Here is a 56428-nt window from a genome sequence, read left to right as displayed (position 1 = left end):
ACCACCAGGTCGTCGTTGCCGGGACCGGAGGGGCCGGCCTCGGCACGTTCTTTCGCCTCGGTGTTCGACAGCGGCGTGCTGGACCTCAGCGACAAGGCCATCTGCTGCATGTGGTAGTCGAAGATCTGGTCGGCGTCGTCGAGCGCCGTGCGGTAGGCGATCGAGGCTTGCGCCAGTGCCGCCAGGGTGATGGCCGCCAGCAGGAACCAGAGCAGGCGCCCGCGCAGCGAGTGGGTAACCTTCATGCTTTCGGGACCATGTAGCCGACGCCGCGCACGTTCTGGATCAGGTCGCTGCCGAGTTTCTTGCGCAGGCCGTGGATATACACTTCGACCGCATTGCTGCTCACTTCATCGCGCCAGCTGTAGAGCTTTTCCTCGAGCTGGGCGCGCGACAGCACGGCGCCAGGGCGCGCGACCAGCGCTTCCAGTACCGCCCATTCGCGCGCCGACAGCGAGACCGGCTCGCCATCGACCAGGGTTTCGCGGGTGGCGGGATTGATGGAGATGTTCTTGTATTCGAAGACCGGTTCGGCGCGCCCGGCGGCACGCCGCAGCAGCGCGCGGATGCGGGCCAGCATTTCATCGAGGTCGTAGGGCTTCAGGACGTAGTCGTCGGCGCCGGCGTCGAGCCCGGCGATACGCTGGGCGACCGAGTCGCGCGCGGTGGCGACCAGCACCGGCGTGCGGTCCTTGCGGGTGCGCATGGCGCGCAGCACCTCGAGGCCATCTTTTCTCGGCAGCCCCAGGTCGAGCAGCACCAGGTCGTAGTTCTGGTTCTGCACCAGGGCGGTATCGGCCATTTCGCCGTCCTTCACCCAATCGACGGCGTAGTGCTCGGCCCGCAACAGGTCGAGCACCACTTCGCCGATCATCGTATCGTCCTCAACTAACAGCAGCCGCATCGCGTTACCTTTATTTCGTTTGATCCGGCTGCTGTAGAGGCCTTGTTAGCCAATCCGCACCGGAATGAAGATTCTGTCACTCCCGCGCTGGATCAGCAAGGCCACCGACTTGGTGGATTTGTTCACCATCTCGCGCACCTGGGCGACGCTCGACACCGGTTTGCCGTTCACCGACAGCAGCACGTCACCCGGCAGCACGCCGGCGGCGATCGCCGGCCCGCCCGCATCCTCGATCACGAGGCCGGAGGCGATGCCGCTCTGGCGCTGCTCGATCGGCTCGAGCGGACGCAGGGCCAGGCCCAGCTTGGCGCCCTTGTCGATGCTCGCGACCTGCTCGCGTTCGACCGGGTCGGCCTTGTCGCTGGCGTTGGCCAGCGTCGCGTTCAGGCGGACGATCTTGCCGTCGCGCCAGACGTCGAGCGCGACCTTGTCGCCCGGTTTCGAAACCGCCAGCATGCCCGGCAAATCGGCCGAGCCGATGATCGCCTGGCCGTTCACCTTGCGTACCACGTCGCCGGCTTTCAGGCCGGCGCGTTCGGCGGCGCTGCCCCGTTCGACGTTGGCGATCAGGGCGCCTTCCGGCGAAGCCAGGTTGAACGAATCGGCAAAGCCCTGGTTCACTTCCTGGATCGAGACGCCGAGTTTGGCGTGCTGCACCTTGCCGGTGGCGACGATCTGGTCCTTGATGCGCGCCGCGACGTCGATCGGGATCGCGAACGACAGGCCCTGGTAGCCGCCGGTCTGGCTGTAGATCTGCGAGTTGATGCCGACCACTTCGCCGCGCGTGTTGAACAGCGGGCCGCCCGAGTTACCGGGGTTCACGGCCACGTCGGTCTGGATGAACTGCACATTGCTTTCGCTGCCCAGGCTACGGCCGGTGGCGCTCACCACGCCGGCGGTCACGGTCGACTCCAGGCCGTAGGGCGAGCCGATCGCCAGCACCCATTCGCCGGTCTGCAGCGTGCGCGCATTACCGAAGGGGACGACCGGCAGGTTTTTGGCGTCGATCTTGAGCACCGCGACGTCGGTCTTCGGATCGGAGCCGAGTACCTTGGCGCGGAACTCGCGCCGGTCGGCCAGCTTGACCGTGACTTCGTCTGCGCCCTGCACCACGTGCGCATTCGTCAGGATGACGCCGTCCGGGCTTACGATGAAGCCCGATCCGGCGCCGAAAACGGGAACGTCGCCACCGCCGCGCGGAGATTGCGGGCCCTGGAAGCGACGGAAAAATTCATAGAACGGATCGTTCGGATCGATCTGCGGGCCGCCGCGCATGCTGGCCTTGGTAGTGCCGACGACACGGATGTTGACGACCGCCTTGCCGTTCTGCGAGGCGATGCGCGTGAAGTCGGGCAGCGTCACGGTGGCGGCAGGCGCGCCCGCGACGGCTGGCGGGGCGGCGACGGTCGCCGGCGCAGGCGCCACGGCAACGGGTGCGCCCTGGGCGACGGCATTGTTATGGTTGACGGTAATCGCTCCGACCGCCCCGCCGATAACGCCCGCGGCGCAGAGCGCCAGCGTGAGACGTTTTGCGGTGATGGCGGTAACTGCACCTTCGTTTTGCATGGCACGTGCTCCTGGATTAAATGGGTTGGTCGATAACGTGAATCGATGTTGTTAGTTTCTGCTATCTGTCTTAGACGGCGCTTAAAACTCAGCTTTATGCTGCGAAGCTACGGTGCTTGTCGTCTTTCGTCGACGCGTCTGCTCATCGTTCCGCGTGGGCATGCCCCCTCCTACGGTGCGCGACGGCCGGCGGCAAAACGCAATATCGTTGGCCGGTGCATGACGTAGGGTGGGCATGCCCACGCGTTCACACGCCGCGTAACCGAAACGTGTCGATGGACGGACAAAACTGTCCGCGTCCGGACGTGAAAAAGGGCACCCCAACTGCGGGCACCCTTTTCGCTACTACTGTACTACGCTACATCGTGCCTTAAGCTGCCTGGCGCTGTTCGATCTGCTGAACATTGTCGATGGTGCCGTTCGCATCGCCGACATGCGCGTCTGCGATCTGGATCTTGCGCGGCTTGAGTGCCTCGGGCACTTCGCGCACCAGGTCGATGGTCAGCATGCCGTTGTCGAACGAGGCGGTGGTGACCTTCACGTGGTTCGCCAGCTGGAAGCGCTGTTCGAAGTCGCGGGCGGCGATACCGCGGTGCAGGAAGGTGCGCTGGGTCTCGTCCTTCTGCTTGCGGCCGGTCACGTGCAGAGTGTCGCGCTCGGCGACGATTTCGACTTCATCGCGCGAGAAGCCTGCGAGGGCCATCACGATGCGGTATTTGTCTTCGGCGAGCAGCTCGACGTTGTAGGGCGGATAGCTCGGCTGCGATTCGGCGCGTTGCTCGAGCAGGCTGGCCAGGCGGTCGAAGCCGATGGCGGAACGGTACAGGGGTGCGAGATCAAAAGTACGCATGATAAATATCCTTGTAAAAGTTAAGCGATAAGTTGGCGGACCTCAAATGAGCATCCGCTGGGACCAATCTAATGCCATCTCATGCTGTTTTCAAGCCATACGAAATACGAATTTTTAAGACGTTTTGCAAATTTTATTTGCCGCCATGTTTCGTAATATTAAGCAACTTTCTGCGTGCTACACTCGTCCGGTTCTGTTACCCACCCTGCTCACGAGATGACCGCACACGCCCCGTTCTCCTTTGCCGCCAAGTCGGCGTCCGCACTTGCCCTCGCCCTCGCGCTAGCCTTCCCGGCACACGCCGCCGTCCCGGCCCCGGTCGACCAGCCCTACCCCGGCACCATCGTGCTCAAGGTCGATGCGACCAACCTCGCGCAGCAGATCTTCCGCATGCACATGACGGTGCCGGTCAAACCCGGCCCGATGACCTTCCTGTACCCGCAATGGCTGCCGGCGAACCACGGCCCGAGCGGTCCGCTGACGCAGCTGGCCGGCCTGAAATTCACGGCCAAGGGCAAGCCGGTCGAGTGGACGCGCGACCCGGTCGAGGTCTTCGCTTTCCACGTGACGGTGCCCGAGGGCGTCACCACGCTGGAAGCCGAATACCAGTTCCTGTCGCCGCTCGACCCGGGCCAGGGCCGTATCGTCATGACCGACGACATCCTCGGCCTGCAGTGGCCGTCGGTGACCTTGTACCCGGCCGGCTATGTGGCGCGCCGCATCACGGTGCAGCCTTCCTTGACGCTGCCTGCGGGCTGGCAGTACGGCACGGCGCTGGAGACGGCGACGCGACTAGGGGATGAAGTCCAGTTCAAGGCGCACGACCTCGAGACCCTGATCGACTCGCCCCTGTTCGCGGGCCGCTACTTCAAGAAGTACGACCTCGATCCGGGCGCCAAGGTGCGCGTCTCGCTGAACGTCGTGGCCGATAACGCCGAGAGCCTGGAAGCGAAGCCCGAGCAGCTCGCCGCCCACCGCGCGATGGTGCAGCAGGCGGCCAAACTCTTCGGCTCGCACCACTACGACCACTACGATTTCCTGCTGGCGCTGTCGGACGACTTCGGCGGCATCGGCCGCGAGCACCACCAGTCGAGCGAGAACGGCGTCAAGCCGGGCTACTTCACCGAGTGGGCGCGCGGCGAAGCAGGCCGCGACCTGCTGCCGCACGAGTACACGCACTCGTGGAACGGCAAGTTCCGCCGCCCGGCTGGGCAGGATGTCCCGAACTTCAACACCCCTCTCCAGAATGAGCTGCTCTGGGTGTACGAAGGCCAGACCCAGTACTGGGGCGCCGTGCTGGGCGCGCGTTCCGGCCTGGTCTCGCAAGCGGGCGCCCGCGATGCACTGGCCGCGACGGCTGCGCGCTACGACAACGTGCAGGGCCGCGCCTGGCGCGCGATGCAGGACACGGTGAATGATCCGATCATCATCGCCCGCCGGGCCCTCGGCTGGAGCAACTGGCAGCGCGGCGAAGACTATTACTCGGAAGGCGCGCTGATCTGGCTCGACGTCGACACGAAAATCCGCGAACTGTCCGGCGACAAGCACTCGCTCGACGATTTCGCGCGCGCCTTCTACGGTATCGAGAACGGCCGCGTGCTGCCGGCTTTTTATACATTCGAAGACGTCGTTGCGGCGCTGGCGAAGGTGCAGAAATTCGACTGGGCGCCCTTCCTGCGTTCGCGCCTGGAAGGCCACGGCCCCGGCGCCCCGCTCGACGGCCTGGCCCGCGCCGGCTGGAAGCTGGTCTACACCGACACCCCAACCGAGCTCATCAAGAGCGGCGAGGAGCGCAGCAAGTCGACCGATTTCAGCTATTCGCTGGGCTTTGCCGTGCGTGCCGATGGCGGCGTGAGCAATGTGCAGTGGGATGGCGTGGGCTTCCGCGCGGGTCTCGCCGGTAACGCGACCATCGTCGCGGTGAACAACAAGGTGTTCAAGCCGGAGGTGCTGAAGGCGGCGGTGAAGGCGTCGAAGGATAGCAAGGCGCCGATCGAACTGCTGGTCAGGAAGGGCAACAACCTGCGCACGATTGCGCTGGATTACCACGGCGGGTTGCGTTATCCGCGCCTGGAGCGCATCAGCGGCACGCCGGATCGGCTGGAAGCGATTTACAAGGCGTTGAAGTAAGCGTATTGGCGCATCTGTTGCGTGCCAGATGATGGGGGCGCCGAGCCTGTGTTCGGCGCCCTTTGTTTTTCCGCTCGTTACGAGTACCCGGAAGCGTCCGGGTCGGTGGTATGCTGTTTCCATGACTACCGATACCGACATTGAACTGTCCGGCCCGTTCAAGGCCGTTGATAGCACCGGCCGTTCCCACGACGTCAAGGCAATCCGCATTTTCGACGAGGGCTACGGGATCATCGACGTGTACGTGGACTTCGCCGCCCCGGTCGATCCCGGCCTGCACCAGGACACCGTCCTGACCAAGGCGATCATCGACCGCCTGCGCGCGCTCGGCTACAAGGGACCGGACTTCGGCCTCAGCGATCCGGGCCTGCAGGAGCGCAAGCTGATCGTGCTCGAGGCGCCTGAGGAATTCGCACCGTTTGCGAAGAGCCGCGGGTGGAAGAACCTGGCCGAGGAGTTTGACGAGTAAGGCGACGTTGGGTTTTGCGGTTCGCTGTTCGTAGCGTGGGCACTCCTGAACTGACCCCCAAAAGTTGGACACAACTTTTGGGAGGTGTATGTCGAAGTACACAGAACAGTTCAAACACACGGTGGTTCAAGATTACTTGTCTGGTCGCGGTGGCTATCGGGCCCTGTCGCAGCGCCACGGTATGGCCAATCGCTCGTTGGTCGAGCGGTGGGTGACGGCCTATCGGCTCCATGGCGATGCTGGACTGAGGGAGAAGCGAAGCCGATATGACGCCGATTTCAAATTGTCGGTGCTGCAGCACATGTGGGAAAATCGGCTTTCCATAACCCAGACCGCTGCCCAGTTCGATATCCGCCGTCATTCGACAGTAGGAACTTGGGAGCGCGCATATCGAGAGGGCGGGGTCAAAGCGTTGACGCTACCGCCGACAAGACGAGTGAAGAAAATACCGATACCAACAAAGCCGGTCGTTCCTGCAGGCGAGGACACACGCAGCCGGGAAGAATTGCTCGTTGAGCTCGATTACCTGCGCATGGAGAATGCAGTCCTAAAAAAGTTGGATGCCTTAGTTCAAGCACGGCAGAAATCGGCCACGCCGAAAAAGCGCAAGTAGTGCAGGAACTGAGGCAGCAGTATCCAGTTGCTGGTTTGCTCAGGCTTATTGGCTTGGCACGGAGCACCTTTTATTTCCAAGTCGGCGCGCAGAAGGCTGGCGACAAGTACGAACCGCTCAAGGCGATGATCAAGGCCGAGTATGAACGCCACAAGGGCCGCTACGGCTACCGTCGTATCACGGCCGCGCTCCGCCAGCTGGGTCAGCACGTCAACCACAAGACCGTTCAGCGCCTGATGGGGGTGTTGAAACTGAAGTCGCTGGTCAGACCCAAGAAATACAAGTCATTCAGAGGCGAGGTGGGCCAGGCGGCGCCGAACGAATTGAACCGCCAGTTCGAAGCGACGGCGCCGAACGAGAAGTGGGTGACGGACGTGACCGAATTTAACGTCGCCGGCGAGAAGCTATATTTGTCGCCAGTGCTCGACCTGTACAACCGTGAGATCGTCGCTTTTGAGATGAACAGGCGCCCACCATTCGAGCTCGTGACGTCGATGCTGACAAAAGCGTTTTCCAAACTCAGTTCGGCAGACAAGCCGATGCTCCATTCCGACCAGGGGTGGCAGTACCGCATGACGGCCTATCGCCAAATGCTCAAGGAACGCGGCATGGTGCAGAGCATGTCACGCAAGGGAAACTGTCATGACAACGCAGCTATGGAAAGCTTCTTTGGCGTACTCAAGTCCGAATTTTTCTACTTGAACAAATTTGCCAGTATCGACCAGTTAGAGGCCGGCATTGTCGACTATATCCACTACTACAATCACGAGCGCATCAAGCTCAAGCTCGGCGGGCTGAGCCCTGTACAATTCAGGACTCAGCACTTGGCTGCGTAGACTTAACTGTCCAACTTTGTGGGGTCACTTCATCCGTGCCCACGCGGACGTCCGCGTCATGTTGACGGCGTTATTTGGCTTCGTCATCATGTCGTGGTGTGTTCCTGGATGACATCGCGGCTGTCCAGATCCCGGTTCTCATTTCGTTCGCACTGTGCCGGCGTCCGCGTGGGCACGAGTGCCCACCCTACGTTACCTCGACGTTAGCGTCCATTTCAGACCTTACCTCGACGTTAGCGTACATGTCAGGCGCCGTCGATATATCTGCCGCTCCACGCGGCAATCATCGCGGCCACCTGCGCGGCGTCTTCTCTCCCGGTCACCAGATGATCGATTCCGTCGAGCGACACGAAGCTCTTCGGATAGCTGGCCAACTCGAAAATCCGCAACGCATTCGCGATATCGACCGTATCGTCGGCCGGCGCATGCATCACCAGCAGCGCGCCGCCCAGGTGGGCGATCCGGTCGGCCAGCTGATGCTGCGTCGCGTCCTCGACAAACTGCTGGCGGATATTGAAATCGCGCCCCGCCAGTTTGACGCGCGCTTCACCCAGTTCGGCGATGGTGTCGAGATGCTCCGACAACAAGGCGTTGACGACGTAATGCGGATCGCTCGGCGACGCGATCGTCACCACGGCTGTTGACTCCGGAATCCGGTGCGCCGCAGCCAGCACGGCGGTGCCGCCCATGCTGTGGCCGACCAGCAGGCGTGGCGCCTCGAACTTCTCGCGAAGAAAAGCGGCGGCTGCCACCAAGTCTTCCACGTTCGACGAAAAATTGGTGTCCGCGAAATCGCCGTGGCTGGCGCCGAGTCCGGCGAAATCGAAGCGCAGCATGGCCACGCCACGCTCGGCCAGGCCCTGTGAAATACGATTCGCCGCCAGCACGTCCTTGCTGCACGTAAAACAGTGGGCGAAGACGCCGTAGGCGCGCGGATTGCCGTCTGGCAGATCCAGCTTCGCCGCCAGCTTGCCGTGCGGCCCCTGAAATTCAACGCGTTCGGTCAGCATGACTTCCCCTGATTTAAGAAGGCGCTACTCTGCACCGGATTGGACGTCGATGCAAGGAAGCGAGGCCTCCAAACGTCCCCGTGAGTGTTCCCTATGTCCCTGGCCAAGGTGTTACCCATGTCCCTGGACAGATGTTACCTGTGCCCTGCATACCAGCAGGTTCACCCAAACAACCCATGCAAATACCACCTCGGATTCGCATCCTCGCCCGCCCCCACGATCCGCTCGCGGTACACCCAGTACAGTGTGTGATCCTGCCCCTCCGCAATAAAATAATCGCGCGTCTGCGATTCGCTCCACCAGCCCGCCTCGATGCGTTCCGGCGCCGAGGCCATTTTCAAGGGCGAGCCATAAAACGGCCGGTGGTTGCGCATCAGGAGCGCGATCGGCTTCGCTAAAATCCAGGTCGGGCGCGGCAGGCTTTGCACGTCCGCCGGCATCTGCGAGGAACGTACCGATTCGCGCACTTTCTGCTGCACCGGCACCCAGGCATTCGCGACTTCCGGCCGGTAGTCGGCCTGCGGCAGCGCTTGTAAAACGTTGTCGGGGCCGAGGCGGGCGACGAGCAGTTCGAGCATGCGGACCCGGTCTTCCTCCCTGCCGCCCGGCTCGGGAAACAGCGAGTCGCTCGGCGGCGCCATCGGCTGCAACTGCGCGGCGTCGAGCGCGAGGCCGATGACGGGCGCCTCGAGCACGGTTTTCGCCAGGCGTTCGCGCAGCAGGCGCACCAAATGTTCGTCGCGCCAGGTGGGTTCGCCCAGCGCGATCTCGACCGCGGTGGGCGGACGCGCCACCCTGCCCCGCTCGTGGTCGAGCAGCAGCGTGATGCGTTCGACGGCGAGCTGGTGCGCGCACAGCCAGCCGGTCAGCTGCTGCACCAGGCGCTCGGCGCCCGCCAGGCATTCGTCGGCGTTCTCGATGCGGTCGAACAGTTCGATCTTCGCGTGAAAGACCGTGGGCGCTTCGATCCATTCGAACAGCTCGGGCGCCTGGCCGTAGGCGGCGTCGAGCAGGTCGAGCAGCGCGCGGCCGCAGCGCCGCTGCAGGCCCGGCCGCGGCAGGCGGCGCATGGCGCCGATGTCGAAGCAGCCGATGCCCTCGAACCAGCTGGCATAGGCGCGCGCCGGCGGCGGCAGCGTGCTCGGCAAGCGGTCGAGCCGGCGCGTGAGCGACGCAATGGTCAGTACGCGGCCGGCGCGCCGCCGCGCCAGCATCCAGGTGCCGCGCGCGGTGGGCGCGCAGCTGAGGTAGCCCGAGAAGCCGAGCGCACGCAGGCTGGCGCGCACGCGCCGGCACAGCGCGCGGATGCCGCCGAACAGGCGCAGGCTGGCGCCGATGTCGATCAATAGCGTCGATTCCTCGGCCTGCGCCACCTGCGGCGTGTACTGCAGCAGCGCCATCGCCACCGCGTGCAGGGCCTCGGCCTCGCGCTCGGGCGAGCGCTCGACGATGCGCGCCTCGGGCATGAGCATCAGCACGCCGCCGCGGCGCATGCCGATCTGGACCCCGGCGGCCTGCGCAAGGGGCGAGGCTGCCAGCACCCGCTCTCCCTCGAGCACGACGCAGCCGGCGTCAGTTGACCAGTTCGGGCTGAAGACCTCGAGCGGTAACCGGGGCAAATACAGGCCGATCCACAGTCGCATGGCGTTGGAGCAAAGAAGGAGTGAGGGGCAGGAACAGCGGCGCATCGCGCTGCGGTCCCCGGCGTTTGACGAAGCCGATATCGAGCCCGCCGGCGGCGGGCCGCAGCGACAGGCGCAGCGGCGCCGGCGAAGAATCTTGCGCGCTGGCCAGCGGGCGCATCATGAAGAACAGGGTTTCGCCGCATTGGGCCGCCAGGTGCAGGCGGCGCAGGCTTTCGCCGCGCGCATGGTTGGTCCAGAACAGCAGCGCCCCGCAACTGCCGCTGCGCAGTACCTGCTCGGCCGCCCACAATGCATCGGCCCCGCGCCCCGCGCGCAGCCAGATCAGCTGGGACGGCGGCACGCCGAGCGCGGCCAGGGCAAGTGCCTGCGGCGGATGGGGCGGCTGCAGCAGCACGATACGGCGCGATGCGGCCGCCGCCAGCGCCGGGCGCAGCAGGCGCATTTCGCCGATGCCCGGCTGTTGCAGCAATAAATCGATCAGGGTGCCCGTCGGCCAGCCGCCGCCCGGCAATTGCTTCGACAAGGCCGGGTGGCCGGTGTCGACGCAGCGCGTATTGCCATGCGCCAGCTGCGAGGCGCGCCATAGCGAAGGATGTAATTCTTCCGGCGCAGCAAGAGTTTGTGAAGAAGACATGATTGGGGGTAATGCAAAAGTACTGGATGGATATACAGTACTCGGTCGTTCAGCTTTTGGCAAGATGTGTATAGTTCGCAAACACGCGATTTAACTTTGCGCTTGTTAGCGCTCAAATGTGCGCCTATGAACGAGCTCGCCCGACTAGCCATCCAAGTTGCATCAAAAGGTGAAATAATGGGGTTTCATTCATTATTTGCCTGACAATGACCGCTACCCTACGACGCGCAGGACGCCGCCAATGACCACGATGCAGCTGATCGGCGCGACTCTCTTCGCATGCGCCATCGTCCACACCTTCGCCGCCAAGGGTTTTGAAATCCTGGCCGACCGCCATCCACGCCATGAAGGCCTGTTCCACCTGCTGGGCGAAGTCGAGGTCGTGTTCGGCTTCTGGGCCTTCATCCTGGTGCTGGCGATGGCCCTGCTCGCCGGTCCCGGCGCCGCCATCGACTACGCCGAATCGCGCCAGTTCACCGAACCCCTGTTCGTGTTCGTGGTCATGGTGATCGCCGCTTCGCGCCCGATCCTCGACGCCGTGCGCTCGCTGCTGGGCACAGTCGCGCGGCTGGTGCCGATCCGCACCGAGGTCGCGCTTGCCTGGCTGGGACTGGCGCTGGTGCCCCTCGCCGGCTCCCTGATTACCGAACCGGCCGCGATGACGCTGGCCGCCTTGATGCTCGCGCCCCAGGTGTTCCGGGCAGGCATCCCCGAGCCGCTGAAATACGGGGCGCTCGGCGTGCTGTTCGTGAACGTCTCGATCGGCGGCACGCTCACCGCCTACGCCGCGCCGCCGGTGCTGATGGTGGCCTCGACCTGGGGCTGGGACAGCGGGTACATGCTCGCCAACTTCGGCGGGCGCGCTGCCGTGGCCGTGCTCGTCAACGCCACAGTCGTCACGCTCCTGCTGCGCAAGCACCTGGCGCCGGCAGCTGGCGAGCAACCCGAGCCCGTGCCGGTGAAGGTGTCGGCCATCCACCTGGTTTTCCTCGCCGCGGTGGTGCTGCTGGCGCATCACCCGGTGCTGTTCCTCGGCATCTTCCTGCTCTTCCTCGGTTTCACCCAAGCCTATCAACGGCACCAGGATCCATTGATTTTGAAAGAAGGGCTGCTGGTCGGATTTTTCCTGGCCGGCCTCGTGGTGCTGGGCGGCATGCAGCAATGGTGGCTGCAGCCGATCGTTTCCAGCCTGGCGCCGACCAGCCTGTTCTTCGGTGCGCTCGGCTTGACGGCAATCACCGACAATGCGGCACTGACCTATCTCGGTTCGCTGATCGCCGGGCTGTCCGAGCACGCCAAGTACATGCTGGTGGCCGGCGCGGTAGCGGGCGGTGGCCTGACCGTGATCGCCAACGCCCCGAACCCGGCCGGCGCCGCGCTGCTGCGCAATGGCTTCAACGACGAATCGATCGGCGCCCTGGGCCTGCTGGCCGGCGCCCTGGGCCCGACGACCGTTGCCGCAATCCTGTTCCTGATCTGAAGGAGGCACCATGGACGACACCGTATTGATCGGCAAGACCGCCACCATCGAACGCTGCTGCCGCCGCGCCCGCGAAGAATACGAGAAGGACCCGACCACCTTTGTCGGCGACCTCACGCGCCAGGATGCGGCCACGCTCAACGTCATCCGTGCCTGGGAGGCGGCGGTCGAGATGGGCGATTACGTGATCGCCATGGCCGACCTGGGTGAACCTTTCAACGAGCGCGAGGTCATCAGTATATTGGCCGACAACGGCTGGATCGATGCCGCCTTGGCCGAAGACCTGAAACGCACCGGCGAATTCTGCCGCGCCGAATGGGATTACCAGGCCGCGCCGCTGCCGGCCCTGGTCACGATCATCAAGCGCGGGCTGGACGATTTCGGGGCCTACAACCAGGCGCTGCTGGCCGGCGCGGCGACGCTGCCAGATACGCCGCAGGCGGACTGAACCCGGTTGTCTTGCCAGTAGCGGCTGCCGCGGATTTAGCGCAGCATGGTGTGTTGATTCACTCGATCCGGAGACAGGCACATGTCCGACGTCTTTTTAACGATTGCACTGATTCTGCTGGCAATAGCGGCCTTGCTCTACACCGCTGGTCATCGACAGCTGCTCAATTTCGTGGATTACGGCAGCGCTGAATCTGCCACGCGCATCAATCGCTACGCCGCAGCGCGCCTGCTGCTACCCGCCTGCGTGAATGCGGGGTCTGCCTGGGCCGCCGCGATGCATCCGCAACTTGCGGTGCCGCTCCTGTTCCTGACGCCGGTCTCGATCCTGGGCGCCGTCGTCTGGATTGCCGCCGGCGTGCATCGTTTCAAGGCGGTTCCCGCAAGTTGAAAGACAAGGAGACGCGCATGGATCAATTCAGCGCGGCTGCCTGTGCGGCGATATCCGCTTCAATGCCGCCAACTGAGCGGCAACATACAAACCAGATGGAGACCTTATGCAGCAAAACCTGAGCTATGTACACGGAGCACACGACATTCCCCTCATCGGCCAAACGATCGGCCCGTTTTTATCCGGCATCGCCCAGCAGTACGGCGACAACGAAGCGCTGGTCGTGCCGCACCAGGGCGTGCGCTGGACCTATGCGGAATTCGATGCGCGCGTGAGCCGGCTGGCGGCCGGCCTGCTGGCGCTGGGGCTGCATCCGGGCGACCGGATCGGCATCTGGTCGCAGAACTGCGCCGAATGGGTGCTGGTCCAATTCGCCACCGCGCGCGCCGGCCTGGTGATGGTGAACATCAACCCGGCCTACCGCCGCTCGGAACTCGAATACGTGCTCGACAAGGTGCAGTGCGCCGCCCTGATCCTCGCGCCCGCCTTCAAATCGAGCGATTACCTGGCGATCCTGGCCGACGTGGTGCCGGAGCTGCGCGATAGCACGCCCGGCAAGCTGCAGTCGGCGCGCCTGCCGCATTTGCGCCACGTAATCCGGCTCGGCCACGACAAGACGGCGGGCATGTTCAATTTCGACGAGGTACTGGTGCCGGCCGGTGACGCGCGCCTGGCCGGGCTGGCCGAGATCGAGGCGGCCTTGCAATTCGACGACCCGGTCAACATCCAGTTCACCTCGGGCACGACGGGCGCGCCGAAAGGCGCCACGCTGACCCACCACAATATTTTGAATAACGGCTTTTTCATCGGCGAAGCGATGCGCTTGACGAGCCGCGACAAGCTCTGCATCCCGGTACCGCTGTATCACTGCTTCGGCATGGTGCTCGGTAACCTCGCCTGCGTGACGCATGGCGCGACCATGGTCTTTCCCGGAGAAAGCTTCGATCCGAAAGCCGTGCTGGAAACCGTGCAGGCCGAGCGCTGCACCGGGCTGCACGGCGTGCCGACCATGTTCATCACCCTATTGGACCATCCCGATTTCGGCCAATACGATCTGTCGACGCTGCGCACCGGCATCATGGCCGGCTCGCCCTGCCCGGCCGAAGTGATGAGCCGGGTGATCAGCAAGATGCACCTGGGCGAAATCACGATCGCCTACGGCATGACGGAGACCTCGCCGGTGAGTTTCCAGAGTTCGGTCGACGATCCGATTCCGTTGCGCGTGTCGACCATCGGCCGCGTGCATCCGCACCTGGAAGTGAAAATTGTCGACGCCGACGGCAAGATCGTGCCGCGCGGCGTGAAAGGCGAACTCCTCACGCGCGGCTATTCGGTGATGCTCGGGTATTGGGGCGATGAAGAAAAGACGCGCGAAACGATCGATGCGGCGCGCTGGATGCATACCGGCGATCTCGCCGTCATTGACGAACAGGGTTTCGCGACCATCGTCGGCCGCGCAAAGGACATGGTGATTCGCGGCGGCGAAAACATCTATCCGCGCGAGATCGAGGAATTCCTGTACAAGCACCCGAAAATCCTCGACGTGCAATGCGTCGGCGTGCCCGACCCGAAATACGGCGAGGAGCTATGCGCCTGTATCGTCCTGCGCCCTGGAATGGAAGCGAATGAAGAGGAGATCCGCGATTTTTGCAAAGGGCAGATCGCGCATTACAAGGTGCCGCGCCATATCCGTTTTGTTTCGGGCTTCCCGATGACGGTGACGGGGAAAATCCAGAAGTATCTGTTGCGGCAGCAGGTGACGACGGAACTCGGGTTGGCCGTTGGCGTACTTAGTTGACCATCATGGGATTTCTCCGCACGGTTCAGTATCGCTAGTCGAAGGATTTATAGGTGTCGATCACATACGGAAATCTGATTTTTTGCTGACCTTTTTGTTCTGGCTTTCGGTTTTGGTATGTGTACACAATGGAATGAGACGTTGGCGAACCCGCGCATGAGCTTGCCCAAGGTCCGGTGTGGCTCGACTCCTGCCGGGTCACTGGCCTGCTTCGCAACGACTACCGAGAGCCCCGGGATACTTGTCTGCCGAACAGCCATCAGGTCTTCGATCATGATAGGGTTGTGCCTTAGCTAACGGTAACTATCCAGGTAAAAATGCAAGACCTATCTACATACTCGATCACAAAGCTCCGGGCTCTGGAAGTACAAGTAAACGAGGAGTTAAAAACCCGACATTTCCTTAGCATCAGTAAGGCACGTGAACAGATTCTGCACATTGCCCGAAGCGCCGGACTGTCCGAGAAGGAGTTACTTGCTATCCGGACTCCGAAGACACCTAAGCAAGGCACTGTCAAGGCCAAGTATCGAAATTCTGACGACCCTACACAGCAATGGAGTGGTCATTGTCTCGAAGAGGACAGGAAGATTCTTCAGGTTTTGAAGGCTCGCAGTAGTCATATATTCTTTCAGTAAGATTGGGCAATACGGATTTGATTCATGCCGTCTTTGTTTGAACGGTGATTGATTTGAAAATACTTGGTACTATGTCGCGCGAAATACGGAGCTTCATCCATGAAGTTATTCATCCAGTCGGTAATCTGTTGATCACGAAAACTGAAGCTCACAGCAGAGAAACCTCCATTTAATTTCTTCTCACGCTGAGTTACTCTGACGGTATCTCGATTAGGCATACCGGGATGGTCATTTACGTGTCGGCCTGTCTTGTCGATGCCACGGTGCTCAAAGATGTCGTCAATCATTTGCGCGCATGTTTGAACATGACTGAGTGCAAGAAACGTGTAGTCGAACGCAGGGTCGAGTTGGTCCATACAGCCTCCAGGTTGTTAAAGAACGGTGATCTGCTGAAGATGAGTGTGGACGAACGTGACGCGAATGTATATCAGTTACAGTCGCCTCAAGTTTGCACATTAGAGGAGAAAAGTCACCGGTGCGAAAAGTGATGAAAACGTACGAAAACGCACACCGGAGTGATGAAAACGCGCCGTTTTGAACTTTTATTAACAAAAAAGAAACATTTCACAATGGGGTAAGCGCTCGGCTGCACAGGCCTCAAATCTTTGAATGTTGTAGTTTTGTTACAACACCTCACCCGACCGAGAGGTCAGGTTTGGGCGTTGTTACCATCGGGAACTGTTGTCACCGCTGCAACGGTTTGAGCCGCCTATCCCGCCGCTCCGGCCTTGTCAAACGCTCGCATGCTCGCAGCGTCGCGACGGTTGAACCCACCGCTTGGACGCCTCGAAGCTTCCGCGCGCCCGTGAGGCTGAGTCACCTCGTAGGTGTGCCGATTGATTAGGACTTCACCCAAGTTTTTGCACGCTCCCTCAGCCTCAACCTGCGTACGTCCCCAGAGGTGACACCCACGTTCGCACCAGGGACCACGACCCACGGCGGATGAAGCCGGCTTCATCCGCACCCACCCTCACCCCCACGTACCGCCTACCCCAAGCGATCGGTCTAGGTTTACCGCCGACCCCAATTGTCAAATTCGTTACAGTTGACAGTTGTAAGTTCCTGGGACCGCTCCGGAACCGCCTACCCGATGCGGCTGGCTGCATCAAACCAGTCAAGGTGTATCCGACTCTTGATGCCTCTCGCGCCGGAGACCTTGGAAGCCGGGGATGAGTTAAATCTCATCCCGAAATGATGGTAGTGACCGGATGAACCGTGGGTGCCTCCCCCAGGGTGACGCACTGGTGAGGCGGAGGTGTGACCCTAGAAATCGTGTGAAGACCTCTATCAATCAACATAACGTCGAGGTGTCTCAACCTCACCGGTGATAGGAGGCCTCTGGAGTATCCCTGCTCAGCGATGATGACCCCATCATCCGAAGAGTCCGAACATCTCTGGGCCTCCCTGGTGCCTTCGGTGTTCGTACGATGCTATTTCACATAGAACGGTGGCTTACCAAGCTTACTAATGTTAAGCGAGCGTTCGATTGCAACCATAAAAGTTTGTACAATCGGCGATTCAAAGTTATAACAATTTCCTTGGTAATCGAGCATGGAATTCAATGTAACTTCTGTCAGAACCTGCGGGTTCCCTTTCGAAACAAACATCATTAGTTGTGTTCCTTGTACCGCCACACTACCAAACCTACGCCCGCCACGCACACCGGCCGCAAAGTACGCTTGACCAACACAACCGGGAGGTGCAAAGAAAATTGTTTGAAATAGCCAATCCAGTCCACTGCCAGACGAATAATTCTGGAGCGGCAGAATAACTGTTTGATTGTCCACTGCTACGATAACCCGGCCACCGTCGAATCTCCCGATTACATTCTTCCCGCTTGAATCAGTTAACACAGGAGTTGGAAGGTTTTGCGCAATGCAATTAGTTCCTAACGACATGCATAGCGCAGCACAACATGCTTTGATTAAAAGTTTCATTTTATTCACCCACCCTAGATTGGAATGAATATTTAGACTAGCAGACCTGAATTCTTAATCAAGACGCACGCTTGATTTGTTCTTAACACGCTACTCGACGTTTTCGATTTTTCGCTGTACCGCGTTTCAGCCATTACACGCTGTATGCAAGCAAGAAAGCAAGGCAGTCAGTCCACCATCGAACCGGTCCGAGCACACCTAGGCCTTCCTGATAACTTCGACTTGCTATATGATCATGCTTTTACCGATAAGCAATGTTTCGACCACCACGACAACTACAGGGATCAAATGAAAGTCATTCTCGGCGCTATTGCAGTTCTCCTCTCAGCCTCAGCATTTGCAGCTGGTCCATCGGCGCTGCTGAACGTCAAACCAGACATGTCGAAGGAGATCTTCGAGGCCCTGAAGGGCGACATCACTGTCGTCGCTCCACTCACGGACTTCGAATTTGCAAGTCCAGAAGGAAAGGCGAACTACAAAGGCAGCATGTACACCACCAAGGTGTCAACTCCCTTCAGTGACAAAGAACTAAAGGCAACCGTCAGCTTCGCTGAGGGCGGCGGCCTCAAGTACTTCTCGATCGACCTCGATGAAGACACGTTCGACACCGTGAAAAAGCAAATTGCCGACAAGTACGGCAAGCCAGCTAAAGTGGTCGACGGGATGAAAGAAGAACAGTGCCTGTACAAAAACGGCGCCAACTTCAAGAAAAGCTCCGGCATCGTAAACACAACATGGACGTCGCCGACAAAAGGCTCTGAGCTAGTTTCGACATCAATGTCGAAAATGGTAATCGACCCTTGCCCTAGTCGCTTGGATACGGGTGGCTTCGGCTTCTCATCCTACACGCTGAGCATTAGTAAAGAGCTTCCAGCTGCACCGAAAAAGAATCCGTTTTAAGTTGTACGTTGGCCAAGCCAGACCGGAAGATTTCTAGCGTCCGCTTCGACTTGTTGTAGACTTGCAAGACTTACAAAATTTGAGGTGGGCGATGAAGGTATTCATGAGCTGGTCTGGTCAGCGAAGCAAGCTCACAGCCGAGTTGTTGTTTGACTGGGTCAAATGCGTAATACAGGCGGCACAGCCGTGGATTTCCTCACGTGGCATTGAGCGCGGAGCACAGTGGTTCTCTGAGATTAACAATGAACTCAAAGACACGACTATCGGCATCATCTGTCTCACCCAAGAGAACAAGAATGCGCCTTGGATTCTTTTTGAAGCAGGGGCCCTTGCAAAGGGCCTGATCGGGGACGTCAGCCGGCATGGGTTAAGGCATGGATTGGATCTGGCAACTCACTTGAGGACATAAAAGCATAAGTTTACAGTGCTGCGGGCCGACTACAGACAGTCGAGCAAGTCTGCAATCGGCTGTGGATTCAACCGGTCCGAGAGATAACCCGGTCCAGCGTATCGGACGTGGCGTAGCGCAACTGTACGGCCCACTCAGGAGCGGCGACGCAGGCGTCCGGCGTAAGTGCGTGCAAAACTGTCGAGGACGTGCGCGGGCAGCATTTTCACCATGCCGTGCAGGATAAGCGGCAGGAGTACGAACTCGTCGATCGCGCCGAGTACAGGCACCGTGAAATTCAGCGGCTCGACAGCGAACAGCGCAAGGCAGGCCAAACCCGGTAATAGCCACCCGGGACGGTTCTCGTGCCGGATGGCGAACCATAGCAGGCGCAGGTCCTGACCGGCGACCATGCGCCACAATGCAAAGATGCGTTTCAATGCGTTCTCCTTCGTGGCTCGGGACATTTCCGTGCCGCCTACATGGGACGTCCCCGCCTGAACGCAATAGCGAATTCCAAAAATCGCCGCGTCCAACCAACCACGCCGCAATAGACTCGTCGGCGCTTGACGAATGCGCCGCTTTATTCGTCGTGTCCACTTCGGATCGGAAGCACACAGTCCGCGCAAATCCTCTTCTCATGTCCTCGGTTACGACTACAGATGCCCGGCGCGGTAGGCCTGATCGGCTGCACTGATCTCATCCGCCGCTACTTCGCAAGCAGGCCCGCCCAAGCTTGCGCATGCGTGACGGCCGGCACAAAGCGCGCCGCGCGGGGCGGGACAGGCCTTGCCTGAAGATTTCGCCTGGCTTTCCTTGTAACTTCCTCCACGTTTGATATTGTGTAATAGACGACGGGCTGAGCGCTCGCGTCGGAGGCGGACGATGTGGACATTTTTTCGGCAGTTGAACAGAAAAACCTGCGTGAGCTCAAACGGATTTTAAAGAAGGACCCGGGCGCAGCGCGCGGCAGTGATTGTTGGGGCCGCACAGCCTTGATGCTTTCGTGCATCGAGGGCGAGGAGGCCTTCGTCGCCCTCCTTTTACCCTGGAGCGACGTGCGCGCAAGCGACAGGGATGGCGAGACCGCCTTGATGCTGGCATCCTTTGGACACCCCCGATGCGTCGAGTTGCTATTACCGACCAGCGACCCAAGGGCATGCGACGCGGACGGGTGGACCGCCTTGATGTGGGCGGCCTCCAGCGGAAGTGAAAAGTGCGTGGAACTCCTCCTGCCTCACAGCGACACGGCCGCGGCCACCGGACCCGGGATCACTGCGCTCGACATCGCACGGGCGTTTGACCAGCAAGCCCGCGCGCAGCAGATCCGCCGGCACGTGGTCCTTGAGGAGGCGATCAAGACTGCGAACGCTGCTGCGCAGGTACCGGGGTCAGGCGCCCAGCCCGAGCCCAGGATCTAACAACCCGAAAATGTCTTAACGCGCGAAGTGCCCGTACAACCCCAGGCACAGCTCGACAAAAATCAGCAGGAAAATCGCCGTCTCCAGCCGGTGCGAGCTGTGATAACGCATGGTCTCGACGAGGGTTTCGGAGGTATGCGACAAGGTGGTGAGCTTGCGGTCGAGTGCGGCCGCCCGGTCGTGGAGTTCGTATTCGCCCTCGAGCCGCGCGTACAGGCCCGACAGGCCCGGGTTATCCCACAGCAGGTCGGGACGGTCGAGCACGCCCGCGCGGCCGTTCAGGCGGTTTTCCGCCAGCAGCATGTTGCCGACCGCCTTCAGCAGTTCGGACGGTTTCGCGGAAAAGCGGCCATCTTCGGCCAGGTCGCGCGCCAGCGGTTCGCTGCGATCGAAATCGCGCGCCGCGCGCCGTTCCTGGAAGGACAGCATCGTCGCTTTCGCCATCACCTCGGCAATGAGCTGCAGGCGCAGGCGGTCCGCATTCTTGATCTTGATGTATTGGCCCGCCGGTCCCTCTTCGTCATCCGGCCCGACGTGGATCATCGCCACTTCTTCCGTGCCGATATCACCGGCGCCGGAGGAATGCACGGCGATCGTCTGCAGCAGGCGCGCCTTTTCCTCGCTTGAAGCATTGAACAGCACGACCGCGCCATAGCGGAACAGCGCGGCGATCCCGCCCTCGCCCAGCTTCACCATGAAAGGCGACTTCGCGATGATCTCGAAACCCGTTAATGCCCTGACGTCCATGCGCTCGGCCACCATGATGGCGCTCGCCGTGAACTGTGGCTGGGCGATGACCGGCCGCTGATACGGCAGTTTTTCGGTTTTCAAATGCAGGCCGGCGCGCGTGCGCGGACGCGGATTCCAGCGAATCTGCTTTCTGTCGATGTGGCTGTCCATATTATTTTCGTGTACTTCGGGGGAATAGTCAGGCACGCTGCCGAGCCGGCAGCGTTGGCGCCATCATAACGGAATGCGGCGCCATCACCGGCACGACAGCGGGCGTGCGCGGGCCGAGTCGCAGGCCATGTAAGATCGCTTTTCTCTTTTTATCCGAACCCGCCATGACCGCCAATTCGTCCCCCGTCCTGCGCCACGTCGTCCTGTTTGCGTTCAAGGACGACGCCACTTCCGAACAGATCGATGCCGTGGTAACGGATTTTGCCGCCCTTTCGCGCGCCGTTCCCGGCATCGTGTCGTATGAATGCGGCACCAACGTCAGCCCGGAAGGTTTGAACGATGGTTTCACCCATTGCTTCACGCTGACATTCGCCCGCAACGAAGACCGCGACATCTACCTGGTCCATCCGGCGCACACGGACTTTGTCGCGACACTGGGAAGCTGCCTGGCGCGTTCGCTGGTGATCGATTACTGGGCGAAATAAGCGGACCCGCTAGCTCCCCTGCCCTGCGCGAAACTGCCTGCGGTAACTCGATGGCGATGTCTGCAGCTGCGCCCGGAAATGCTGGCGCAGCGACAAGGCCGTCCCGAAACCCGCCTCATCGGCCACCACCTCGATCGCGGCATTCGTGCATTCGAGCATGCGCTGCGCCTGGGCCAGCCGCTGGCTCAGCAGCCATTGCTTGAACGAGGTCCCTGTCGCCTGCCGGAAGTGGCGTGTGAAATTGCGCCGGCTCATCGCGGCGCGCTCGGCGAGCGCATCGATGCCGTGCGGCTGGGCGAGATTGTGCAGCACCCAGTCCAGCACCTCGGAAAAACGCCCTTCGCTCGGCCTTGACGGCAGCGGATGTTCGATGAACTGCGCCTGGCCGCCCTGGCGGTGCGGTGCGATCAATAGCCGGCGCGCCACACGGTTGGCGGCTTCCGCGCCGCGCAGTTCACGCAGCAGGTGCAAGCAGCAGTCCAGGCCTGCCGCCACGCCGCCCGAGGTCAGGACATTTCCCTCGTCCACATACAGCACCTCGCGGTCGACGTTCACCTTCGGATAAAGCCGCGACAAGGCACCGGCCAGTTCCCAATGCGTCGTGGCCGTCTTCCCATCCAACAGTCCCGCCTGCGCCACCGGAAAGGCGCCCAGGCACAGGCCGACCACGCGCGCGCCGCGGGCATGGGCGCGGCGCAGGCGCTCGATGAGTTCAAGCGGCGCCCGGCGGCAATCGTCGAACCAGGCCGGCATGACGACGATGTCGGCTTCGTCGATGGCGGACAGGTCGCGCTCGACCGCAATCGTGAAACCGGCCGAGGTGCGCAAGGGTTTGCCGTCGGCCGCGCAGACCACGACCTCGAACGGCGGCGTGGTCTCGTCGACCGTCGTGCCGAAGACGAGGCAGGGAACGGACAGGTGGAAGGGCGTCATGCCTTCGAAGGCGACGACGGCAATACGCTGGGGCATAAGCTTGTTCATGGCCCGATTATATCGAACATCGACCTTCGGGCCACTATTATCGATGAGCAGGCGGGCAGAAAATGGTCTCACGTTCAACCAAGGAGGAATCCATCATGACGCTCGCAAGCTCACTCGACACCACCGTCGGCTTCCAGCTGATCCGCAACGCCACCATCAAGATCCGCTACGGCGACACGACTTTCCTGGTCGACCCGATGCTGGCGAAGAAGGACAGCTTCCCCGGCTTTGAGGGCACGGTCAACAGCCACCTGCGCAACCCGCTGGTCGAGCTGCCCTTGCCGGTCGAGGACATCGTCCAGGCCGACGCCGTCATCGTCACTCACATCCACCCGGACCATTGGGACGAGGCGGCAATATCGGCGCTGCCACAGGACATGCCCTTGTTCGCCCAGAACGAAAGCGATGCCGCCAGCATCAGCAACAGCGGTTTTACGGACGTGCGCGTGATCGATGAAGACAGCGAATTTCGCGGCGTGCGCCTGCACTCCGTCACGGGCCAGCACGGCAGCGAGACCCACATGGCGATGCTGAGCGCCATGCTCGGGGAAACGGTCGGCGTCGTGCTGCGCCGCGAAGGCGATAAAACGGTGTATATCGCCGGCGATACGATCTGGACGCCCGAAGTGGATGCGGCGATTGCGGCTTACCGTCCCGACGTCATCGTTCTCAACACGGGTTATGCACAAATCGCCGGTTTCGACGGCTCGATCATCATGGGCAAGGACGATCTCGGGCGCGCTTATCATGCCGCGCCCGGCGCCACCGTCATCGGCATCCACATGGAGGCCTTTAATCACATGACGCATTCGCGCCGGGATTTGCTCGATTACGTGGCCCAGAATGGCCTGGACAGCGGGCGAGTGCTGGTGCCGGAGGATGGGCAGGAATATCGGTTCTGAATCTGGTTTGCCCTTTTGCGAATATCCCTCGTACACTGAGCGTTACGCTTCGCGCATCTCATGAAGGGCGGCGCCATGCCTGCGGCCGAGATCGTGCAGCGCGATTATCTGGACGGAGCGGGACTCGGGGTAAAGGTCTGTACGCGCCGGTAACTGGCGAGTGGCTACGGAAAATGAGTAGCGACGCGCACAGGCAACAGGTCCGCGTCGAGAACCGAAGGTCTGCGTCAAGCCAGCAAGGTAAACACGAACTAATGCAGAGCTCGTGTCCGAATGTCAGACCTGACCCCAGCCTTTTTAAAAAAATGCTGCCTGCTGTCGATTTCCGCCCACCCTGTTCGTCGTACCATCGGAGGGCTGTCCTCTGCCTTTATAAAAAAAGGAAAACGATCATGTCCACGAACACTGTCGAGTTGCACCGCGTCCTCAAATCCACCTCCGACCGCGTCTACCGCGCCTTCACGACGCCCGGCGCATTCGCCAAATGGCTGCCGCCGCACGGCTTCATCGGCACCGTGCACGCGTTCGATCCCCGGGTCGGCGGGCGCTACAAGATGTCGTTCACCAATTTCACCACGGGCAATAGCCATTCCTTTGGCGGCGAGTACCTGGAGCTCGAACCCGGCAAGCGCCTGCGCTACACGGCCGAGTTCGACGATCCGAATTTGCCCGGCCGCATGCAGACCACGGTCACCCTGCGCGAGGTGTTCTGCGGCGTCGAGGTGAACATCAAACAGGAAGGCATTCCGTCGATGATTCCCGCCGAGGCCTGCTATCTCGGCTGGCAGGAGTCGCTGGAATTGCTGGCAAAACTGGTTGAAGCAGAAATCAAGGACTGATTCACTCATCAAGGGAGAACGACATGCTCAGCAAGAACACGATTTGCCTCTGGTTCAACGGCACCGCGCAAGACGCCGCGCAGTTCTACGCCGCGACCTTCCCGGACAGCGCCGTGAAAGCCATCCATCGCGCGCCGGGCGACTATCCTGCCGGCAAGCAGGGCGATGTCCTGACGGTCGAGTTCACGGTGATGGGCATTCCCTGCCTCGGCCTGAACGGCGGCCCGGGGTTCACGCACAGCGAAGCCTTCTCCTTCCAGGTGGCGACCGATGACCAGGAAGAAAACGACCGCCTGTGGAATGCGATCGTTGGCAATGGCGGCCAGGAAAGCGCCTGCGGCTGGTGCAAGGACAAGTGGGGCCTGTCATGGCAGATCTCGCCGCGCGTGCTGACCGACGCCGTCTCCGGTGCCGACCCGGTGGCGGCCAAACGGGCTTTCGAGGCGATGATGACGATGCGAAAGATCGACATTGCCGCGATCGAGGCGGCAATACGCGGCTGACCGGATCAGGCGCGGATCACGCGCTTTCCCGGCGAAGCGCCCGCGCTACCGCCGCTTCGGCATGCAGGCCGGTCGTGTCGAACAGGGGCACCGGACTGTCTTCCGGTGCGACCAGCAGCATGATCTCGGTGCAGCCCAGGATAATCGCCTCGGCGCCGCGCGCAACGAGGCGCGCGATCACCTCGCGGTAGGCCTGGCGCGACGCGTCCCGGACCTGCCCCTGCACCAGCTCTTCATAGATGATGCGGTGGACCGTCGCGCGGTCGGGTGCCTCCGGCACCAGCACCTCGAGCCCGTGCTGCTGCGCCAGCCGGCCCTTGTAGAAATCCTGTTCCATGGTGAAGGCGGTGCCCAGCAGGCCCACGCGGCGCAGCCCGGCCGCCTTGATGCGCCCGGCGGTCGGGTCGGCGATGTGCAGCAGGGGCAGGCTGGTCGCCGCCTGCACCTGGGGCGCGGCGATGTGCATCGTATTCGTTGCAATGACGAGGAAGTCGGCGCCGCCGCGTTCCAGGCGTTGCGCGGCATCGACCATCAAGGCTGCCGCTTCGTCCCAGCGGTCGGTGCGCTGCAGGGCCTCGATGTCGGCAAAATCGAAAGACCACATCAGGCAGCACGCCGAGTGCAGGCCGCCGAGTTGCGTGCGCACGCCCTCATTGATCAGGCGATAATATTCGGCCGAGCTTTTCCAGCTCATGCCACCGATCAGGCCGATGACTTGCCGGGCGGTGCTGGACTCATGGAATTGCGACATGCGGCTCCTTCATCATTGTCGAGGATAGGTGCTCATCAGTATAGCCTCAGGCGGGACTGCCGTCGGCGCTGCGATTCCCCGCCAAAAATGCGGGCAGGGCCTTACCGACGAAAAAACGAGTGAAAGTGGCAACGGCTTCGCTTGAGTGACTGGCATTCGGCATGCTCCGTTCTCCGGTGGCGCGTGCGCCACTCATGGTCGAACTGGTATCATTCGCGTTTGTCCGGACCAGAGCCCCGACGCTGTCTGACAGCGCGCCGGTCCCTCACCTTACAGAACATCAAGAATGAGCACACCGACCCAACTGCCCTCTTTCTGGAGCCGGCTCTCCCTCGCCTTCGGCACCTTTTTCAAGACCATCGGCGACGCCGAATTCGCCGCGCGCGTGCGTGACGACCAGGTCGGCCCCGTTGCTGCCCCGGCCCCTGCGCCCGTGCCGGCGCCCGCACCCACACCGGCTGCCGCACCTGCACCGGTCCCCGTCCAGCTGCGCGAAACCACGCCGGAAGCCGCCCTGCAACTGCTGACCCTGCTGCAGCGCGAAGCGCGCCTGATCGACTTCGCCCACGAGAACCTGGCGGCGTACGCCGACGCCGACATCGGCGCCGCCGCCCGCGTCGTGCACGAAGGCTGCGCGCGCGTGCTGAAAGACCACTTCACGATTCAACCCGTGCGCCTTGAGGCCGAAGGTGCGCGCATCACGCTCGAAGAAGGTTTCGATGCGTCCAGCGTGCGCCTGACCGGCAACGTGGTCGGCAAGGCCCCGTTCAAGGGCACCCTGTCCCATCGCGGCTGGCGCGCGACCGACGTCCGCCTGCCGCAGCTGGCGAAAGAACACGACGCCACCGTGCTGGCGCCGGCGGAGGTGGAACTGTGAGCGCGCCGGTGAACGCCCGTTATGCCATCGGTATCGACCTCGGCACCACGCACAGTGCGCTGTCCTGGGTCGACCTGGAAGCGAGCGACGGCGAGCAGACCGCCCACGGCGTGCTGCCGGTGCCGCAGCTGACTGCCCCCGGCACCGTCGAAGCGCTGCCGCTGCTGCCCTCCTTCCTCTACCTGCCGCACCCCGATGAACTGGCGCCGGGCGAACTCGCGCTGCCGTGGAATACCGATGGCGACACTGCGGTGGCCGGCGAAATGGCGCGCAGCCGCGGCGCTACCACGCCGATCCGCCTGGTGTCGTCCGCTAAAAGCTGGCTCTGTCATCCCGGCGTGGACCGCCGCGCCGCCATCCTGCCCTCCGACGCGCCGGAAGAAGTCACGCGCGTCTCGCCGCTGGACGCCTCGACGCGCTACCTGCAGCACCTGCGCCGCGCCTGGGACAACGCGCATCCGGAAGCGCCGTTCGACCAGCAGCAGGTCACCGTCACCATCCCCGCCTCGTTCGACCCGGGCGCGCGCGAACTGACGGCCGAGGCGGCGCGCAACGCCGGCTATGCGTCGGCGACGTTGCTGGAAGAGCCGCAGGCAGCGCTCTACAGCTGGATCCAGGGCAGCGGCGGCAGCTGGCGCAAGCAGGTCAAGGCCGGCGACATCGTGCTGGTGGTGGACGTGGGCGGCGGCACGAGCGACTTCTCGCTGATCGCCATCCTCGAACGCGAGGGCAAGCTCGAGCCCCACCGCGTGGCCGTGGGCGACCATATCCTGCTCGGCGGCGACAACATGGACCTGGCACTTGCGCACCTCGTCGCGCGCAAGCTCGCAAGCAACGGCACCCAGCTGGATGCCTGGCAGATGCGCGCGCTGACCTACGGCTGCCGCGGCGCCAAGGAACAGTTGCTGGCCGCCCCCAACGCAGCAGATGGCAACGTCGCAGCCTGGCCGATCGTCGTGCCGAGCCGCGGCTCGAAACTGATCGGCGGCTCGATCCGCACCGAGCTCACGCGCGACGAAGTCACGACCTTCATCACCGACGGCTTCTTCCCGCGCGTCGAGGCGGGCGCCCGTCCGGCCACGCGCGCACGCGCCGGCCTGACCCAGCTCGGCCTGCCCTACGCGCAGGACGCGGCCGTCACGCGTCACCTGGCCGCCTTCCTGGCGCGCCAGGCCGGCGCGACCGCGGAACTCGAAGGTTTCGCAGGGCGCGTCAGCGCCGACCATAGCTTCCTGCATCCGAGTGCGGTGCTGTTCAATGGCGGCGTCTTCAAATCCGGCATCCTGGCACAGCGCGTGATGGACACCATCAACGACTGGCTCTACATGGAAGGCGCCGAGCCCGCACGCATGCTCGAAGGCGCGGACCTCGACCTGGCGGTCGCACGCGGCGCGGCCTATTACAGCTATGCGCGGCGCGGCGGCGGCGTGCGCATCCGCGGCGGCACGGCCCGTTCCTATTACGTCGGCGTCGAGTCGTCGATGCCGGCGATTCCCGGCATGGAGCCGCCGATCCAGGCCCTGTGCGTGGCGCCCTTCGGCATGGAAGAAGGCAGCGAACTGGAATTGCCGGGCCAGGAATTCGGCCTCGTCGTGGGCGAACCTGTCCACTTCCGCTTCTTCGGATCGACCACGCGCCGCCAGGACGCAATCGGCGAGGTGCTCGACTTCTGGGGACCGGACGAGCTGCAGGAGCAGAACGAAATCCAGGCGACGCTGCCGGCCGATGGCCGCACGCCGGGCGACGTGGTGCAGGTCACATTGCACGCCCTCGCTACCGAGGCGGGCACTTTGGCCCTGGCGGCGGTCGCGCGTGACGGCCAGCGCTGGAAAGTCGAATTCGACGTGCGGAGCGCGCCAGAACAGTGACGCCTTACCTGGTCAGCATCGACCTCGGCACCACGAACACGGTGCTGGCCTACGCCGCACCCGGTGCGGCGGACGTGGAATTGTTTTCGATCGACCAGCTGGTTGCGCCCGGCGAAGTGGCCGGTGCGCCGCTGCTGCCTTCCAACCGCTATCACCCGGCCGAGGAAGAGCTTGGACCGGGCCAGTTGCAGCTGCCGTGGCAGTTGGCTGATGTCGCCGGCGTCGAGCGCGTCGCCATCGGCCGCCTCGCGCGCAGCCTTGGCGCGGCCACGCCGGGCCGCCTGGTGGCCAGCGCCAAGAGCTGGCTCTCGCATCCGGGCGTCGACCGCATGGCGCCCATCCTGCCCTGGGGCGCCGAACCGGAGGTGCCGAAGGTGTCGCCGGTGGCCGCCAGCGCCAGCTACCTGGCCCACCTGCGCGCCAACTGGAATATCCGCTTTCCCCGGCATCCGCTCGAAGACCAGCAGGTCGTGCTCACCGTGCCCGCCTCGTTCGACGAAGGCGCGCGTGCGCTGACGCTCGAAGCGGCGAAACTCGCCGGCCTGCCCGCACTGCGCCTGCTGGAAGAACCGCAGGCTGCACTCTACGACTGGCTGTACCGCCATCGCGCCACGCTAGCCGACGACCTGGCGGACACGCGCCTGGTGCTGGTAGCCGACGTCGGCGGCGGCACCACCGACTTCAGCCTGGTCAAGGTCGAACTCGAGGACGGCCAGCCGAAACTGAGCCGCATCGGTGTCGGCAACCACCTGATCCTCGGCGGCGACAACATGGACCTGGCGCTGGCCCACCTGGTCGAAACGCGCATGGCCGAACAGGATGGCGGCGAAGCGCCGCGCGCACGCCTGTCGGCCGCACGGCTGGCCCAGCTGACGGAACGCTGCCGCGCGGCGAAGGAAGTACTGCTGGCCAGCGATGCCCCGGACGGGGTGACGGTCACCCTGCTCGGCGCCGGCGCGCGTTTGATCGGCGGCAGCCGCAAGGCGGAGCTGCGGCGCGAGGATATCGAGCGCGTGGTGCTGGACGGCTTCTTCCCCCTGAACGAAGCCCAGGAGCCGGCCCGCCGCGCGCGCGCCGGCATCGTCGAATTCGGCCTGCCGTATGCGAGCGATCCTGCCGTGACGCGTCACCTGGCGAGCTTCCTGCGCCAGCACGCCGCGGCGGCGCGCGAAGCACTCGGCTTGCCGCACGAGGGCGATACGCTGCCGGTGCCCGCGCCGGTACCAGACGCTCTGCTGCTCAACGGCGGCGTGTTCCGCGGCGCGGCGCTGGCCGAACGCCTGGCCGCCACCCTGGCGCGCTGGCGCGGCGCGCCCCTGCGCATCCTCCACAACGTCGATCCGGACGTGGCCGTGGCGCGCGGTGGCGTCGCCTATTCGCTGGCGCGCCAGGGCGCGGCGCCCGCCATCGAAAGCGGTGCGGCGCGCAGCTACTACCTGCTGCTCGAGGGCGAGCGCGCAAGCGCTGGCCTGCGCGCGGTCTGCCTCCTCCCGCGCGGCACGGCAGCAAGCCTCGAGGTGCGCCTGCTCGATCGTAGTTTTGCCCTGCGCCTCGGGCGTCCGGTGCGCTTTCACCTGGTGTCGACGGTGGCCGACGCAGGCGCCGCGCCGCAGCCGGGAGACATCGTGGACCTGGCGCCTGAAGACGTGGTGCGCCTGCCGCCAATCGCCACCGTGTTGCGCGCCACGCCGGGTGCTGCGCCGCGCAGCGAGATCGCGGTGCAGCTGGCGGCGTCCCTGAGCGAAGTCGGCTCGCTGGAAGTGCATTGCGTGGCCGAAGACGGCAGCGGACGCTGGCAACTCGCTTTCCAGCTGCGCGAAGCGGAGAGTCTCGACGAAATTGTCGAGACCGAGGTCTTGCCGCCGCAGCTCGACGCCGCGATCGAGAAGATCGAGCGCGTCTTCGGCACCCGCTCGAAAGCGGTCGACGTGAAGGAGGTGCGCCAGCTGCGCGCCAGCCTCGAACACCTGCTGGGACGGCGCGAACAGTGGGCGACGCCGCTCCTGCGGCGCCTGTTCGACGCGTTGATGGAGCGATCGAAGGGGCGGCGCAGGTCGAGCGAACACGAACGCGCCTGGCTGAACCTGGCCGGCTATTGCCTGCGCCCCGGCTTCGGCCATCCGCTCGACGGCTGGCGCATCGAACAGCTGTGGGCGATGTTCGAGACCGGGGTCCAGTATCACAAGGACACGCAGGTGCGCGCCGAATGGTGGACGCTGTGGCGGCGCGTGGCCGGGGGCCTCGACACCGAAGCGCAGCTGCGCCTGCTCGACGACTTCGCCTTCAATTTGCAAGCCGATGCCTCGGAGCGCGGCAAGCGGCCGATCGCCCTGGTCGACGGCAGCGAGGACGACATGCTGCGCCTCGGGGCCTTATTGGAGCGCATTCCGGCGGCCTACAAGGCGGAGATCGGCAACTGGATGATGGAGCAGATCGTCGCCCTGCCCTCCGGCGCCGGAAAGCTCGACGCGAAAACGGCCGCCACCTATGCGCGCTACCTGTGGGCGCTGGGCCGGGTCGGCGCGCGCCAGTCCTTCCACGCCAGTGCGCACGAAGTGGCGCCCGCCGGCGTCGCGGAAGAATGGCTGGGCAAGCTGTTGACGCTGGACTGGAAGAAGATCGAACCGGCCGGTTTCGCCGCCACCCACATCGCGCGCATGACGGGCGACCGCTCGCGCGATATCGGCGACGCGGTGCGGGCCGATGTGCTGCGGCGGCTGGCGTCGGTCGGTGCGCCGGCGGCGTGGACGGCGATGGTGCGCGAGGTGGTGGAGCTGGATCAGGCGAGCGAGACGCGGATGCTGGGAGAGGCGCTGCCGCCGGGGTTGAAGCTGATCCGGTAGTGGGTTGTCGTCCCAACGGCTGCGGCGCATGAGCCCGTAGGGTGGGCACCCCGCCCACGCGGAACGATGATCCGTGTTGGCGATGTTCGAAGCGCGCGATCTGGTCATCGTTGCGGCTTCCGAATGATCATTCGACACGTTGCGGCGGCCTTACGGTGCGGGCCGGAACCGGGCCAGGAACCGGGCCAACACTACGCAACGTTCCGCGTGGGCACGGGGCGCCCACCCTACAAAGGCAGCGTTCGCATTTACTCCACCCTGATCGCCAGATCGCGTCCCTCCGTCGCCACATGCCCCGCATAATCCGCCGCATAAATGCGCAGGATGTAATCCCCCGGCGCCAGCGCGCCGACCTTCCAGCTGCCCGGCGCAACCCGTCCGCCCTGCAGCGTATTGTTGACCGCATACGCAAAATGCGTGGCCTTGCTGCCATACACCGTGATGCCGCTGCTCGGCGCATACAGCAGTTTCACCGCCTCGCGTTCGCGCGGCAGGCGGTCGTAGACTTGCGTGACCAGCGGCTGCTCGAAGCCGGGCAGCGCGCTGCCGTCAGGGCGCAGCAGCTGGTAACCGAGTTTATAGAGGCCGAGGCGGCGGCGCGCCAGGTTGCCGTCCATCTGGTCGTAGCCATCCGCCACGATCGACACCTCGCCCAGCGTGCGCTCGATGCGTACCGGCTGACCCTTCTTCGCAGCCAGACGCTTGCCCGCGCTGTCGTACAAGGCGACACTCTGGAGTCGCGGCGCGATGCTGTCCTGCACCCCGGGGAACGGCAGCGTCAAGGGATTGACCAGCGTCCCGCCGGGATAGTAATCGAGGTGGACGTGGGCCATGCTGTTGATGGTGCCGAGCGCATCGCCCACCGCAAAACGGGTCCCACGCGGCACGCGCACGCGCTCCGGCTTGCCGCGCGCGTCCTTCAGCATCTCGAAGCGCGCATCGAGCGGCTTGTCGCGGCTGTCGCGGCCGACGCGCATGTGGATGTACGACAGCGGCCCGACCGCCATGCCTTCCGTGAGCGAGCCAAAGCCCCAGTTCGCAAACGGGTCGCTGATTTTCGAGGGCGCGATCGCCAGTACCCGCGTGCCGACGTCGGCCCGTACATCGAGCCCGGCGTGGAAGTGGTCGCGGCTCTCGCCGTCGTAGCTGCCCCGTACCTCGCCCATCAGGCCGACGACTTCGTGCGGCGTATCTTGCGGCCCCACCGGCCAGGGCATCGGCGCACTGCGTGGCGCGCGGCCCGGCGCCGCGATGACCGGCGCGGCCTCGCCCGGTGTCGGCGGCGCCAGGCGCAGCACGCGCAGCGCCAGCGCGTCGGCGACGACCAGGCTGCCGTCGCGCATCAAACCGATGCCGTGCGGCGCGTACAGGTGGACCATGCCGTCGGCGCCGAAGCTCGACTCCGGCGGATGGTCGGCGTCCTCCAAAGCGTGCAGTTCCCCGCCTGGGGCGAGCTGCAGGATGCGCCCGCCACCGCCGGCGATGTACAGGTAGCCGTCGTTGGTCAGCGCCAGCCCGGTCGGACGGCGCAGCAGCGGCTGGCGCTCGCCCTCGGGCGGCGCGGCGAGCGTCGACACCACGCCATCCGGACCGATGCGGCGGATCGCATTGTTGCCGGTGTCGGCGACGAACAGGCTGCCGTCCTTGCCGGCGGCGATCGCGGTCGGGGTGTCGAAGGCGGCGTCGATGGCGGGGCCGTCGGCATCGCCGGGCCGCGTGCCGCCGGCGACCGTGGTCACGAGTCCTTCGGGCGTGATGTGGCGGATGCGGTCGTTATAGGTGTCGGCGACATACACGTTGCCGCGCTTGTCGACCGCCAGCCCGACCGGCGCACGGAAGCGCGCCGCGCGTCCCTGGCCGTCGGCATCGCCCGGCTGGCCGTCGCCGGCGAGCGTGGTGACGCTGCCGTCGGGGGAGATTTTGCGGATTGCGTGGTTGCCGGTGTCGGCCACGTACAGGTTGCCGAAGCTGTCGAGCGCGAGCGCGGACGGGGTGTGGAAGGCGGCGGCGGACCCGGCGCCATCGGCGAAGCCCTCGCGTCCACCGGCAAAGGTGGAGACCAGGCCACTGCGGTCGATGCGGCGGATGCGGTTGCTGTCGCCGCCGTCGGCGACATACACGACGCCGCGCGGATCGACGGCCACGCCGAACGGGTCGCTGAAGCGGCTCTGCGCTGCCGGGCCATCGAGCACGCCGTCCTGGCCATCGCCCGCCAAAAGCGCCACCCGTGCCGCCCAGGACGGCGCCGTCGGTGCGGCCTTCGGCAGCAGGATGGCGCCGTGTCCGGGCGCGCCCGGTTCGCGCTGCGCCGCGATGAAATACCCGGCCAGCGCGGCTGCCAGTACGCCGGCGCCCGCCAGGGATGCGATCTTCGTTTTTCGGTTCACTGCAGCCACCTACCTGTTGCACAGGCCGCAAGTCTAACCGATCAGTTCGCTCCGCACGGAAGGCGCGGAGTATCGGGCGACATCCGCCCTGAAGTCAGCCAATAAGTCAGCGTTTGCGCAGCAGGCGTGCCAGCAGCGAGGTGACCGATACGGTCGGAATCAGTTTGGCCAGCGGGCCTGGATGGTTGCAGCGCGAGGTGATGGTCATGTTGTAGTCTCCGAAACACTGCTTGTCAGGATAATCACATAGCTGAGCTCGCTCTGTGCGGTACTTCGCTTAGCATCGCATTGCACCGTGACCCCTTCGTGACAAGCGCGCGCACCCCTGCACGTTTGAGTCATATCATGGGTGTGGCAAGGCCTTGGCCTACGCTCAGGACTGGCTTTGCGAAGATGCGATCAGACCAGGGAGAACGAGATGAGCTATGCGGATCGTGACAAATACGGGATGTACAAACGCAGCGGCAGCGCGGGGCCAGGGCCGGCGCTGATGGGCGCCGACACGCTGATCGGCGACAGCGTCGTCAATGGGGTCGAGGACGACCTGGGCGACATCAAGGAAATCATGCTCGACATGAGTACCGGCCAGGTCGCCTATGTCGTGCTGGCCTTTGGCGGCTTCCTCGGCATGCACGAAAAACTGTTCGCGGTGCCCTGGCAGGCACTGCACCTCGACACCATCCACCACCGCTTCGTACTCAATGTCGAAAAGGAACGCCTGAAAACCGCGCCCGGCTTCAACAAGGATTCCTGGCCCGACATGAGCGACGTTAACTGGTCGAACCAGATCCACAGCTTCTACGGCACCGACCCGAACCGCAGCGGCGCCCCGAGCATGGGACCGGGCTCGGCCGTGAGCGGAATGCCCGGCGGCGCGGGAATGGGCGCCGGCAGCGGCATGGGCGCGATGGGTTCAGGCATGGGCGCCGGTTCGGCCGGCAGCAGCGACCTTGGCAGCGGCGCGGGAAGCGCCACGACAGGAACCGGCGCGGGATCGGCCGACCTGGGCAAGAGCGGCAGCCTCGATCCCAGCCCGGGGACCGGCGGGGACGACAAGAACCTGAGCCACATTCGCGGCAGTAATATCGGTTAAGTCGGCACCTGGGCCCACATGCGCTAACGAGGAGGAAAACGCGGCGAAAAGGACAGGCGCGGCATGCTGTATCATCCCGTTCCTGAAAACGAAAGCCGCACATGCTCATCATCACCATCAAACAGGGTAAGGAAAAAGGCCTGCTGGCCGGCGACCCGTGGATTTACGTCTCCGCCATCGAGAAGGTCGACGGCAAGCCCTCGGAGCGCAACAAGCCGGGCGCGACCGCGATCGTGCAGTCCTCGTCGCGCCAGTTCCTGGCACGCGCGGCCTATAACGCCAAATCGCAAATCGCCGCCCGCGTCTGGACCTTGCGCGAAGACGAGCCGATCGACCACGCGATGATGAAGCGGCGCGTGCAGGCCGCCGTGGAAAGCCGCGCCGCCGCCTGGCGCACGGCCGATCCGCAGGCGCTGTTCCAGTTGATCGATGGCGACAAGGACGGCTTGCCCGGCCTGCTGGTGCACAGCTATGGCGGCAGCGAAGGCTACCTGGTTTGCCAGTTCAATGCCGGCGGTGTCGACATGTGGAAAGTGCCGGTTGTGCAGGCGCTGCTCAAGGCCACGGGCTGCCGCAACGTCTACGAGCGCTGCGACCCGCTGCTGCGCAAGGGCGAAGGATTGCCGGTCACGCCCGGTGCGTTGGCGGGCGACGAACCGCCCCAGAAGCTGATGGTGCGCGAGGGCAAGCGGCTGGCGCCGATGGATATCCGTACCGGGTTTACTTACCCGCGCTGAGTGCGTGACCGAAGCGTTCCACCGTTTCGTTCAGGCTGCGGATACCGCTGCCATCCCGATGTCGGAGCTGCGCCTGTATGCCCGCTGTCGACTGTGGATTCAAGCGCCGAGCGCAACACGCCAGGATGTATGGAGGCGTGTTCACTTTCGCGCGTGAGCTCACGATCAATAAACACCGCGGCAGCAAACCAATGTGCGGCTGCATTGAGATAACTCCGAATGCAGCGCAGTGTTTCCTGGACGGTTAAACGACAGCAGCGCTGAACGACTCGGGCCGCCGCGCAAGCAGATGAGACAGCCGTTGAAGACCCGCCTGCAAGCGTCCACGGTCCCTGATGCTGCCCAAAGAGATCCGAATGGCATTCACGGATCCGCTGCCTGTTGCGAATGCCTCCGCCGGCGTGACTGCGATGCCCTCGTTGTCGGCTGCACGCGCAAACTGCGAGGCGTTCCAATACGCCGGCAACTCCAGCCATACATGCAGGCCGTCACCAAAACCGCTGTACCGCCCCGCCAGGATATCCCGCGCCATCCGGTGGCGCAGGCGCGCCTCCTTGCGTACGCCTTCCATCAATCCGTCAGCCGAACCGTCGAGGATCCACTGGGTAGCCAGTGCGGCCGTCAGAGGAGCGACCATCAGCGCGAATGACCTGAGCGCGACCAGGAAACGTTCGCGTTCGTGCGGGTCGCGTATGAGCACGAAGGCGACACGCAAGCCGGGCGTCAGGCATTTCGACAGGGTCGAGATGTAGACCACCTGTTCCGGTGCAAACGTGGCGATCGGTGGTGGCGGGGCATCGGCAAGGAGCCAGTAGGGATCGTCCTCGACGATGCGTACGGTGCAGCGCTTCGCGATGCCGGCGAGCTCCTTGCGCCGGCGTTCCGGCACGGTGATGGCGGTCGGGTTCTGTAGTGTCGGATTGAGGTAGACCAGCCCGGGCTTGTGCTGGCGGCACGCTTCCTCGAGCCTCCCGGGCACCATCCCGTGCTTGTCCGCTTCCACCGCAATGAGGTGCCGGCCGAATTGGGTCGCTGCGGCACGCAAGCCGGGATAACTCGTTGGCTCTGCCAGGATGACATCGCCAGGCTCCGTCAGCGCAAGGATCAATGCGGCGATCGCCGCTTGCGCACCCGGACAGACGACAACTTGCCCGGAATCGAGATGTCCAAACATTGGTGCGAGCCATTTGGCTCCAGCCTTACGGTCGGACTCGCTTCCCCCGCCCAAGTGGTAAGTCATCAGCAATTCATTATCTGCCCTCATCAGTACTTGGGACAAACCTTGTTTCAGCATGTCGTCGAAGTCCACGCCGTCCGGCGGTGGTGGGGTATTCATGCTAAGGTCGAGGATCGAGGTCAATTCGACTTTCGGCGCCGCGACATAGGTGCCGCGAGCGCCGCGGCCCTCCAGCAAGTTGCGGCGCCTGGCTTCGTCGTATGCGCGCGTGATCGTCGTCAGGTCGACGTCCAGCTGCGCTGCCAACTGGCGCTGCGGAGGCAGACGGTCACCCGGCTTCAGCGTTCCGTCCGCCACCGCCGCCTGCAAGGCCTCCGCAATCTGCAAAAACCGTGGCCCTTTGTTCCCGGCCAGGCGCGGCAACCAGATTGGCGAATTTTCATCTTGTATGGTTTTCAACTGGGACATTTTGTCTCAATGTATGGAAATTGCTTTTGAGTAGAATGCCTCAGAACGTGCAGCAATACCGCCCTTGCACGGCAGCCGCTGACGTTTTCTCCTCTCTCATCTGCATTCGCCACATCACTCAGCTGGATGCCATCGTTATTTCATCGTTAGACGTAATGAAAAGATTCAAACGCGATGCCTGGGGATGGTTTGAACAAAAAAGAAGCTGCTGAAGCAGCGTTTTGAGGCAGTGCTCCTCACAATAGCTAGTGTCACGTAATCGTCTGGAAATACCCAAAATCATGGAATGGTTCCCTATCGTCGCCGTTACGTTCAAGTTTCTCGTGTTAGGCACGGGCATGTTCTTCGCCATCAAGTGGCATTACGACCAAGGGAAGAAGGGGAAGGAGAACGAGAGGCGCGCGGTGCTACGCGCGGCCGGCAAGGTGGCGGCGCTCTTCGTGCTGTTGCTCGTGGTCCTGGTGGTCGGCACTTTTGTCATTGCCAAGAGGCTCGGTATGGACTTGAACTTACCATAATGGGCAAAGAATAGTCGGCCGACAATTTTCAAATTGCCGCCGGCCCTTGCCCCGCACGAAGGGCGCGGCCTGAATCCAGGCGCGCACCATGTTCGCTTTCACGGCCTCAACGAATCATCGACTCCCACACCTTCTGCAGCCGCTTGGCCGACACCGGCATCGGCGTACGCAATTCCTGGGCAAACAGCGAGACCCGCAGTTCTTCCAGCATCCAGCGGAACTCCGTCATGCGCGGATCGTTGGCCTTGCCCGGCTGCTTCGAGATGCGTTGCCACTGGCTGGCGGCGCTCTGCCATTCCGCCATCAGCTGCGCATCGCGCGACGGATTGCCGCGCAGCTTTTCCAGGCGCACGTTCATCGCTTTCAAATAACGGGGGAAGTGCGCCAGCTGGCTGTACTCGTTGTCGGCGATAAAACGCTTGTGCACGAGGCCGGAGAGCTGCGCCTGCATGTCGGCGGCGACCGGTGCGGCCAGGCCGTTCAGGCGCTTGGGCATGCCGTGGAACTCGGCCAGGATCGACCCGACCAGGCGCGCGATCTCGTTGATCAACAGGCCGATACGTCCCTTTCCCTCGTCCTTGCGCTTGTTGAACGAGGCCGCGTCGCTTGGCAGCGGGTCCTGCAGGCAGGCGATGTCGATCGCCTTTTGCACGATCTGGTCGCGCAGCTCTTCCTGCGAGCCGACCGTCATGAACTGCATGCCCATGCCCTGCAAGCCCGGGATGTTCTTCTCCGCGAATTTGAGCTGATCCTTCAGCTGCAGCGCGAACAGGCGGCGCAGGCCGATGCGGTGGGTGCGCGCGGCCACGTTCGGATCATCGAACACCTCCAGGTCGCAATGCGTGCCCTTGTCGACCAGGGCCGGGAAACCGATCAGCGTCAGCTTGCCCTGGCTGATTTCGAGCAGCTCGGGCAGCTCGCCGAAGGTCCAGCTGGTGAGATTGGTGTGCTGGCTGACGGCCGGCGCGGCGGCCTGCGGTGGCGGCGCGGCGCCCTTGCCCTTCGCCTGCGGCGCCGGCACGGTCACCGGCGCAGCAGCCCCCTTCCCGCTGCCCCAGGCCGCGGGCGTCGCGACGGCGGCACGCGCGCCACCCAAGGCCGCCGGCGTCGATTCAGCCATCCTCTGGAAACTCTCGCGCGCCTGGCTGCCCAGCTCCGCCTGCAGGCTGGCCAGATTACGTCCCATCTCGAGCTGGCGCCCGTGTTCGTCGATGATCTTGAAATTCATGAACAGGTGGGTCGGCAGCGTCTCGAGCTTGAAGTCGCCCGTGAGCACGTTGATGCCCGTTTCGGCGCGCACGTCGGCGATCACCACGTCGACCAGGTCGCCGCGTGCAAACGCGTTCGCCGCGTGGATGCGCTCGACGAAACGCGCCGCGTAATCCGGCAGTGGCACGCAATGGCGGCGCAGCTTTTGCGGCAGCGATTTCAGCATCAGGTGCACTTTTTCCTTCAGCATGCCCGGCACCAGCCAGGCCGCGCGCTCTTGCGGGATCTGGTTCAGCGCGAACAGCGGTACCGACAAGGTTACGCCATCGCGCGGGCTGCCCGGCTCGAAATGGTAGGAGAGCCCCATCTCGATGCCGGTGACGTTCATCGTCTTCGGGAACAGTTCCGTCGTCACGCCCGCCGCTTCGTGGCGCATCAGCTCTTCGCGGTTCAGGTACAGGAGCTTCGGGTTGTCGCGCGCAGCGTCCTTGTACCACTTCTCGAAGCCGGCGCCGTTCACCACATCCTTCGGGATCTCGGCGTCATAAAACGCGGCGATCAGCTGGTCGTCGACCAGCACGTCCTGGCGCCGCGATTTATGTTCGAGGTTCTCGATCTCCTTCACCAGCTTGTGGTTGTGCGCGTAAAAGGGCTGGCGCGTCTCGTAGTCGCCCGCCACCAGCGCATCGCGAATGAAAATCTCGCGCGCCTCGAACGGGTTGTAGAGCGCGTGGTTGATGCGGCGGCCGCTGTAGACGACGATGCCGTACAGGGTTGCGCGTTCCAGCGACGATACCTGCGCCGGCTTCTTTTCCCAGCGCGGCTCGCCCCAGGATTTTTTCAGCAGGTGCGCCCCGACCTTCTCCACCCATTCAGGCTGGATCTGCGCCACGCAGCGGGCGTACAGGCGCGTCGTTTCGACCAGTTCGGCCGCCATGATCCAGCGGCCCGGCTTCTTGGTCAGCGAGGAACCCGGCCAGATGTGGAACTTGATGCCGCGCGCGCCGAGATAAGCGCCGCCCGGCTCGTCCTCGGCCTTGAAGCCGATGTTACCCAGCAGGCCGGTCAGCAGCGCCAGGTGCAGCTGGTCGTAGGTGGCCGGCGACTCGTTCAGGCGCCAGCCCTGCTCGCGCACGATGGTCAGCAGCTGCGAATGCACGTCGCGCCACTCGCGCAGGCGCACCTGCGACAGGAAATTGGCGCGGCAGTTTTCCTGCAGCAGGCGGTTGGTTTTCTTGTGCTCGATCGCGTCCTCGAACCAGTTCCAGATCTTGATAAAGCTGAGGAACTCGGACTTCTCGTCGGCGAATTTTTTATGCTTTTCGTCGGCCTGCTGCTGGTATTCCATCGGCCGGTCGCGCGGGTCCTGCACCGACAGGGCCGAGGCGATGACCAGCATCTCGGAGAGGCAGTTGTTGTCCAGCGAAGCGAGGATCATGCGGCCCACGCGCGGGTCGAGCGGCAGTCTCGCCAGCTTGCGGCCGAGCGGCGTCAGCTCATTGGCATCGTCGACCGCGCCCACTTCCTGCAGCAACTGGTAACCGTCGGCGATCGCGCGGCCCTGCGGCGGCTCGATGAAGGGGAAGGTCTCGACATCCGTCAGGTGCAGGGACTTCATGCGCAGGATGACGGCGGCCAGCGAGGAGCGCAGGATTTCGGGCTCGGTGAATTTCGGGCGCTGCAGGAAATCGGCTTCCTCGTACAAACGGATGCAGACGCCGTCGGCCACGCGGCCGCAACGGCCGGCACGCTGGTTCGCCGCCGACTGCGCGATCGGCTCCACCTGCAGCTGCTCGACCTTGTTGCGGAAGCTGTAGCGTTTAATGCGCGCGAGACCCGCGTCGACCACGTAGCGGATGCCCGGCACGGTCAGCGAGGTTTCGGCCACGTTCGTCGCCAGCACGATGCGGCGCGCGTTGGTGGTGCGGAAGACCTTGTCCTGCTCTTCGACCGACAGGCGCGCGAACAGGGGCAGGATTTCGACGTGCGGAGGATGGTGTTTTCTCAGCGCTTCGGCGCAGTCGCGGATCTCGCGCTCGCCCGGCAGGAAGACCAGCACGTCGCCCGAACCGATGCGGCAGAGTTCATCGACGCCATCCACCACCGCGTCCATCAGGTCGCGCTTCTCGCGTGCCTGCTGGGCTGGTTTTTTCCCGCCCTGGGCAGGCTTGTTGTCGACGCCCCCGCCCGCCACGACCGGATCGCGGTCGACCGGACGATAGCGCACCTCGACCTTGTACAGGCGGCCCGACACCTCGATCACCGGCGCCGGTTTGCCGTTGCTTGAAGCGAAGTGGCGCGCGAAGCGCTCGGCGTCGATCGTCGCCGAGGTGATGATCACCTTCAGGTCCGGACGGCGCGGCAGCAGCTGCTTCAGGTAGCCAAGCAGGAAGTCGATGTTCAGGCTGCGTTCGTGGGCCTCGTCGATGATGATCGTGTCGTAGGCTTTCAGGAGCGGATCGGTCTGGGTTTCGGCCAGCAGGATACCGTCGGTCATCAGCTTGATCGAGGCGCCCGGCTGCAGCGTGTCGTTGAAGCGGACCTTGAAGCCGACGTGTTCGCCGAGCGGCGTGCCGATCTCGAACGCGATGCGTTTCGCGGTGGACGACGCGGCGATGCGGCGCGGCTGGGTGTGGCCGATCAGGCCCTTCTCGCCGCGCCCGAGCTGCAGGCAGATTTTAGGAAGCTGGGTCGTCTTGCCGGAACCGGTCTCGCCGGAGACGATGATGACCTGGTTTTCCGCCAGCGCCTTGGCGATTTCCTCGCGCCGGCCCGAGACCGGCAGGTCTTCGGGATAGGTGATCGGCGGCAGCGGCGTTTGCACGCGCAGTGGGCGTGGTGGGCGCGGTGCGCGTTCGCCCTGGGGCCGCGGCGCGCGCTGTGCGGCTTCGCCTTGGGGCCGCTCGCCACGCGGCGCGCGTTCGCCCGGGGCGCGCTCGCCTTGCGGACGCGGTGCGCGCCGTGCACCGTCGCCCGCGCTGTCGCCCGCGCTGTCGCCACGCTGCGCACGCTGCGCACGCGGCGCGCCTTCCGCTTGCGCTGCCTTGTCTCCTTGCGGCCGCGGGCCGCGCTGCGCACCGCCCTCGCCCGCATGCCTGCGTTCGCCCCTGGTTTGCAAGGCGCCGCCCGGCGTCTGCGTCATCGGCGCGCGCAACTCGCCCGGGGCACGAACGCCGCGCCCCCGCTCGCGCGGCGCCTTGGCATCACTGGTTGGGACTGCTGCGTGCGCCGTGTCCGGCTTGGGCTTGTTACTCTGTTCAGACATTGATTTTTACGAGGTATTTGGTGCGCAAGTCGCGCAGCGAATTATAATGCGGCAAATGGAAAACCCTACCCAATTCGTCCAGTGGCTGCGCTCTGTCGCGCCGTATATTCATGCCTTTGGCGGCAAGACGTTTGTCGTCGCCTTTCCCGGCGAACTGGTCGCCGCCGGCGCCTTGCCGGTACTCGCGCAAGACCTGTCCCTGCTGGTCGCTCTCGGCATCCGCATCGTGCTGGTGCACGGTTCGCGGCCGCAGGTGGCCGAGCAGCTCGGGCTGCGCAATGTCGAGGGGCGCTTCCACAACGGCGTGCGCATCACCGACACCGCGGCGATGGAATGCGCGAAGGAAGCGGCCGGCGAACTGCGCCTCGATATCGAGGCGGCCTTCAGCCAGGGTTTGCCCAACACGCCGATGTCGAATGCGAACATCAGTATTGTTTCCGGTAACTTCGTCGTCGCCCGTCCGCTCGGTGTGATCGACGGTATCGACTTCGAACTCACGGGCATGACGCGCAAGATCTCGGCCGACAAGATCGCCCCGATCCTGCAGACCGAAGACAACCTGGTGCTGCTCTCGCCGCTCGGCTTCTCGCCGACCGGCGAGGTGTTCAACCTGACGATGGAAGACGTGGCCGCCTCCGCCGCGATCGCCCTGCACGCCGACAAGCTGATCTACATTACCGAGACGCCGATGATGTCGGACGCGGGCGGCGAAGAAATCCGCGAGCTGTCCTCGCACCAGGCCGAAGCGGTATTGCAGGCGAATTTCCTGCCGCCGGACGCCGCCTTCTACCTGCGCCACGCCATCAAGGCCTGCAACAGCGGCGTCGACCGCGCCCACATCGTGCCTTTCGAGATGGACGGCTCGGCCCTGCTCGAACTGTTCACCCACGACGGCGTCGGCACGATGATCAGCCACGAGAACCTGGAAAGCCTGCGCCAGGCCACAATTGAGGACGTCGGCGGAATTATCAAGCTCATTGAACCACTCGAAGCGGACGGCACCCTCGTTTATCGCGGGCGCGAACTGATCGAGCGCGAGATCGAACAGTTCTCGGTCATCGAGCACGACGGCGTGATCTTCGGCTGCGCCGCGCTGTATCCGTTCCCGGATTCGAAAATGGGCGAGATGGCTTGCCTCACCGTGAACCCGGACGTGCAGGCGCAGGGCGACGGCGAGCGCATCCTGAAGCACATGGAAAACCGCGCGCGCGCCGCGGGCCTGACGAAACTGTTCGTGCTGACCACGCGCACCGCGCACTGGTTCAAGAAGCGCGGCTTCCAGCCTGCGACCGTGGACGACCTGCCGAAAGACCGCCAGCACATGTATAACTGGCAGCGCAAGTCACAGATTTTCATCAAGTCTTTATAATCGCGCTTTTACTTCACACCGAATCAGGAGCAAACATGGCCCGCACCGTCCACTGCGTCAAACTCAACAAGGAAGCCGAAGGGCTGGACTTCCCGCCAGTCCCGGGCGAAATGGGCAAGAAGCTCTACCTGTCGGTCTCGAAGGAAGCCTGGCAGGGCTGGCTCAAGCACCAGACCATGCTGATCAACGAAAACCGCCTGAACCTGGCGGACGACCGCGCGCGCAAATACCTGGCGACGCAGCTGGAAAAGCATTTCTTCGGCGAAGGCGCCGACCAGGCAATGGGCTACGTGCCGCCTGCGCCGTAAGCTTGAAAACGGGCGCGATGCCGTAGGGTGGGCCGGGCCGCGATCGGACCCCGTGCCCACGCGGAACGATGACCATTGTTTGCTACGATCGCTGCGAACATCGGGCACACGTTCGGTGGGCACGGGGCGCCCACCCTACGATTGACGGCCGATCACGCGCCAGCCATCCCCTTCAGCAGCATTCATCCGCACCCGTTTCTTCCGGCGGATACAGGATGCGCGTCCCCTCCACCTTCGCAAACGGCGTCAGCTTCGCCGGCCTGCGCTTGCCTGGATTGATGATGTGCTCGACCGGAATCCCGCGCACCAGCAGCGCGTCGGCCACCAGCGAGCGGTGGCAGCGCCAGGGCACCGACTCGGCGCACATCAGCGCGCAGCGCGTGGTCTTCGCCAGTTCGATCACCGCCTCGACGTTCTCGGCAAATTCCGGCGTCTGCATGTAGTCGGCATAGCCGCGAAAGGACGTATTGCGCCAGCCGCTGTTGGGCGACTCCTTCAATGCGCGGCGCAGGCCGCCCAGGCCCGGCATCTGGCGGTAGGCGATGCCGGCCTCCGCCAGCGAGACCGGCAGCAGGTCCTGCCCGAACTGCGGATTGTGGCGCGACTTGGGCACGGTGCGGATGTCGAGCAGGCAGTCCACCTCGTTTTGCCGCAGCAGGTCGATGAAGTCTTCGATCGACCGGTTCGAGTGGCCGATGGTGCGGACGATTTCCGTGTTCACTGTACAACTCCCGATGTTGAATCGTATTTTGGCGCGGATGGGATTCGACCGGCGCCGCGGAGCCCGTCGTAGAATGGATGCGCCCCCCACCCGTCAGCCGGAACACTATGAACATGCTCGCCGCAGTCGACAACCTGCTGATGGACGACCGGCCACGCAGGCTCGCCGGGCTGCGGCGGGGCCTGATCGAATTCCTCTACTTCGGCTTCAAGAACGCGCGTTCCTGCCTGTTCGTCTTCACCTTCATGGCCACCGTGCTCGTCATGCCGCGCGCCGGCCTGTTCGGCATCCCGCGCTACGACTTGCTGCTGCTGGCCGCCCTGGGCATCCAGTTCTGGATGCTGTTTGCCAGGCTCGAAACCTGGGACGAACTGAAGGCCGTCTGCCTGTTCCACGTGGTCGGCTTTGCGCTGGAAGCGTTCAAGGTATCCGGCAGCGTCCAGTCCTGGAGCTATCCCGATTTCGCGTACACGAAAATCGCCGGCGTCCCACTGTTCGCGGGCTTCATGTACGCCTCGGTCGGCAGCTATATCGTGCAGGCCTGGCGCATGTTCGACCTGCGCATCCGCCATCACCCGCCCTACTGGATGGCAGCCACCATCGCGCTCCTCATCTACGCCAACTTCTTCACGCACCACACCATCGGCGACTACCGCTGGTACCTGGCCGCCTGCGCGCTGGGGCTGTATTCGCGCACCGTCGTCATCTACCGGCCGCTCGACCGCGACCGCCAGATGCCGCTGATGCTGGGTTTCGTCCTGATCGGCTTCTTCATCTGGCTGGCCGAGAACATCAGTACTTTCTGGGGAGTGTGGCGCTACCCGAACCAGCTCGGCGCCTGGTCGATCGTCCACATCAGCAAATGGAGTTCGTGGTCGCTGCTGGTGATCATGACGTTTACGATCGTGGCCAGCCTCAAGCACATCAAGTCGAAAATCCATATCGCCGAAGCGTAAACACCAAGGCCCGCCGCCTGCATCGCAGAGGGCGGGCCTTGCTGGATCAAGCGGGATGCTGATTACTTCGAAGCGTCCTGCATCTTCTCGCCGACACGTTCGATGCCCTTGCCGGCCTTGTTGGTGGCGTTGGCTGCGCCTTCCTTCACGTCCTGGGCGGCTTCGCGCGAGCCCTGGCGCACTTCGGCGCCGGCTTCCTTCATGTTCTGGCCGGCGCGGTCGGCGGCGTTTTCCATCTTGTCGCCGGCGTGCTCGGCAGCCTTGTCGACGTTGTCGGCGGCGCGTTCGGTGGCGTTGCCGACGGCGGCGGCGCCTTCACGGGTATTCTGGGCGGCGGTAGCGGCGGTATTGTCGATGGCCTTGCCGGCTTCCTGGGCAGGACCAGTCGACGGATCGTTGTCGGCTTTCTTGCAACCGGTGGCGAGGACGGCGACAGCAAGCATCAGGGCAGAGATAGTGGTCTTGTTCATGGTGCACTCCTTATCAAATTGTTATGATCAGGTTACACGTTTCCAGCAGGAAGGGCCGCACGTTACAGTTGTTACAGTTGCATCATTTTGTTTCGGCGGTTACGACGCCCGGCGCGCCGCTCGTGGCATGATGCGGCTGTCAATGCAAATGGAACCGAAGTGAGCCCCACCATCCTCCCCTCCGAAGTCGAATTCATCGCCATCCGCGCCCAGGGTCCGGGCGGGCAGAACGTCAACAAGGTCTCGTGCGCGGTGCACGCGCGCTTCGATATCGGCGCCTCATCGCTGCCGGTGTATATCAAGGAACGCCTCCTGGAGATGCGCGACACCCGCATCACGCACGAAGGCGTGCTGGTACTCAAAGCCCAGCAGTCGCGCAGCCTGGAACAGAACAAGGAAGACGCCCTGCAGCGCCTGCAGGCGCTGGTCGACGCGGCGGCCGTGGTGCAGGCCGTGCGCCGGCCGACGAAACCGACGCGCGGCTCGCAGCGGCGGCGGCTGGATGAAAAAACGCGCAGCGGCCAAGTCAAGGCGCTGCGCGGCAGGGTTACTGAGTAGACAGAAGAGCCGGGGTCAGGTCTGACATTCGGACACGAACTCGACTACTAATTGCACGCCAACGTGTCGTCGGCGTTCAACTAAGGCAGAGGTCGCGCCAAGGCGGGAGTCCAAATGTCAGACCTGACCCCGGCCTTTGCTTACATCTTGCGGCACTGGCGCAGCTCGCAGCGGGCCATGAACACTTTACCGTCGCTGCACTGCAGGCGATACACCTCGACCGGCCCCGGCTCGGTCACCAGCCCCGCGCCCTGCCCGACGCAGGCATGCTGGCGTGCCAGCTGCTCGACCGTGACCGAAGACACGCCCACGCGATAAGGCACGCGCTCGATCGGCACGCCGTTGGCATCGACCAGTTGCGGCGCTGCGGGCACGGGCGCCCCTGGTGCGGCCGGTGGCTTCGAGCGGGACATCGCGCAGCCGCCGAGGACGGTTGCAATTACCAGCGCCAGCAGTGCTTTCATCGCGTCTCCGAAAGAATCAGAAGCTCAGTTTTTTGACGCCTTCGGCCATGCCCAGCAGGCAGACGTTGGCGCCCTGCTTTGCGAACAGGCCGACCGCGATCACGCCAACGATGCCGTTGATCTCGGTTTCGAAAGCCACCGGGTCGGCAATCGACAGGCCTGCGACGTCGATGATCTGGCCACCGTTGTCGGTGATGAAGGCCTCGTCGCTGCCCGCCTTGGTACGCAGGCGCGGCTGGCCGCCGAGGGCTGCCAGCTTGCGCATCACGGCCGCGCGCGCCATCGGGATCACTTCGACCGGCAGCGGGAACTTGCCCAGCGTGCCGACCAGCTTCGAGCCGTCGGCGATGCAGACAAAACGTTTCGACACCGAGGCCACGATCTTCTCGCGCGTGAGCGCCGCGCCGCCGCCCTTGATCATCGCGCCCTGCTCGGTGATCTCGTCGGCGCCGTCGATGTAGACGGCAATCGATTCGACCTCGTTCAGGTCGAACACGGGAATGCCATGGCCGCGCAGGCGTGCCGCGGTCGCTTCCGAGGAGGCCACCGTGCCCTTGATGCGGTCCTTGATCTTCGCCAGTTCGTCGATAAAGAAATTGGCGGTCGAGCCGGTGCCCACGCCGATGATTTCGCCGTCGACCACGTAATCGATGGCGGCGCGTGCCACGGCTTGCTTGAGTTCGTCCTGAGTCATGATGTTTGCAATGGAAAAGAGGGAATGCCGACATTTTAACGGATCGCCCTCATGTCGCCGCATGTCCCTGTCGCCCCCGCGCCTTCTGCGCGACATGCATATCCGATTTACCGACATGCATATCCGTTTCGCATTGCCGTATCGGCCAAAATCCCCGACACTGAATTGATTGCAAATTGGCATCTATCTGGCATCCACACCCTGACAGGCGAGACGATGAAGATCTTCACCAAAAAGCCCGTGCTGGCCATCGTCGGCCTGCTCGTCGCCGGCGCGGCCGCCCTGGCCTGGGCCAATCGCCACCACGAGCCGAAGACGCTGCCGCTGAAATACCGCGCCAGCGTGGTCGATACCGGCAGCATCACCCATACCGTCACCGCCACCGGCACCATCAATCCGGTCGCGCTGGTGAACGTCGGCTCGCAGGTCTCGGGCACCGTCGTCGAACTGAAGGCCGACTTCAACGACCGCGTGAAAAAGGGGCAGGTGCTGCTGAAGCTCGATCCGACCATCTTCAATGCCCAGGTCGGCCAGGCGCGCGCCAGCGTAGCGTCGGCGCAGGCGTCCCTGCGCCTGGCCCAGGCCAGCTTCGAGCGCAACAAGCAGCTGGTCGCCCAGAATTTCGTCTCGAGCCTGGCGCTCGACCAGTCGCGCCGCGAACTCGACGTCGCGCGCGCCAACCAGCAACTGGCGAACGCCCAGCTTGAACGGGCGCTCGCCGACGTCAACAACAGCGTGATCCGCAGCCCGATCGACGGCGTCATCATCAAGCGCACGATCGACCTCGGGCAGACGGTGGCGGCTTCGTTCAACACGCCGAACCTGTTCCAGATCGCGCAGGATCTGACCAAGATGCAGATCGATACCAGCGTCTCGGAGGCGGACGTCGGCGCGCTGAAGGATGGCCTGCCGGCGCGCTTCGTGGTCGACGCCTATCCGAGCCGCGAATTCAAGGCCACGATGCGCCAGTTCCGCCTGGCGCCGAACGTGGTGCAGAACGTCGTCACCTACAACGTCGTGCTCGACGTCGACAACAAGGACGAATTGCTGAAGCCCGGCATGACGGCGCAAGTGCGGCTGGTGGTGGACAACCGCCCGAAGGCCCTGCGCATCCCGACTGCGGCGCTGCGCTTCCGGCTGTCGGAAGAAGACCAGGAGAAGGAACGCAAGGCGCTTGCGGCAAAAGCGGCGAAGGAGCCGGCCAGCACCGCTTCCGCTTCCGCGACTGCGCTGGACGACGACCTCGCCGTGCAGGGCGCGGGCGACACCGCACGCCTGTTCAAGGTCTATAAACTCGATGCGAAAAACCAGCCGCAGCCGGTCGACATCCGCATCGGCCTGTCGAACTTCCGCTATACCGAAGTGGTGAGCGGCGGCCTGAAGGCGGGCGAGCGCGTCGTCATCCGTACGCTGCAGCCGGCGCAGGACATGTGATGCCCCCCTTGATCGACATCCGCGCCGTCACCAAGAGCTATGTCTCGGGCAGCGTCGAGACGCCAGTGCTGTTCGGCGTCGACCTGGCCGTCGAGCGCGGCGACTTCATCGCGGTGATGGGGCAATCCGGTTCCGGCAAGTCGACGCTGATGAACATCCTCGGCTGCCTCGACCAGGCAACCGGCGGCGACTACCTCCTCGACGGCAAGGACACGCGCGCCCTCACCCGGCCGCAACTGGCCGACATCCGTAACCGCACCATCGGCTTCGTGTTCCAGAGTTTTAACCTCATCAAGCGCATGAGCGTGCTCGAAAACGTGGCGCTGCCGCTGATTTATGCCGGCGCGTCGCGCGGCCGCGCGCTGGCCAAGGCGCAGCAGGAACTCGAGCGCGTGGGCCTGGCCGAATTCGGCAAGCGCACGCCGAATCAACTCTCCGGCGGCCAGCAGCAGCGCGTGGCGATCGCGCGCGCCCTGGTCGGCGACCCGCCATTGATCCTGGCCGATGAACCGACCGGCAACCTCGACACGCAGACCAGCGACGACATCATGCGCGGCCTGCAAACGCTGAACGCGGAACGCGGCATCACCATCGTGCTGGTCACGCACGAACCGGACATCGCGGCCTGGAGCCGGCGCCTGGTGCGCCTGAAGGATGGCCGCGTGCTGTATGACGGTCCCGCCGCCGAGGGCCTGCGCCAGCTCGCCGCCAGCCACGAACACGCCATCCACGGGAGCGAGGCATGAAGCTCTACCAGGTGATCGTGGAAGCGCTGCGTTCGATGGCGGCGAACCGGCTGCGCACCGCGCTGACCATGCTCGGCATCGTGATCGGCATCGCCTCGGTGGTGCTGATGATGGCGCTGGGCGACACGATGCAGCGCTTCGTCAAAAAGGAGATGGAGGCACTCGGCACCAACATGGTGTACGTGTTCCCGGGCGGCGACCGCACCGAGGCCCAGCGCATGCGCAGCGGCGCCGCGCCCTCGCTGACCGTCGCCGATGCGGCCGCCCTGGACCGCCTGCCCAGCCTGCGCGGTGCGGCGCCGGCGCTGCAGGGCAGCTTCAAGCTCGCCGCCGGCAACGAGACCTCGGGCAGCATGGTGCACGGCGTGACACCCGCCATGTTCAGGATACGCAACTGGAAGATCGACCAGGGCAGCATGTTCACCGACGAGGACGTGCGCGCGGCCGCGCGCATGGTCGTGATCGGGCAGAAGGTGGCGGACCAGTTCTTCTACCGGCTCGATCCGCTCGGGCGCTACCTGCGCATCGAGAACGTCTCGTTCCAGGTGGTCGGCGTGCTGCAGGGAGAGGGCCGCCAGATCGACGGCGGCGATTTGTCGGAGATGGTGCTGGTGCCGATCACGGCGGCGCGCGCCTACATGGTGCGCGGCCCCTTCCCCGACAACGTCCACTACATCGCGGCCCAGGGCAAGAGCGAGGGCGTGCTGGCCGACGCGGTCGAGGACATGAAGGAGACGCTGCGCGACCGCCATCGCATCAAGCTCGATGATCCGGACGACTTCAAGATGCAGAACATGGCGACCTTCGCCGAGACCGGCGCCAGGATCAGCGCAGGCATTGCGGCGCTGCTGGGCGTGATCGGCGGGATCTCGCTGCTGGTCGGCGGCATCGGTATCATGAACATCATGCTGGTGTCGGTGACCGAGCGCACGCGCGAGATCGGCATTCGCATGGCGATCGGCGCCAAGCCGCGGGATATTTTGCTGCAGTTCCTGGTGGAGGCGGTGGTGATTTGCCTGGCGGGGGCGGTGGTCGGGATCGTGATCGCGGCGACGGGGGCGGCGGCGATTACGAAGGCGGCCGAGTTCGACGTGAAGGTGGGCGTCAGTGCGGTGATCGTGGCATGTGCGTTTGCGACGGCGGTGGGCGTGTTCTTCGGGTTTTATCCGGCGCGGCGGGCGTCGAGGTTGTTGCCGGTGGATTGTCTACGGCATGAGTAAGGCTACCGAAGATCGCATGACAAAAGATTCAAGAACGATCGCGTTGGCATGCCTGATGTCGCTGTGCGGTCAGGCATTCGCGCTTGACTGGACGCTGAGGATGGACGGCTTCGGTCGGCTTCGGATCGGCATGTATTTCGACGAGGCGAACGCCAGGCCTGGCCATCGCCTCAGGCGTGCGTGCGCATGCAAAGCGGCAAAGACAGGCCATTCCGCTCAACGCCGGGGTTGGCAGCCGTACAGGTCGCGCCCGGGCTGCGCATCGGGATCGATGAAGTGCAGGCGTGCGCTTGCGCCTCGCCGGGGCGCCAGGCAAAACCGTCCCTGATAGCGCAGCGGCGTCGCCGCGTTCTTGCCTGGCCTCGCCTCCACCTGCACCGTATAGACCTTCCCCTCTACCAGCACCGCAGCCGTCGTTTGCGGCAGCGCCGTCACGCGCCCGCCATACGGGATGCACATGTTCGAATCCACCGGAAAAGTCCGATCTCGCGGCATGGACATCTGCCACGAAACGCGCACGCCTTCGCTGACCGTCACCGATTGAAAGTCGGGCGCACCACTGCGCTTTTCTTCCCGTTCCGAGATCGTGAAGCATGGCTGGCCATTGCCGTCCGCCCGCACCTGCGCTTCGCCGACGCGGCGTTCGGCCTGCGCGGGGAGCAGGAGCAGGCCGGCGAGGCACAGGGTCAGAATGAACTTCATGATGGTTTCGGAATGCAGGAAGGGTGGGCAGGAATAAGCCTAATTTGTTGCCGCACGGCAGTATTGAGGAAGATCAACCCGGAAAAGACGGGCGAGCAAATGCATCCTGCATGATGGGGTGGTGCAACAGATCAGCGCATCGTTGGACGGCGCGTGGGAGCGTTTCGGGCAGTGGGGGTGCGAACCTTACGCGTGGGGCGTTTTCGGCAGCGTGGATGCAAACGTTACGCGTGGGCGGCGTTCAGGCAGCGTGGACGCACGCCGCGGGGTGGAGCCGACCACCCTACCGACGGCGCACCGGCAGCCAGGCAAGACCGCGCGGCAGGTTGGCGCGCCTGGCCGGCTCGCGCAGGAAGCCGGACAGCACCTGCTCGTACAGCGCGAGCTGGCCTGCATAGCGGTGCTGGCGCATCGCCTCGGGACGCTGCAGGAATTTCAGCACGAAGTAATCGGCCAGCAAATCGCCCTGCGCTTCCATGTTGTAGTCGGCCAGCGTCGCGCCTCCATGCAAATCGTAGTGGTAAGGAAGCCCGATGCGCACCGCGCCGCGCAGGCGCACGGGGTAGCCGAGCTGGTGCTGCCAGACGTGGACCATCTCGTGCATGAACCAGTGCTGTCCACCGATGCCGGCACACGAATAGTCGTCGAGAAAATAGGACGCGTGGAAGTACAGGTGGCCATTGGGCGTCATGCAGCAGTTCTTCGGCTGCAGGTAAGGCAGGTAGCGCCGGCTGTAGACACGTACGCGCGTGTAATCGATGGCGTCGCGAAACAGCAGCGACGCCAGGGCGGTTTCGCCTGCGGCGAGGGGGCGCCACCGCTGTGAACGCGGGCGACGAAGTGGTAGGGCCTGCAATGCGCTCACAGCGCCGGCGCGCGAACGTCGTGGCTGAAGCGCGCCGACAGCACGCGCAGGACTTTGTCGATGTCCACTGGCTTGGTAAGGTGGAGGTCGAAACCCGCCTCGAGGCTGCGCGCCTGATCGGCCTCGCTGCCCCAGCCGGTGAGCGCCACCAACAGGCGGGCCTGCGCGCCCGGCAAGGTCCGCAACAGCGATGCGGTCTCGTAGCCATTCATGCCCGGCATGCCGATGTCGAGGAACACCACCGCCGGGTCATGCAGCTTCACCATCTCTACCGCCGTCTGCCCGTCGTACGCGAGGAGTACCGCGTGGCCGCTCATTTCCAGCACCATGGCCATGGTCTCGGCCGCGTCTCGGTTATCGTCGACGACCAGCACCCTGTATCGCTCGATGGCGCCCGGACTCGAAGGCGGCGCGGCCTCGACCGGCTCCGGCGCGTCCGCACGCGGCAGCCAGATGCGGAACAGGCTGCCGGCGCCCGGGCCGGCGCTCTCGGCGACGACGCGGCCACCGTGCATCTCGACCAGGCCCTTGACAACGCTCAGGCCGATGCCCAGGCCACCCTGTGCATGGTCCAGGTGCTGCTGCACCTGCGCGAACCGGTCGAACACGTGCTCGATCATATCGGGCGGGATGCCGATGCCCGTGTCGGCCACCTCGATGACCAGCATGCCCGGCTGAGTAGCCTCGCCAGCGCGCAGCGACACGCAGCCTCCGCGTGGCGTGTACTTCGCCGCGTTGTTAAGCAGGTTGCCCACCACCTGGACCAGTCGGGTCGCGTCCCCCGTGACCCATAGCGCAGGATCCACACCTTGCCAAATGACCCGATGCCCCTGCGCGTCGAGCAGAGCCTGCACGCCCTCCAGCGCTTGTTCGAGCACGGATTGGAGTGAAAGCGGATCCTGCCGCAGCAGGATCTTGCCCTGCCGGATGCGCGCGATGTCGAGCAGGTCGTCGACCAGGTGCACCATGTGATCGAACTGGCGTTGCATGATGCCCAGCACCTGGTCCGCCTGGCCCGGCAGACCGCCTTTGATGTGCTGCAGCAGGTGCAGCCCGGTGCGCAGAGGTGCAAGCGGGTTGCGCAACTCATGTGCGAGCGTGGCCAGGAATTCGTCCTTCTGGCGATCGGCAAGCTTGAGCGCCTCGCGCGTGCGTACGTAATTGGTAATGTCGACACAAGCGCCGGTCATTGTCCTCGCGCGGCCAGTCGGGTCAAGGAAGGTCCGGCCACGATCGTATAACCAGTGCACCGAACCATCCGGGTACACCACCCGGAGCTCCATCTCGAAATCGTCACCGTTATCGCGGCAGCGCTCGCACCGGCGGATAACCTCGGCGCGGTCGTCCGGATGAACCAGCGCGATGAATTGGTCGAGGCTACGCACCGCCTCGCCGGGGCGCAGACCGAACAAGCGGTCGAGCGCGCCATCCCAAGTGAGCAGGTTTTCCTCGATGTCCCAATGGAAAGTGCCGGTGCGGCTGGCTTCCAGGGCCATCTCCATCGCCAATTCGGTGGTCTTGCGGCTCGTGATGTCCATCGCCGTGCCGTTAGCGCGCACACAGCGGCCGGCGGCGTCGAATAGTCCGCGGCCCTTGGCCGCAATCCAGCGAACCCGGCCGTCGTCGCGTCCCACCGTGCGGCACTCGACGTTGTAAAGCGCGCGTCGCTGCGGATCGCAGGCCGCCGCGAATGCGCGGGCCACTGTCGCCCGGTCGTCCGGATGCAGGCCCGCGAAGAAGTCCTCCAGCGAAAGCGCTTCATCGGTCGTGATGCCGAACATGCTTCGCAGCCCCGGTTGCCAGATCAGGCTGCCCTCGGGCACGTTCACATCCCAGAACGCGATCTCGGAAGCGTCAGTGGCCAGGCGCAGGCGTTCTTCGCTCTCGGCAAGTGCCTGCTGCGCTGCGCTCGCGGTGCGTGCATTGTCCGCGAGCATTACCGTCGAGGTGGTTTCGATCGCTGCGCAGAAGATACCCGCGACCTGCCCGTCGTCATCCAGCAAGGGCGTGTAGGTGAAGCTGAAATAGTGCGGTCCGGGCGTCTCGCGGCTGGCCAAATTGAACGGCTTGTTCTCGAATGACAGCGACTCGCCGCGCATGACGGCCTCGTTCAGCAAACGTAGTTCGTCCCAGATCTCGCTCCAGACGTCGGCCATTGAATGGCCGAGCGCATCGGGATGCTTGTCGCCGAGGATCGGGATGTAGCCGTCATTGTAGAGCGAGATCTGGCTTGGCCCCCAGGCGATGAACATAGGCTGCTGCGCACGCAGAATCAGGCTCACGGCTGTCTTCAAGGACAAAGGCCATGATTCCAGTTGACCAGGCGGCGTTGCCGACCAGTCGTGGCAACGGATCAGTGCACCCATAGCACCACCGCCGCGGAAGTGGGGCTGGTCGTGGGGGTCGGTCATTGGCAGGCTCGATATGTTGGCGGAGCAGGAGCGATTCGCACAAGTTGATTGGTATGTCTGAATTTTAGGGACAAATGATAACACTCGACCCGGTCGCTCCCTGACCGCGGGACAGTGTAGTCCGAGTAGTTGCTCGGTTCCAGTGGTCAGCCAACTAAAGAATTGCAACTACGGGAACTCACACGTCGAACGGCTGCACCGGTTACAACGATATTCTACCGATCGGCAAATCAGTGTGGACGAGGTCACGCTGCCCACTCCCATGAAAACTCGCTCGCAAACTCAGGCGCCTTGCCCAGCCCGTGCAGGCATGGCCATGCTACCGACGCTCAGTGCATGGCGATGTTACTCACAGGACAAGCAAGAAGTGCGGCTGGACGCAGCGTCGGTTCGTTTCGGTCGCAAGCACTTGGAGAGTCGGTGTGCAGACTGCCATGCGAGCACCATCCCGTACATGAACCAGTGCTGGCCGGTGATACTGGCCGCGGCGTAGTCGTCGAGGAAGCAGGAATGGTGAAAATAGATGCTGCCGTTCGGCGTCATCGCGCAGTTCTGGGGCTGCAGGTACGGCAGGTAGCGCCGGCTGTAGACGCGCACGCGGGTGGTGTCAATGGCGTCCCCGAACAGCAGGGACACCATTGCGATCTCCCCCGTGCTCAAAGGACGCCAGCGGCGTGCCATGCAGCTTATTTGCGCAGCGCCGCCGCGGCTTTGGCCAGCTCGGTGATGCGGCCCCAGTCGCCGGCCGCAATCGCATCCTTTGGCGTCAGCCAGGAGCCGCCGACGCAGGCCACGTTCTTGCAGGCCAGGAACGCGGGTGCGGTATCGATCGAGATGCCGCCGGTCGGGCAGAAGGTCACGTCCGGCAGCGGGCCGCCGATCGCGTTGAGCATGCCGACGCCGCCCGCCGGCACGGCCGGGAACAGCTTCAGCTCGCGGAAACCGGCTTCGCGCGCGGCCATCACTTCGGACGGGGTCATCACGCCCGGCAGCAGCGGCAGGCCGCTCTTTTTCGCCGCTTCGATCAGGGCGTTCGTCAGGCCCGGCGAGACGCCGAACACGGCGCCGGCGTCGCGCGCGGCGGCGAATTCCTCGCCTTGCGTCAGGGTGCCGACGCCGACGATGGCGCCTTCGACCTGGGCCATGTCGCGGATCGCCTGCAGGCCGTGGGCGGTGCGCAGCGTCACCTCGAGCACGCGGATGCCGCCGGCAACCAGGGCTTTCGCGAGCGGCACGGCGTGCGCCGGGTCGTCGATGGCGATCACGGGAATCACGCTCGCCGAGCGCATGATGTCAAGTACGGTCATGGTCATGGTCATAGTCACTTCGGGGTTTTGAACAGGAAGTCTTCGTCGGAGCCGGGCATGATTTCGCCGCTGTCGGCGCCTTCATGCAAGGGTACGGTGGTGTGGCGTGGCGATGGCAGCGGGAAGGTGGCCGCGCCCTCTTCCGCCGCGCTGCTGTGGTGGCGGAACATGCCGAACAGGTCGCGGCCCATGCCGATGTGGCTGGCCGAGATGTCGGCCGTGACCTGCTTGCGCGCCTCCCACACCTCGGCCGGCACGAGTGCCTCCAGGGTGCCGGTGGCGGCGCAGACGCGGATGATGTCGCCGTCGCGTATGCGGCCCAGCGGGCCGCCGGCAAGGATCTCC

52 protein-coding genes and 1 pseudogene (2 of these 53 only partly in view) are annotated in these 56428 nt (G+C 64.0%); 27 read left to right on the top strand and 26 right to left on the bottom strand.

Annotated elements, in window-relative coordinates; translation table 11 throughout:
- The 4 genes from AC1MEM_RS10060 to AC1MEM_RS10045 all read right to left on the bottom strand — a co-directional run.
- Positions 1-245: the beginning of an ATP-binding protein gene (locus AC1MEM_RS10060; RefSeq protein ID WP_499476986.1), read on the bottom strand. 1105 nt of this gene lie to the left of the window's left edge; only the first 245 of its 1350 coding nucleotides appear in the window; its start codon is at positions 243-245; its stop codon lies off the left edge, out of view.
- Entirely contained in the window at positions 242-904 is a 663-nt protein-coding gene (locus tag AC1MEM_RS10055) for a response regulator (protein ID WP_499476985.1), read from the bottom strand. Before AC1MEM_RS10055 ends, AC1MEM_RS10060 begins: the two co-directional genes overlap by 4 nt.
- A gap of 45 nt (positions 905-949) precedes the next feature.
- Positions 950-2470 (bottom strand): Do family serine endopeptidase, encoded by a 1521-nt coding sequence (locus AC1MEM_RS10050; RefSeq protein WP_499476984.1) that lies wholly within the window; start codon positions 2468-2470, stop codon positions 950-952.
- Between the two features lie 370 nt (positions 2471-2840).
- The gene (locus AC1MEM_RS10045; RefSeq protein ID WP_499476983.1) at positions 2841-3320 is read right to left on the bottom strand and encodes an Hsp20 family protein; all 480 of its coding nucleotides are present in this window, start codon (positions 3318-3320) and stop codon (positions 2841-2843) included.
- A 216-nt stretch (positions 3321-3536) separates the two neighbouring features.
- Between AC1MEM_RS10045 and AC1MEM_RS10040 the strand changes: the two genes are divergently transcribed.
- From AC1MEM_RS10040 to AC1MEM_RS10030, 3 genes are all read left to right on the top strand, one after another.
- A complete protein-coding gene (locus AC1MEM_RS10040) occupies positions 3537-5450 on the top strand; it encodes a M61 family metallopeptidase (RefSeq protein ID WP_499476982.1) in 1914 nt (637 codons plus the stop codon).
- Positions 5451-5571: 121 nt separating this feature from the next.
- A complete protein-coding gene (locus AC1MEM_RS10035; RefSeq protein WP_499476980.1) occupies positions 5572-5919 on the top strand; it encodes a hypothetical protein in 348 nt (115 codons plus the stop codon).
- Between the two features lie 88 nt (positions 5920-6007).
- Positions 6008-7368 (top strand): IS3 family transposase gene (locus tag AC1MEM_RS10030; protein ID WP_499476979.1). Its coding sequence is split into 2 segments (ribosomal slippage): positions 6008-6484 and positions 6487-7368, totalling 1359 coding nucleotides; the frame shifts between segments, so codons are not numbered across the junction.
- A 245-nt stretch (positions 7369-7613) separates the two neighbouring features.
- On the opposite strand, the gene AC1MEM_RS10025 is transcribed toward AC1MEM_RS10030, so the two are convergent.
- From AC1MEM_RS10025 to imuA, 3 genes are all read right to left on the bottom strand, one after another.
- The gene (locus AC1MEM_RS10025) at positions 7614-8378 is read right to left on the bottom strand and encodes an alpha/beta hydrolase family protein (RefSeq protein ID WP_499476978.1); all 765 of its coding nucleotides are present in this window, start codon (positions 8376-8378) and stop codon (positions 7614-7616) included.
- Between the two features lie 161 nt (positions 8379-8539).
- Positions 8540-10021, bottom strand: a complete 1482-nt coding sequence (locus AC1MEM_RS10020; RefSeq protein ID WP_499476977.1) for a Y-family DNA polymerase — start codon at positions 10019-10021, stop codon at positions 8540-8542.
- Positions 9951-10658, bottom strand: a complete 708-nt coding sequence (gene imuA / locus AC1MEM_RS10015; protein WP_499476976.1) for a translesion DNA synthesis-associated protein ImuA — start codon at positions 10656-10658, stop codon at positions 9951-9953. Before imuA ends, AC1MEM_RS10020 begins: the two co-directional genes overlap by 71 nt.
- A gap of 241 nt (positions 10659-10899) precedes the next feature.
- On the opposite strand from imuA, the gene AC1MEM_RS10010 reads away from it, so the two are divergent.
- From AC1MEM_RS10010 to AC1MEM_RS09995, 4 genes are all read left to right on the top strand, one after another.
- Positions 10900-12138 (top strand): putative Na+/H+ antiporter, encoded by a 1239-nt coding sequence (locus tag AC1MEM_RS10010; protein ID WP_499476975.1) that lies wholly within the window; start codon positions 10900-10902, stop codon positions 12136-12138.
- Between the two features lie 10 nt (positions 12139-12148).
- Complete coding sequence (hepT, locus tag AC1MEM_RS10005) at positions 12149-12586, top strand: type VII toxin-antitoxin system HepT family RNase toxin (RefSeq protein WP_499476974.1); 438 nt, start codon at positions 12149-12151, stop codon at positions 12584-12586.
- Positions 12587-12667: 81 nt separating this feature from the next.
- Positions 12668-12976, top strand: a complete 309-nt coding sequence (locus tag AC1MEM_RS10000) for a hypothetical protein (protein WP_499476972.1) — start codon at positions 12668-12670, stop codon at positions 12974-12976.
- A gap of 106 nt (positions 12977-13082) precedes the next feature.
- On the top strand, positions 13083-14774 hold the full coding sequence (locus AC1MEM_RS09995) for an AMP-binding protein (RefSeq protein ID WP_499476971.1): 1692 nt from the start codon (positions 13083-13085) through the stop codon (positions 14772-14774).
- Between the two features lie 628 nt (positions 14775-15402).
- Here the strand turns inward: AC1MEM_RS09995 and AC1MEM_RS09990 are convergent.
- Positions 15403-15765, bottom strand: coding sequence for a hypothetical protein (locus AC1MEM_RS09990; RefSeq protein WP_499476970.1), 363 nt, complete (start codon positions 15763-15765; stop codon positions 15403-15405).
- Between the two features lie 1074 nt (positions 15766-16839).
- The gene (locus AC1MEM_RS09985; protein WP_499476969.1) at positions 16840-17346 is read right to left on the bottom strand and encodes a hypothetical protein; all 507 of its coding nucleotides are present in this window, start codon (positions 17344-17346) and stop codon (positions 16840-16842) included.
- A gap of 288 nt (positions 17347-17634) precedes the next feature.
- On the opposite strand from AC1MEM_RS09985, the gene AC1MEM_RS09980 reads away from it, so the two are divergent.
- A complete protein-coding gene (locus tag AC1MEM_RS09980) occupies positions 17635-18246 on the top strand; it encodes a hypothetical protein (RefSeq protein WP_499476968.1) in 612 nt (203 codons plus the stop codon).
- 372 nt (positions 18247-18618) lie between these two features.
- Positions 18619-18663 (top strand): annotated as a pseudogene (locus AC1MEM_RS09975) (hypothetical protein); the annotation flags it as partial.
- 126 nt (positions 18664-18789) lie between these two features.
- Here AC1MEM_RS09975 and AC1MEM_RS09970 read toward each other — a convergent pair.
- A complete protein-coding gene (locus AC1MEM_RS09970; protein ID WP_499476967.1) occupies positions 18790-19074 on the bottom strand; it encodes a hypothetical protein in 285 nt (94 codons plus the stop codon).
- Positions 19075-19521: 447 nt separating this feature from the next.
- Here AC1MEM_RS09970 and AC1MEM_RS09965 point away from each other — a divergent pair, with 447 nt between their 5' ends.
- Complete coding sequence (locus AC1MEM_RS09965; protein ID WP_499476966.1) at positions 19522-20055, top strand: ankyrin repeat domain-containing protein; 534 nt, start codon at positions 19522-19524, stop codon at positions 20053-20055.
- 15 nt (positions 20056-20070) lie between these two features.
- On the opposite strand, the gene AC1MEM_RS09960 is transcribed toward AC1MEM_RS09965, so the two are convergent.
- A complete protein-coding gene (locus tag AC1MEM_RS09960; RefSeq protein ID WP_499476965.1) occupies positions 20071-20955 on the bottom strand; it encodes an RMD1 family protein in 885 nt (294 codons plus the stop codon).
- A gap of 164 nt (positions 20956-21119) precedes the next feature.
- Between AC1MEM_RS09960 and AC1MEM_RS09955 the strand changes: the two genes are divergently transcribed.
- The gene (locus tag AC1MEM_RS09955; protein ID WP_499476963.1) at positions 21120-21440 is read left to right on the top strand and encodes a Dabb family protein; all 321 of its coding nucleotides are present in this window, start codon (positions 21120-21122) and stop codon (positions 21438-21440) included.
- Positions 21441-21449: 9 nt separating this feature from the next.
- On the opposite strand, the gene AC1MEM_RS09950 is transcribed toward AC1MEM_RS09955, so the two are convergent.
- Positions 21450-22421 carry a GlxA family transcriptional regulator gene (locus AC1MEM_RS09950; RefSeq protein WP_499476962.1) on the bottom strand — a complete coding sequence of 324 codons (972 nt, stop codon included), beginning with the start codon at positions 22419-22421 and terminating at the stop codon, positions 21450-21452.
- Between the two features lie 95 nt (positions 22422-22516).
- Between AC1MEM_RS09950 and AC1MEM_RS09945 the strand changes: the two genes are divergently transcribed.
- The 3 genes from AC1MEM_RS09945 to AC1MEM_RS09935 all read left to right on the top strand — a co-directional run bounded on the left by AC1MEM_RS09945 (position 22517) and on the right by AC1MEM_RS09935 (position 24665).
- On the top strand, positions 22517-23323 hold the full coding sequence (locus AC1MEM_RS09945; protein WP_499476961.1) for an MBL fold metallo-hydrolase: 807 nt from the start codon (positions 22517-22519) through the stop codon (positions 23321-23323).
- 392 nt (positions 23324-23715) lie between these two features.
- Positions 23716-24162, top strand: coding sequence for an SRPBCC family protein (locus tag AC1MEM_RS09940; RefSeq protein WP_499476960.1), 447 nt, complete (start codon positions 23716-23718; stop codon positions 24160-24162).
- 23 nt (positions 24163-24185) lie between these two features.
- Positions 24186-24665, top strand: coding sequence for a VOC family protein (locus AC1MEM_RS09935; RefSeq protein WP_499476959.1), 480 nt, complete (start codon positions 24186-24188; stop codon positions 24663-24665).
- A 16-nt stretch (positions 24666-24681) separates the two neighbouring features.
- Here AC1MEM_RS09935 and AC1MEM_RS09930 read toward each other — a convergent pair whose 3' ends face one another.
- Positions 24682-25416: an aspartate/glutamate racemase family protein gene (locus AC1MEM_RS09930; protein WP_499476958.1), complete on the bottom strand. Its 735-nt coding sequence runs from the start codon at positions 25414-25416 to the stop codon at positions 24682-24684.
- Positions 25417-25702: 286 nt separating this feature from the next.
- On the opposite strand from AC1MEM_RS09930, the gene AC1MEM_RS09925 reads away from it, so the two are divergent.
- Genes AC1MEM_RS09925 through AC1MEM_RS09915 form a run of 3 tightly spaced genes read left to right on the top strand, consistent with a single transcriptional unit; the run spans position 25703 to position 31004 of the window.
- Complete coding sequence (locus AC1MEM_RS09925) at positions 25703-26293, top strand: DUF2760 domain-containing protein (protein WP_499476957.1); 591 nt, start codon at positions 25703-25705, stop codon at positions 26291-26293.
- An 8-nt stretch (positions 26294-26301) separates the two neighbouring features.
- A complete protein-coding gene (locus tag AC1MEM_RS09920; RefSeq protein WP_499476956.1) occupies positions 26302-28161 on the top strand; it encodes an Hsp70 family protein in 1860 nt (619 codons plus the stop codon).
- Positions 28158-31004: an Hsp70 family protein gene (locus AC1MEM_RS09915; protein WP_499476954.1), complete on the top strand. Its 2847-nt coding sequence runs from the start codon at positions 28158-28160 to the stop codon at positions 31002-31004. Before AC1MEM_RS09920 ends, AC1MEM_RS09915 begins: the two co-directional genes overlap by 4 nt.
- Positions 31005-31252: 248 nt before the next feature.
- On the opposite strand, the gene AC1MEM_RS09910 is transcribed toward AC1MEM_RS09915, so the two are convergent.
- Positions 31253-33391: a gluconolaconase gene (locus tag AC1MEM_RS09910; protein ID WP_499476953.1), complete on the bottom strand. Its 2139-nt coding sequence runs from the start codon at positions 33389-33391 to the stop codon at positions 31253-31255.
- 418 nt (positions 33392-33809) lie between these two features.
- On the opposite strand from AC1MEM_RS09910, the gene AC1MEM_RS09905 reads away from it, so the two are divergent.
- Together AC1MEM_RS09905 and AC1MEM_RS09900 are read left to right on the top strand one after the other, a co-directional pair.
- A complete protein-coding gene (locus tag AC1MEM_RS09905) occupies positions 33810-34484 on the top strand; it encodes a PRC-barrel domain-containing protein (RefSeq protein WP_499476952.1) in 675 nt (224 codons plus the stop codon).
- Positions 34485-34585: 101 nt separating this feature from the next.
- Positions 34586-35221 carry a class I SAM-dependent rRNA methyltransferase gene (locus AC1MEM_RS09900; protein ID WP_499476950.1) on the top strand — a complete coding sequence of 212 codons (636 nt, stop codon included), beginning with the start codon at positions 34586-34588 and terminating at the stop codon, positions 35219-35221.
- A gap of 244 nt (positions 35222-35465) precedes the next feature.
- Here the strand turns inward: AC1MEM_RS09900 and AC1MEM_RS09895 are convergent, their stop codons facing one another.
- Positions 35466-36866, bottom strand: a complete 1401-nt coding sequence (locus tag AC1MEM_RS09895; protein WP_499476948.1) for an aminotransferase-like domain-containing protein — start codon at positions 36864-36866, stop codon at positions 35466-35468.
- 281 nt (positions 36867-37147) lie between these two features.
- On the opposite strand from AC1MEM_RS09895, the gene AC1MEM_RS09890 reads away from it, so the two are divergent.
- A complete protein-coding gene (locus tag AC1MEM_RS09890) occupies positions 37148-37384 on the top strand; it encodes a hypothetical protein (protein ID WP_499476947.1) in 237 nt (78 codons plus the stop codon).
- Positions 37385-37490: 106 nt separating this feature from the next.
- Here the strand turns inward: AC1MEM_RS09890 and hrpA are convergent, their stop codons facing one another.
- The gene (hrpA, locus tag AC1MEM_RS09885; protein ID WP_499476946.1) at positions 37491-41858 is read right to left on the bottom strand and encodes an ATP-dependent RNA helicase HrpA; all 4368 of its coding nucleotides are present in this window, start codon (positions 41856-41858) and stop codon (positions 37491-37493) included.
- A 55-nt stretch (positions 41859-41913) separates the two neighbouring features.
- On the opposite strand from hrpA, the gene argA reads away from it, so the two are divergent.
- Together argA and AC1MEM_RS09875 are read left to right on the top strand one after the other, a co-directional pair.
- On the top strand, positions 41914-43227 hold the full coding sequence (gene argA, locus AC1MEM_RS09880; RefSeq protein WP_499476945.1) for an amino-acid N-acetyltransferase: 1314 nt from the start codon (positions 41914-41916) through the stop codon (positions 43225-43227).
- Positions 43228-43262: 35 nt separating this feature from the next.
- Positions 43263-43535, top strand: coding sequence for an oxidative damage protection protein (locus AC1MEM_RS09875; protein ID WP_499476944.1), 273 nt, complete (start codon positions 43263-43265; stop codon positions 43533-43535).
- 172 nt (positions 43536-43707) lie between these two features.
- Here the strand turns inward: AC1MEM_RS09875 and AC1MEM_RS09870 are convergent, their stop codons facing one another.
- Entirely contained in the window at positions 43708-44256 is a 549-nt protein-coding gene (locus AC1MEM_RS09870; RefSeq protein ID WP_499476942.1) for a DUF488 domain-containing protein, read from the bottom strand.
- Positions 44257-44369: 113 nt separating this feature from the next.
- Here AC1MEM_RS09870 and AC1MEM_RS09865 point away from each other — a divergent pair, with 113 nt between their 5' ends.
- Entirely contained in the window at positions 44370-45212 is an 843-nt protein-coding gene (locus AC1MEM_RS09865) for a DUF817 domain-containing protein (protein ID WP_499477622.1), read from the top strand.
- 62 nt (positions 45213-45274) lie between these two features.
- On the opposite strand, the gene AC1MEM_RS09860 is transcribed toward AC1MEM_RS09865, so the two are convergent.
- Positions 45275-45682: a hypothetical protein gene (locus tag AC1MEM_RS09860; protein ID WP_499476941.1), complete on the bottom strand. Its 408-nt coding sequence runs from the start codon at positions 45680-45682 to the stop codon at positions 45275-45277.
- 159 nt (positions 45683-45841) lie between these two features.
- Between AC1MEM_RS09860 and arfB the strand changes: the two genes are divergently transcribed.
- A complete protein-coding gene (gene arfB, locus AC1MEM_RS09855) occupies positions 45842-46240 on the top strand; it encodes an alternative ribosome rescue aminoacyl-tRNA hydrolase ArfB (RefSeq protein WP_499476939.1) in 399 nt (132 codons plus the stop codon).
- Positions 46241-46380: 140 nt separating this feature from the next.
- Here arfB and AC1MEM_RS09850 read toward each other — a convergent pair whose 3' ends face one another.
- Together AC1MEM_RS09850 and rpiA are read right to left on the bottom strand one after the other, a co-directional pair.
- Positions 46381-46704 carry a hypothetical protein gene (locus tag AC1MEM_RS09850; RefSeq protein WP_499476938.1) on the bottom strand — a complete coding sequence of 108 codons (324 nt, stop codon included), beginning with the start codon at positions 46702-46704 and terminating at the stop codon, positions 46381-46383.
- 16 nt (positions 46705-46720) lie between these two features.
- On the bottom strand, positions 46721-47398 hold the full coding sequence (gene rpiA / locus AC1MEM_RS09845; RefSeq protein WP_499476936.1) for a ribose-5-phosphate isomerase RpiA: 678 nt from the start codon (positions 47396-47398) through the stop codon (positions 46721-46723).
- A gap of 216 nt (positions 47399-47614) precedes the next feature.
- Here rpiA and AC1MEM_RS09840 point away from each other — a divergent pair, with 216 nt between their 5' ends.
- Genes AC1MEM_RS09840 through AC1MEM_RS09830 form a run of 3 tightly spaced genes read left to right on the top strand, consistent with a single transcriptional unit; the run spans position 47615 to position 50798 of the window.
- A complete protein-coding gene (locus AC1MEM_RS09840; RefSeq protein ID WP_499476934.1) occupies positions 47615-48832 on the top strand; it encodes an efflux RND transporter periplasmic adaptor subunit in 1218 nt (405 codons plus the stop codon).
- On the top strand, positions 48832-49578 hold the full coding sequence (locus AC1MEM_RS09835) for an ABC transporter ATP-binding protein (protein WP_499476933.1): 747 nt from the start codon (positions 48832-48834) through the stop codon (positions 49576-49578). The genes AC1MEM_RS09840 and AC1MEM_RS09835 overlap by 1 nt, the downstream gene beginning before the upstream one ends.
- Positions 49575-50798, top strand: coding sequence for an ABC transporter permease (locus AC1MEM_RS09830; RefSeq protein WP_499476931.1), 1224 nt, complete (start codon positions 49575-49577; stop codon positions 50796-50798). Before AC1MEM_RS09835 ends, AC1MEM_RS09830 begins: the two co-directional genes overlap by 4 nt.
- Positions 50799-51014: 216 nt before the next feature.
- Here the strand turns inward: AC1MEM_RS09830 and AC1MEM_RS09825 are convergent, their stop codons facing one another.
- From AC1MEM_RS09825 to edd, 6 genes are all read right to left on the bottom strand, one after another.
- The gene (locus AC1MEM_RS09825; protein WP_499476930.1) at positions 51015-51500 is read right to left on the bottom strand and encodes a hypothetical protein; all 486 of its coding nucleotides are present in this window, start codon (positions 51498-51500) and stop codon (positions 51015-51017) included.
- 283 nt (positions 51501-51783) lie between these two features.
- Positions 51784-52365, bottom strand: a complete 582-nt coding sequence (locus tag AC1MEM_RS09820; RefSeq protein ID WP_499476929.1) for a Rhs element Vgr protein — start codon at positions 52363-52365, stop codon at positions 51784-51786.
- A complete protein-coding gene (locus AC1MEM_RS09815) occupies positions 52362-54647 on the bottom strand; it encodes a hybrid sensor histidine kinase/response regulator (protein WP_499476927.1) in 2286 nt (761 codons plus the stop codon). Before AC1MEM_RS09815 ends, AC1MEM_RS09820 begins: the two co-directional genes overlap by 4 nt.
- 474 nt (positions 54648-55121) lie before the next feature.
- A complete protein-coding gene (locus tag AC1MEM_RS09810) occupies positions 55122-55415 on the bottom strand; it encodes a hypothetical protein (RefSeq protein WP_499476926.1) in 294 nt (97 codons plus the stop codon).
- Positions 55416-55462: 47 nt separating this feature from the next.
- The gene (gene eda / locus AC1MEM_RS09805) at positions 55463-56089 is read right to left on the bottom strand and encodes a bifunctional 4-hydroxy-2-oxoglutarate aldolase/2-dehydro-3-deoxy-phosphogluconate aldolase (RefSeq protein ID WP_499477620.1); all 627 of its coding nucleotides are present in this window, start codon (positions 56087-56089) and stop codon (positions 55463-55465) included.
- A gap of 8 nt (positions 56090-56097) precedes the next feature.
- A protein-coding gene (gene edd, locus AC1MEM_RS09800; RefSeq protein ID WP_499476924.1) for a phosphogluconate dehydratase crosses the window boundary here: on the bottom strand, positions 56098-56428 show its end. It continues 1589 nt past the right edge of the window; only the last 331 of its 1920 coding nucleotides appear in the window; its start codon lies beyond the right edge, outside the window; it ends in the stop codon at positions 56098-56100.

This window comes from Telluria sp. AIW5 (assembly GCF_056680575.1).
This window is presented reverse-complemented; position numbering and strand designations above follow the sequence as displayed.

Excerpts from the sequence above, each read along its gene's own strand:
- AC1MEM_RS10055 (WP_499476985.1), bottom strand. The coding sequence starts at position 904 with ATGCGGCTGCTGTTAGTTGAGGACGATACGATGATCGGCGAAGTGGTG.
- AC1MEM_RS10050 (WP_499476984.1), bottom strand. The coding sequence starts at position 2,470 with ATGCAAAACGAAGGTGCAGTTACCGCCATCACCGCAAAACGTCTCACG.
- AC1MEM_RS10045 (WP_499476983.1), bottom strand. The coding sequence starts at position 3,320 with ATGCGTACTTTTGATCTCGCACCCCTGTACCGTTCCGCCATCGGCTTC.
- AC1MEM_RS10040 (WP_499476982.1), top strand. The coding sequence starts at position 3,537 with ATGACCGCACACGCCCCGTTCTCCTTTGCCGCCAAGTCGGCGTCCGCA.
- AC1MEM_RS10035 (WP_499476980.1), top strand. The coding sequence starts at position 5,572 with ATGACTACCGATACCGACATTGAACTGTCCGGCCCGTTCAAGGCCGTT.
- AC1MEM_RS10025 (WP_499476978.1), bottom strand. The coding sequence starts at position 8,378 with ATGCTGACCGAACGCGTTGAATTTCAGGGGCCGCACGGCAAGCTGGCG.
- AC1MEM_RS10020 (WP_499476977.1), bottom strand. The coding sequence starts at position 10,021 with ATGCGACTGTGGATCGGCCTGTATTTGCCCCGGTTACCGCTCGAGGTC.
- imuA (WP_499476976.1), bottom strand. The coding sequence starts at position 10,658 with ATGTCTTCTTCACAAACTCTTGCTGCGCCGGAAGAATTACATCCTTCG.
- AC1MEM_RS10010 (WP_499476975.1), top strand. The coding sequence starts at position 10,900 with ATGACCACGATGCAGCTGATCGGCGCGACTCTCTTCGCATGCGCCATC.
- hepT (WP_499476974.1), top strand. The coding sequence starts at position 12,149 with ATGGACGACACCGTATTGATCGGCAAGACCGCCACCATCGAACGCTGC.
- AC1MEM_RS10000 (WP_499476972.1), top strand. The coding sequence starts at position 12,668 with ATGTCCGACGTCTTTTTAACGATTGCACTGATTCTGCTGGCAATAGCG.
- AC1MEM_RS09995 (WP_499476971.1), top strand. The coding sequence starts at position 13,083 with ATGCAGCAAAACCTGAGCTATGTACACGGAGCACACGACATTCCCCTC.
- AC1MEM_RS09990 (WP_499476970.1), bottom strand. The coding sequence starts at position 15,765 with ATGGACCAACTCGACCCTGCGTTCGACTACACGTTTCTTGCACTCAGT.
- AC1MEM_RS09985 (WP_499476969.1), bottom strand. The coding sequence starts at position 17,346 with ATGAAACTTTTAATCAAAGCATGTTGTGCTGCGCTATGCATGTCGTTA.
- AC1MEM_RS09980 (WP_499476968.1), top strand. The coding sequence starts at position 17,635 with ATGAAAGTCATTCTCGGCGCTATTGCAGTTCTCCTCTCAGCCTCAGCA.
- AC1MEM_RS09960 (WP_499476965.1), bottom strand. The coding sequence starts at position 20,955 with ATGGACAGCCACATCGACAGAAAGCAGATTCGCTGGAATCCGCGTCCG.
- AC1MEM_RS09955 (WP_499476963.1), top strand. The coding sequence starts at position 21,120 with ATGACCGCCAATTCGTCCCCCGTCCTGCGCCACGTCGTCCTGTTTGCG.
- AC1MEM_RS09950 (WP_499476962.1), bottom strand. The coding sequence starts at position 22,421 with ATGAACAAGCTTATGCCCCAGCGTATTGCCGTCGTCGCCTTCGAAGGC.
- AC1MEM_RS09945 (WP_499476961.1), top strand. The coding sequence starts at position 22,517 with ATGACGCTCGCAAGCTCACTCGACACCACCGTCGGCTTCCAGCTGATC.
- AC1MEM_RS09940 (WP_499476960.1), top strand. The coding sequence starts at position 23,716 with ATGTCCACGAACACTGTCGAGTTGCACCGCGTCCTCAAATCCACCTCC.
- AC1MEM_RS09935 (WP_499476959.1), top strand. The coding sequence starts at position 24,186 with ATGCTCAGCAAGAACACGATTTGCCTCTGGTTCAACGGCACCGCGCAA.
- AC1MEM_RS09930 (WP_499476958.1), bottom strand. The coding sequence starts at position 25,416 with ATGTCGCAATTCCATGAGTCCAGCACCGCCCGGCAAGTCATCGGCCTG.
- AC1MEM_RS09925 (WP_499476957.1), top strand. The coding sequence starts at position 25,703 with ATGAGCACACCGACCCAACTGCCCTCTTTCTGGAGCCGGCTCTCCCTC.
- AC1MEM_RS09905 (WP_499476952.1), top strand. The coding sequence starts at position 33,810 with ATGAGCTATGCGGATCGTGACAAATACGGGATGTACAAACGCAGCGGC.
- AC1MEM_RS09900 (WP_499476950.1), top strand. The coding sequence starts at position 34,586 with ATGCTCATCATCACCATCAAACAGGGTAAGGAAAAAGGCCTGCTGGCC.
- AC1MEM_RS09895 (WP_499476948.1), bottom strand. The coding sequence starts at position 36,866 with ATGTCCCAGTTGAAAACCATACAAGATGAAAATTCGCCAATCTGGTTG.
- AC1MEM_RS09890 (WP_499476947.1), top strand. The coding sequence starts at position 37,148 with ATGGAATGGTTCCCTATCGTCGCCGTTACGTTCAAGTTTCTCGTGTTA.
- hrpA (WP_499476946.1), bottom strand. The coding sequence starts at position 41,858 with ATGTCTGAACAGAGTAACAAGCCCAAGCCGGACACGGCGCACGCAGCA.
- argA (WP_499476945.1), top strand. The coding sequence starts at position 41,914 with ATGGAAAACCCTACCCAATTCGTCCAGTGGCTGCGCTCTGTCGCGCCG.
- AC1MEM_RS09875 (WP_499476944.1), top strand. The coding sequence starts at position 43,263 with ATGGCCCGCACCGTCCACTGCGTCAAACTCAACAAGGAAGCCGAAGGG.
- AC1MEM_RS09865 (WP_499477622.1), top strand. The coding sequence starts at position 44,370 with ATGCTCGCCGCAGTCGACAACCTGCTGATGGACGACCGGCCACGCAGG.
- AC1MEM_RS09860 (WP_499476941.1), bottom strand. The coding sequence starts at position 45,682 with ATGAACAAGACCACTATCTCTGCCCTGATGCTTGCTGTCGCCGTCCTC.
- AC1MEM_RS09850 (WP_499476938.1), bottom strand. The coding sequence starts at position 46,704 with ATGAAAGCACTGCTGGCGCTGGTAATTGCAACCGTCCTCGGCGGCTGC.
- rpiA (WP_499476936.1), bottom strand. The coding sequence starts at position 47,398 with ATGACTCAGGACGAACTCAAGCAAGCCGTGGCACGCGCCGCCATCGAT.
- AC1MEM_RS09840 (WP_499476934.1), top strand. The coding sequence starts at position 47,615 with ATGAAGATCTTCACCAAAAAGCCCGTGCTGGCCATCGTCGGCCTGCTC.
- AC1MEM_RS09835 (WP_499476933.1), top strand. The coding sequence starts at position 48,832 with ATGCCCCCCTTGATCGACATCCGCGCCGTCACCAAGAGCTATGTCTCG.
- AC1MEM_RS09830 (WP_499476931.1), top strand. The coding sequence starts at position 49,575 with ATGAAGCTCTACCAGGTGATCGTGGAAGCGCTGCGTTCGATGGCGGCG.
- AC1MEM_RS09825 (WP_499476930.1), bottom strand. The coding sequence starts at position 51,500 with ATGAAGTTCATTCTGACCCTGTGCCTCGCCGGCCTGCTCCTGCTCCCC.
- AC1MEM_RS09810 (WP_499476926.1), bottom strand. The coding sequence starts at position 55,415 with ATGGTGTCCCTGCTGTTCGGGGACGCCATTGACACCACCCGCGTGCGC.
- eda (WP_499477620.1), bottom strand. The coding sequence starts at position 56,089 with ATGACCATGACCGTACTTGACATCATGCGCTCGGCGAGCGTGATTCCC.